Annotated in this window: 53 protein-coding genes and 3 pseudogenes (1 of these 56 cut by a window edge); 32 read left to right on the forward strand and 24 right to left on the reverse strand. The window is 53.5% G+C overall.

What is annotated here, in order from left to right; genetic code table 11:
- Positions 1 to 418, forward strand: partial view of a hypothetical protein gene (locus CRO87_RS22445; RefSeq protein ID WP_141398653.1) — the 3' portion only. Its footprint begins 155 nt before the window's first position; 418 of the gene's 573 nt are visible here — the last part of the coding sequence; its start codon lies beyond the left edge, outside the window; it ends in the stop codon at positions 416 to 418.
- A gap of 297 nt (positions 419 to 715) precedes the next feature.
- Here the strand turns inward: CRO87_RS22445 and CRO87_RS01585 are convergent.
- The 3 genes and pseudogenes from CRO87_RS01585 to CRO87_RS22820 all read right to left on the reverse strand — a co-directional run bounded on the left by CRO87_RS01585 (position 716) and on the right by CRO87_RS22820 (position 2891).
- Positions 716 to 1888, reverse strand: a pseudogene (locus CRO87_RS01585) (IS3 family transposase).
- The gene (locus CRO87_RS22930) at positions 1869 to 2297 is read right to left on the reverse strand and encodes a zinc ribbon domain-containing protein (RefSeq protein ID WP_369680096.1); all 429 of its coding nucleotides are present in this window, start codon (positions 2295 to 2297) and stop codon (positions 1869 to 1871) included. The pseudogene CRO87_RS01585 and the gene CRO87_RS22930 overlap by 20 nt, the downstream one beginning before the upstream one ends.
- Before the next feature lie 99 nt (positions 2298 to 2396).
- A complete protein-coding gene (locus CRO87_RS22820) occupies positions 2397 to 2891 on the reverse strand; it encodes a recombinase family protein (protein WP_255252467.1) in 495 nt (164 codons plus the stop codon).
- Positions 2892 to 3403: 512 nt separating this feature from the next.
- Between CRO87_RS22820 and yeaG the strand changes: the two genes are divergently transcribed.
- The 6 genes from yeaG (at position 3404) to CRO87_RS01620 (ending at position 11682) form a co-directional block, all read left to right on the forward strand.
- Positions 3404 to 5338, forward strand: a complete 1935-nt coding sequence (yeaG, locus tag CRO87_RS01595) for a protein kinase YeaG (RefSeq protein ID WP_097161174.1) — start codon at positions 3404 to 3406, stop codon at positions 5336 to 5338.
- Positions 5339 to 5448: 110 nt separating this feature from the next.
- Positions 5449 to 6729 (forward strand): YeaH/YhbH family protein, encoded by a 1281-nt coding sequence (locus tag CRO87_RS01600; RefSeq protein WP_097161175.1) that lies wholly within the window; start codon positions 5449 to 5451, stop codon positions 6727 to 6729.
- Positions 6730 to 6838: 109 nt separating this feature from the next.
- Positions 6839 to 7348, forward strand: a complete 510-nt coding sequence (locus CRO87_RS01605) for a YbaK/prolyl-tRNA synthetase associated domain-containing protein (RefSeq protein ID WP_097161176.1) — start codon at positions 6839 to 6841, stop codon at positions 7346 to 7348.
- Positions 7349 to 7743: 395 nt separating this feature from the next.
- A complete protein-coding gene (locus CRO87_RS01610; protein ID WP_097161177.1) occupies positions 7744 to 9078 on the forward strand; it encodes a glycoside-pentoside-hexuronide (GPH):cation symporter in 1335 nt (444 codons plus the stop codon).
- Between the two features lie 13 nt (positions 9079 to 9091).
- On the forward strand, positions 9092 to 11128 hold the full coding sequence (locus CRO87_RS01615; protein WP_097161178.1) for a TIM-barrel domain-containing protein: 2037 nt from the start codon (positions 9092 to 9094) through the stop codon (positions 11126 to 11128).
- 107 nt (positions 11129 to 11235) lie between these two features.
- Entirely contained in the window at positions 11236 to 11682 is a 447-nt protein-coding gene (locus CRO87_RS01620) for a DUF441 domain-containing protein (protein WP_097161179.1), read from the forward strand.
- Here the strand turns inward: CRO87_RS01620 and CRO87_RS01625 are convergent.
- Positions 11666 to 12460 (reverse strand): helix-turn-helix transcriptional regulator, encoded by a 795-nt coding sequence (locus CRO87_RS01625; RefSeq protein WP_097161304.1) that lies wholly within the window; start codon positions 12458 to 12460, stop codon positions 11666 to 11668. The genes CRO87_RS01620 and CRO87_RS01625 overlap by 17 nt on opposite strands.
- Positions 12461 to 12560: 100 nt before the next feature.
- Between CRO87_RS01625 and CRO87_RS01630 the strand changes: the two genes are divergently transcribed.
- Positions 12561 to 13745 (forward strand): CynX/NimT family MFS transporter, encoded by a 1185-nt coding sequence (locus CRO87_RS01630; protein WP_097161180.1) that lies wholly within the window; start codon positions 12561 to 12563, stop codon positions 13743 to 13745.
- Between the two features lie 45 nt (positions 13746 to 13790).
- Here the strand turns inward: CRO87_RS01630 and CRO87_RS01635 are convergent, their stop codons facing one another.
- Positions 13791 to 14498 carry a CTP synthase gene (locus tag CRO87_RS01635; protein WP_097161181.1) on the reverse strand — a complete coding sequence of 236 codons (708 nt, stop codon included), beginning with the start codon at positions 14496 to 14498 and terminating at the stop codon, positions 13791 to 13793.
- 164 nt (positions 14499 to 14662) lie between these two features.
- Between CRO87_RS01635 and CRO87_RS01640 the strand changes: the two genes are divergently transcribed.
- Positions 14663 to 15013, forward strand: coding sequence for a DUF488 domain-containing protein (locus tag CRO87_RS01640; RefSeq protein ID WP_097161182.1), 351 nt, complete (start codon positions 14663 to 14665; stop codon positions 15011 to 15013).
- Here the strand turns inward: CRO87_RS01640 and CRO87_RS01645 are convergent.
- Together CRO87_RS01645 and CRO87_RS01650 are read right to left on the reverse strand one after the other, a co-directional pair.
- Complete coding sequence (locus CRO87_RS01645) at positions 15003 to 15308, reverse strand: hypothetical protein (RefSeq protein WP_097161183.1); 306 nt, start codon at positions 15306 to 15308, stop codon at positions 15003 to 15005. The genes CRO87_RS01640 and CRO87_RS01645 overlap by 11 nt on opposite strands.
- A gap of 69 nt (positions 15309 to 15377) precedes the next feature.
- A complete protein-coding gene (locus CRO87_RS01650; RefSeq protein ID WP_097161184.1) occupies positions 15378 to 15620 on the reverse strand; it encodes a DUF333 domain-containing protein in 243 nt (80 codons plus the stop codon).
- Between the two features lie 298 nt (positions 15621 to 15918).
- On the opposite strand from CRO87_RS01650, the gene CRO87_RS01655 reads away from it, so the two are divergent.
- Positions 15919 to 16926 carry a sensor domain-containing diguanylate cyclase gene (locus CRO87_RS01655; protein ID WP_097161185.1) on the forward strand — a complete coding sequence of 336 codons (1008 nt, stop codon included), beginning with the start codon at positions 15919 to 15921 and terminating at the stop codon, positions 16924 to 16926.
- Here the strand turns inward: CRO87_RS01655 and CRO87_RS01660 are convergent.
- A complete protein-coding gene (locus tag CRO87_RS01660) occupies positions 16902 to 18389 on the reverse strand; it encodes a GGDEF domain-containing protein (protein ID WP_097161186.1) in 1488 nt (495 codons plus the stop codon). The genes CRO87_RS01655 and CRO87_RS01660 overlap by 25 nt on opposite strands.
- Before the next feature lie 196 nt (positions 18390 to 18585).
- Between CRO87_RS01660 and lysM the strand changes: the two genes are divergently transcribed.
- Positions 18586 to 19038 (forward strand): peptidoglycan-binding protein LysM, encoded by a 453-nt coding sequence (gene lysM, locus CRO87_RS01665; RefSeq protein WP_097161187.1) that lies wholly within the window; start codon positions 18586 to 18588, stop codon positions 19036 to 19038.
- A 10-nt stretch (positions 19039 to 19048) separates the two neighbouring features.
- A complete protein-coding gene (locus tag CRO87_RS01670) occupies positions 19049 to 19444 on the forward strand; it encodes a YidB family protein (protein WP_097161188.1) in 396 nt (131 codons plus the stop codon).
- A 36-nt stretch (positions 19445 to 19480) separates the two neighbouring features.
- Here CRO87_RS01670 and CRO87_RS01675 read toward each other — a convergent pair whose 3' ends face one another.
- The 3 genes and pseudogenes from CRO87_RS01675 to CRO87_RS01680 form a co-directional block, all read right to left on the reverse strand.
- Positions 19481 to 19879 carry a VOC family protein gene (locus CRO87_RS01675; protein WP_097161189.1) on the reverse strand — a complete coding sequence of 133 codons (399 nt, stop codon included), beginning with the start codon at positions 19877 to 19879 and terminating at the stop codon, positions 19481 to 19483.
- Positions 19880 to 19960: 81 nt separating this feature from the next.
- Positions 19961 to 20077, reverse strand: a pseudogene (locus tag CRO87_RS22825) (hypothetical protein); the annotation flags it as partial.
- 194 nt (positions 20078 to 20271) lie between these two features.
- Positions 20272 to 21045 (reverse strand): helix-turn-helix domain-containing protein, encoded by a 774-nt coding sequence (locus CRO87_RS01680; protein WP_097161190.1) that lies wholly within the window; start codon positions 21043 to 21045, stop codon positions 20272 to 20274.
- Positions 21046 to 21164: 119 nt separating this feature from the next.
- On the opposite strand from CRO87_RS01680, the gene CRO87_RS01685 reads away from it, so the two are divergent.
- From CRO87_RS01685 to CRO87_RS01700, 4 genes and pseudogenes are all read left to right on the forward strand, one after another.
- Positions 21165 to 21890, forward strand: a complete 726-nt coding sequence (locus CRO87_RS01685) for a type 1 glutamine amidotransferase (protein WP_097161191.1) — start codon at positions 21165 to 21167, stop codon at positions 21888 to 21890.
- Positions 21891 to 22228: 338 nt separating this feature from the next.
- Positions 22229 to 22903 carry an SOS response-associated peptidase family protein gene (locus tag CRO87_RS01690; protein ID WP_097161192.1) on the forward strand — a complete coding sequence of 225 codons (675 nt, stop codon included), beginning with the start codon at positions 22229 to 22231 and terminating at the stop codon, positions 22901 to 22903.
- Positions 22904 to 22975: 72 nt separating this feature from the next.
- Positions 22976 to 24400 (forward strand): hypothetical protein, encoded by a 1425-nt coding sequence (locus CRO87_RS22450; protein WP_141398654.1) that lies wholly within the window; start codon positions 22976 to 22978, stop codon positions 24398 to 24400.
- Between the two features lie 48 nt (positions 24401 to 24448).
- Positions 24449 to 24912: pseudogene (locus CRO87_RS01700) on the forward strand (tyrosine-type recombinase/integrase); the annotation flags it as partial.
- 33 nt (positions 24913 to 24945) lie between these two features.
- Here the strand turns inward: CRO87_RS01700 and CRO87_RS01705 are convergent.
- Positions 24946 to 25800 (reverse strand): putative phage abortive infection protein, encoded by an 855-nt coding sequence (locus tag CRO87_RS01705; protein ID WP_097161194.1) that lies wholly within the window; start codon positions 25798 to 25800, stop codon positions 24946 to 24948.
- A gap of 123 nt (positions 25801 to 25923) precedes the next feature.
- Positions 25924 to 27174: an NADP-dependent isocitrate dehydrogenase gene (gene icd, locus CRO87_RS01710; RefSeq protein ID WP_097161195.1), complete on the reverse strand. Its 1251-nt coding sequence runs from the start codon at positions 27172 to 27174 to the stop codon at positions 25924 to 25926.
- A 172-nt stretch (positions 27175 to 27346) separates the two neighbouring features.
- Between icd and rluE the strand changes: the two genes are divergently transcribed.
- From rluE to CRO87_RS01750, 8 genes are all read left to right on the forward strand, one after another.
- Positions 27347 to 27994, forward strand: a complete 648-nt coding sequence (gene rluE, locus CRO87_RS01715) for a 23S rRNA pseudouridine(2457) synthase RluE (protein ID WP_097161196.1) — start codon at positions 27347 to 27349, stop codon at positions 27992 to 27994.
- A gap of 16 nt (positions 27995 to 28010) precedes the next feature.
- A complete protein-coding gene (locus CRO87_RS01720) occupies positions 28011 to 28484 on the forward strand; it encodes an NUDIX hydrolase (RefSeq protein ID WP_097161197.1) in 474 nt (157 codons plus the stop codon).
- A 41-nt stretch (positions 28485 to 28525) separates the two neighbouring features.
- Positions 28526 to 29632 carry a tRNA 2-thiouridine(34) synthase MnmA gene (gene mnmA, locus CRO87_RS01725; RefSeq protein ID WP_141398655.1) on the forward strand — a complete coding sequence of 369 codons (1107 nt, stop codon included), beginning with the start codon at positions 28526 to 28528 and terminating at the stop codon, positions 29630 to 29632.
- Positions 29633 to 29662: 30 nt separating this feature from the next.
- A complete protein-coding gene (hflD, locus tag CRO87_RS01730) occupies positions 29663 to 30304 on the forward strand; it encodes a high frequency lysogenization protein HflD (protein ID WP_097161199.1) in 642 nt (213 codons plus the stop codon).
- Positions 30305 to 30307: 3 nt separating this feature from the next.
- On the forward strand, positions 30308 to 31678 hold the full coding sequence (gene purB, locus CRO87_RS01735; RefSeq protein WP_097161200.1) for an adenylosuccinate lyase: 1371 nt from the start codon (positions 30308 to 30310) through the stop codon (positions 31676 to 31678).
- A gap of 122 nt (positions 31679 to 31800) precedes the next feature.
- Positions 31801 to 32475 carry a two-component system response regulator PhoP gene (gene phoP, locus CRO87_RS01740; RefSeq protein WP_097161201.1) on the forward strand — a complete coding sequence of 225 codons (675 nt, stop codon included), beginning with the start codon at positions 31801 to 31803 and terminating at the stop codon, positions 32473 to 32475.
- Positions 32472 to 33935 (forward strand): two-component system sensor histidine kinase PhoQ, encoded by a 1464-nt coding sequence (gene phoQ, locus CRO87_RS01745; protein WP_097161202.1) that lies wholly within the window; start codon positions 32472 to 32474, stop codon positions 33933 to 33935. Before phoP ends, phoQ begins: the two co-directional genes overlap by 4 nt.
- Before the next feature lie 85 nt (positions 33936 to 34020).
- Positions 34021 to 35142, forward strand: a complete 1122-nt coding sequence (locus tag CRO87_RS01750; protein ID WP_097161203.1) for a cupin domain-containing protein — start codon at positions 34021 to 34023, stop codon at positions 35140 to 35142.
- A 124-nt stretch (positions 35143 to 35266) separates the two neighbouring features.
- On the opposite strand, the gene pepT is transcribed toward CRO87_RS01750, so the two are convergent.
- A complete protein-coding gene (gene pepT, locus CRO87_RS01755; RefSeq protein WP_097161204.1) occupies positions 35267 to 36493 on the reverse strand; it encodes a peptidase T in 1227 nt (408 codons plus the stop codon).
- Between the two features lie 255 nt (positions 36494 to 36748).
- On the opposite strand from pepT, the gene potA reads away from it, so the two are divergent.
- From potA to CRO87_RS01780, 5 genes are all read left to right on the forward strand, one after another.
- Positions 36749 to 37885: a spermidine/putrescine ABC transporter ATP-binding protein PotA gene (gene potA / locus CRO87_RS01760; RefSeq protein WP_097161205.1), complete on the forward strand. Its 1137-nt coding sequence runs from the start codon at positions 36749 to 36751 to the stop codon at positions 37883 to 37885.
- The gene (gene potB / locus CRO87_RS01765; protein WP_097161206.1) at positions 37869 to 38726 is read left to right on the forward strand and encodes a spermidine/putrescine ABC transporter permease PotB; all 858 of its coding nucleotides are present in this window, start codon (positions 37869 to 37871) and stop codon (positions 38724 to 38726) included. The genes potA and potB overlap by 17 nt, the downstream gene beginning before the upstream one ends.
- Positions 38723 to 39514, forward strand: coding sequence for a spermidine/putrescine ABC transporter permease PotC (gene potC / locus CRO87_RS01770; RefSeq protein WP_097161207.1), 792 nt, complete (start codon positions 38723 to 38725; stop codon positions 39512 to 39514). Before potB ends, potC begins: the two co-directional genes overlap by 4 nt.
- Positions 39511 to 40545: a spermidine/putrescine ABC transporter substrate-binding protein PotD gene (gene potD / locus CRO87_RS01775; RefSeq protein WP_097161208.1), complete on the forward strand. Its 1035-nt coding sequence runs from the start codon at positions 39511 to 39513 to the stop codon at positions 40543 to 40545. The genes potC and potD overlap by 4 nt, the downstream gene beginning before the upstream one ends.
- 125 nt (positions 40546 to 40670) lie before the next feature.
- Positions 40671 to 41177, forward strand: a complete 507-nt coding sequence (locus CRO87_RS01780; RefSeq protein WP_097161209.1) for a methyltransferase — start codon at positions 40671 to 40673, stop codon at positions 41175 to 41177.
- A gap of 67 nt (positions 41178 to 41244) precedes the next feature.
- On the opposite strand, the gene CRO87_RS01785 is transcribed toward CRO87_RS01780, so the two are convergent.
- The 9 genes from CRO87_RS01785 to lolC form a co-directional block, all read right to left on the reverse strand.
- Positions 41245 to 41463, reverse strand: a complete 219-nt coding sequence (locus CRO87_RS01785) for an acyl carrier protein (protein WP_097161210.1) — start codon at positions 41461 to 41463, stop codon at positions 41245 to 41247.
- Positions 41464 to 41480: 17 nt separating this feature from the next.
- Positions 41481 to 42914 carry an AMP-binding protein gene (locus tag CRO87_RS01790; protein ID WP_097161211.1) on the reverse strand — a complete coding sequence of 478 codons (1434 nt, stop codon included), beginning with the start codon at positions 42912 to 42914 and terminating at the stop codon, positions 41481 to 41483.
- Positions 42911 to 44029 carry an MBOAT family O-acyltransferase gene (locus CRO87_RS01795; protein ID WP_097161212.1) on the reverse strand — a complete coding sequence of 373 codons (1119 nt, stop codon included), beginning with the start codon at positions 44027 to 44029 and terminating at the stop codon, positions 42911 to 42913. Before CRO87_RS01795 ends, CRO87_RS01790 begins: the two co-directional genes overlap by 4 nt.
- A gap of 129 nt (positions 44030 to 44158) precedes the next feature.
- Positions 44159 to 45298 (reverse strand): D-alanyl-lipoteichoic acid biosynthesis protein DltD, encoded by a 1140-nt coding sequence (locus CRO87_RS01800; protein WP_097161213.1) that lies wholly within the window; start codon positions 45296 to 45298, stop codon positions 44159 to 44161.
- 660 nt (positions 45299 to 45958) lie between these two features.
- Positions 45959 to 46780, reverse strand: a complete 822-nt coding sequence (cobB, locus tag CRO87_RS01805) for a Sir2 family NAD+-dependent deacetylase (protein WP_097161214.1) — start codon at positions 46778 to 46780, stop codon at positions 45959 to 45961.
- 13 nt (positions 46781 to 46793) lie between these two features.
- Entirely contained in the window at positions 46794 to 47705 is a 912-nt protein-coding gene (nagK, locus tag CRO87_RS01810; RefSeq protein ID WP_097161215.1) for an N-acetylglucosamine kinase, read from the reverse strand.
- 152 nt (positions 47706 to 47857) lie between these two features.
- Positions 47858 to 49102: a lipoprotein-releasing ABC transporter permease subunit LolE gene (gene lolE / locus CRO87_RS01815; protein ID WP_097161216.1), complete on the reverse strand. Its 1245-nt coding sequence runs from the start codon at positions 49100 to 49102 to the stop codon at positions 47858 to 47860.
- Positions 49103 to 49804: a lipoprotein-releasing ABC transporter ATP-binding protein LolD gene (gene lolD, locus CRO87_RS01820; RefSeq protein ID WP_097161217.1), complete on the reverse strand. Its 702-nt coding sequence runs from the start codon at positions 49802 to 49804 to the stop codon at positions 49103 to 49105.
- Positions 49797 to 50996 carry a lipoprotein-releasing ABC transporter permease subunit LolC gene (lolC, locus tag CRO87_RS01825; RefSeq protein ID WP_097161218.1) on the reverse strand — a complete coding sequence of 400 codons (1200 nt, stop codon included), beginning with the start codon at positions 50994 to 50996 and terminating at the stop codon, positions 49797 to 49799. Before lolC ends, lolD begins: the two co-directional genes overlap by 8 nt.
- A gap of 192 nt (positions 50997 to 51188) precedes the next feature.
- Between lolC and CRO87_RS01830 the strand changes: the two genes are divergently transcribed.
- The 3 genes from CRO87_RS01830 (at position 51189) to CRO87_RS01840 (ending at position 56925) form a co-directional block, all read left to right on the forward strand.
- On the forward strand, positions 51189 to 52253 hold the full coding sequence (locus CRO87_RS01830; RefSeq protein WP_097161219.1) for an acyltransferase family protein: 1065 nt from the start codon (positions 51189 to 51191) through the stop codon (positions 52251 to 52253).
- A 111-nt stretch (positions 52254 to 52364) separates the two neighbouring features.
- Positions 52365 to 55814 (forward strand): transcription-repair coupling factor, encoded by a 3450-nt coding sequence (mfd, locus tag CRO87_RS01835; RefSeq protein WP_097161220.1) that lies wholly within the window; start codon positions 52365 to 52367, stop codon positions 55812 to 55814.
- Positions 55815 to 55959: 145 nt separating this feature from the next.
- On the forward strand, positions 55960 to 56925 hold the full coding sequence (locus tag CRO87_RS01840) for a L,D-transpeptidase family protein (protein ID WP_097161221.1): 966 nt from the start codon (positions 55960 to 55962) through the stop codon (positions 56923 to 56925).
- A 77-nt stretch (positions 56926 to 57002) separates the two neighbouring features.
- Here the strand turns inward: CRO87_RS01840 and bhsA are convergent, their stop codons facing one another.
- Positions 57003 to 57260 (reverse strand): multiple stress resistance protein BhsA, encoded by a 258-nt coding sequence (gene bhsA / locus CRO87_RS01845; protein ID WP_097161222.1) that lies wholly within the window; start codon positions 57258 to 57260, stop codon positions 57003 to 57005.
- Positions 57261 to 57433: the final 173 nt, after the last annotated feature.

Raw genomic sequence — 57433 nt, forward strand, 5'->3', positions numbered from 1 at the left:
TTCAGATAATGCTTTCAAAATGCGTGTAATATTATTAAGCGAAATAAACAACAACCTTATGGCTCTTGCAACTGGAGGCGATGATTCTCAGGTATTAGGAACTTACGAAATTTGTATTCCTTTACCCGCCGGAGATACAGAGGCTATTAAAAGAGTAGCAATCGCCGTTTCCTATTTACATGATGAAGTATATTTTTCACAATTAGAAAAGCTAGCATCACTTCCTAAAAAAGAAGTAGATGCGATAGTGAAGAGTTATTATTCATTATCAAGATTGCGTACCCTTTCTACGCAACTTGAGTTCAATATCAACTATTCACCGTCTAAGGTTAAATTAATGAGAGATGAATATTACAATCTTTATAGTTTAACAAGCTCTCTATCTAACTATTTGGCTCATCACACTGAAAATCCCTAATTTGAATTTCTTAAGTATTACGTCTCTGACTGCTTGTCACGACTTGAGTAACGCTATTAGCGTGTTTCTTCAACATCTCATTGAATTTCTTATCATCACCGGCAACGTCTCCCTGAATGATTAAGGGAGCGGTCACGGTGATATCACCAACAGTACTACAGTCTTTGTCCTGACCATCAATGAACTTAGTCAGCTTATTGTTAGCTTCTGGCTGTACTACACGCTCACCAGCTTTCAGTACAAACTCTGACCTGCCCCCAGGATTAGATTAGGCATAGAAAAGTCCCCCTGAAGTGGTCAACAAAAACTGGCCACAGCATTAGAGTTTTTCCAGTATCGATTTTCTGATTCGTTTGGTGGTAACCCACCGTTATAATCATGTGGCCTGAGCGCGCTGTAATATCCAACGATATAGTCCGTTATTGCGTGGGCCGCATCGCTGAAGCTTGCATAGCCGTCACCGGCACCCATTCGTTCTTCAGACTCCTGAAGAAGCGCTCCATTGGGCTGTTATCCCAGCAGTTTCCACGCAGACTCATATTCTGCCTGATCCAGTATCGCCACAGTAACTGCCGGAACTGCCTGCTCGTATAATGACTCCCCTGATCGCTGTGGAACATCACCCCATCGGGCTTACCGCGGGCTCCCCATGCCATTTCCAGTGCTTTCATGGTGAGTCTGCTGTCCGGCGAGAACGACATAGCCCAACCCACTGGTTTTCTTGCGAACAGGTCGAGAACAACGGCAAGGTATGCCCAGCGCTTACCTGTCCAGATATAGGTCACATCACCGCACCACACCTAGTTTGGCTCTGTTACGGCGAACTGCCGCTCAAGATGATTCGGGATTGCAACGTGCTCATGACCGCCACGTTTATACCGGTGAGTCGGCAGTCGGCTGTTGGCAACTGACCAGCCCTAGCTCTTTCATGAGCCTGCCAGCAAGCCAGCGTCCCATATGGTAGCCTTTCTGGGTTGCCATTGTGGCGATGCTTCTTGCTCCGGCCGAACCGTGACTGATGGCATGCAGCTCAAGTACCTGACTGCGTAATACAGTCCGTCTGCCATCTGGTTTTTCAGGGCGGTTTCCAGTACTTGTAGCTGCTGCGATGAACCTCAAACACGTGGCAGAGAGTGACCACAGGATAATTCGCCCTGCGTTTCCGTATTATCGAGAACTGTTCAGGGAGTCGGACATCAAGAGCGCGGTAGTCTTTTTTAAGATTTCATTCTCCATCTCAATACGTTGTAGCTTTTTCCTGAGCTCGCGTATTTCGATTTGCTCCGGAGTTATCGGGGAGGCTTTTTGCGTTTTGCCCTGACGCTCGTCACGCAGTTGTTTGACCCATTTCGTCATCGTGGAAAAACCAATATCCATAGCCTTCGCAGCGTCAGTTACGGTGTAATTTCGATCGACAACCAGCTGAGCGGATTCGCGTTTGAATTCAGGACTAAAATTTCTTCTTTTCATTGGTACACCTGTGTTGTTCTGAGGTGAGCATATCACCTCTGTTCAGGTGGCCAAATTCAGTAAACCACTTCACTTCTTCTTTACATAATGATGATAACTCTTCTCGCAAACTGTCGAGCACTGAAATATCGTTGCCAGTATCTTCCATCATTAGTTTGTGAAAATCGATATTCTTCACACATTCAAATATGTTCTTTTCAATTCTGATGTACTGGATTAATTTTGCATCGTAGTCTTTTCTTTCTTCCCGATTTTGGCAAGTCACATACTTTGTTCTAACGTGATTATAGTGAATCGCTATATTACCTCCACAATTCCCGCACTTAAGGATATTGGGGAATAAATTTGTTATGTAATCATCTTGTGCAATAGTTATATCCTTTCGAATGTGATTAGCAACCCCATCCATTGATAGCTTTTGATTTACACGCTCGAGAATTAAGTTATCAATAATCTTTTGTGTTACAACTTTCTTATCACGTAAAACCCTGAGTACATTTACAGTACTCTACCCCTTAGGTAAACGTTTAACGATAGCATCTGAGCTAAATCCACTTTCATATAGCTGGAAGACCTTTTGCACCACGTCAGATTCAAGTAACAGGTCTTCTGCTGGTTTCTTCTTTTCCAGCATCACACGATCTATCATACAATTAGCCGTGAGGAACAAATCATCATCAATGACCCTCGGATAAACATTATAAATAATTTCATCGTGATAACACTTATGATCACCTAATAAACGGCGGTCTCTTACCAGCCTTGAAACAGTAACCATTTGCCAATTTGGGTCGCCAATGCGTTTAACAATCTCACCGGTAGTTAGTCCATCTCTATACCACTCCAAGCATCTGATAATCAGATCTGCTTTTTCTTGAATCACTTGATACCTGTTATCAAAATTCTTCAACCACATAGGCATTTTGCTTGAGATCATTGTACCGTTCTGTACAGCTTCAATGATTTTCCTATCCCAAGCAGCTTTTGCGCGCACCGACTTCATTAGCGACTCGTTGTGAGAACGCATCTGTATCAGTTCCATGATAAGTTTTGAATGAGGATCATCTTTCCGTAACACAGCACTGGCAGAAAGATCGTGAACCTCGATCCCACAGTTCACGATGAACCTTATGGTATCTTCTGCCCAACTGGAACGGCGGCTAATACGGTCGAGTGCATACCCATGAGTGCGTCACCTTAGCCGTACTTGCGGTTCTGCACATCTTGCAAAAATATCCCAAGTTGTAACCCCGATGATATATTGGAGTTTTCAAACAAACCAACCCCACCATCCTGAATGAATATCCTGCCATTGTCGAATAACACGAAATTTATATCTAAATAACCTTACAGTACTGAACGCTAGTCATCCAGACTGCCGCCCCCTTCGATTTGCTGAATGCTTGATACTCGCTCATAACATATATGACGGAGCAAAATTTTTATCCCGTTGAAGAACTACGCTAAAAGTATTAAATCAAAATGTTCACATAGTATACGAAAGGACGGCATGCCATGAATATATTCGATCACTATCGCCAGCGTTATGAAGCTGCCAAGGACGAAGAGTTCACACTGCAGGAATTTCTTGCCATCTGTAAACAAGATCGCAGTGCCTATGCCAATGCGGCAGAACGACTGTTAATGGCTATTGGTGAGCCAGTCATGGTCGATACTGCCCATGAGCCACGGCTGTCCCGTCTATTTTCGAACCGGGTGGTCGCACGCTACCCGGCATTTGAAGAGTTCTACGGTATGGAGGACGCCATCGAGCAGATCGTCGCCTACCTGAAGCACGCCGCGCAGGGTCTGGAAGAGAAGAAACAGATCCTCTATCTGCTGGGTCCGGTGGGCGGGGGTAAATCGTCTCTGGCTGAGCGTCTGAAAGCGCTGATGCAGCGCGTTCCTATTTATATGTTGAGCGCCAACGGTGAACGCAGCCCGGTGAACGACCATCCGCTGTGCCTGTTCAACCCGCAGGAAGACGCGCAGATTCTCGAGAAAGAGTACGGTATTCCTAACCGCTACCTCGGTACCATTATGTCGCCGTGGGCCGCGAAGCGCCTGCACGAGTTTGGCGGCGACATCACCAAATTCCGCGTGGTGAAGGTGTGGCCATCCATTCTGGCGCAAATCGCCATCGCCAAAACGGAACCCGGCGATGAGAACAACCAGGATATCTCGGCGCTGGTCGGTAAAGTCGACATTCGCAAACTGGAAAACCACGCGCAGAACGATCCGGACGCTTACGGCTACTCCGGCGCGCTGTGCCGCGCCAACCAGGGCGTGATGGAATTTGTCGAGATGTTCAAGGCGCCAATCAAAGTGCTGCATCCGCTGCTGACGGCCACTCAGGAAGGTAACTATAACGGCACCGAAGGCATCTCTGCCCTGCCGTTCAACGGCATCATCCTGGCGCACTCCAACGAATCGGAATGGGTCACTTTCCGCAACAATAAGAACAATGAGGCGTTCCTTGACCGTGTGTACATCGTCAAAGTGCCTTATTGCCTGCGGATCTCCGAAGAGATCAAAATTTACGAAAAACTGCTTAACCACAGTGAGCTGACCCACGCGCCTTGCGCCCCGGGCACGCTGGAGACCCTGGCTCGCTTCTCGATTCTGTCGCGCCTGAAAGAGCCTGAAAACTCGAGCATCTACTCGAAAATGCGCGTGTACGACGGTGAAAGCCTGAAGGACACCGACCCGAAAGCGAAATCCTATCAGGAGTACCGCGACTACTCGGGCGTGGACGAAGGGATGAACGGGCTCTCTACCCGCTTTGCGTTCAAAATTCTGTCCCGCGTGTTTAACTTCGACCATATCGAAGTGGCGGCGAACCCGGTACATCTGTTCTACGTCCTCGAACAGCAGATTGAGCGCGAGCAGTTCCCGCAGGAGCAGTCTGAACGCTATCTGGAGTTCCTGAAAGGCTATCTGATCCCGAAATACGCCGAGTTTATCGGCAAAGAGATCCAGACCGCCTACCTTGAATCCTACTCCGAATACGGACAGAACATTTTCGACCGTTATGTCACCTATGCGGACTTCTGGATCCAGGATCAGGAGTACCGCGACCCGGATACCGGCCAGCTGTTTGACCGTGAATCCCTGAACGCGGAGCTGGAAAAAATTGAGAAGCCTGCCGGGATCAGCAACCCGAAAGACTTCCGTAACGAAATCGTCAACTTTGTGCTGCGCGCCAGGGCGAACAACAGCGGACGTAACCCGAACTGGACCAGCTACGAAAAACTTCGCACGGTTATTGAGAAGAAAATGTTCTCCAATACCGAGGAGCTGCTGCCGGTGATTTCGTTCAACGCCAAAACCTCAACCGACGAGCAGAAAAAACACGACGATTTTGTCGACCGCATGATGGAGAAAGGCTATACCCGCAAACAGGTTCGCCTGCTGTGCGAATGGTATCTGCGCGTGCGTAAATCGTCATAACGCCACGGCCCGGTTTACCGGGCCAACAACGACAAGATTCCGTAGGCCGGATAAGCGTACGCGCCATCCGGCACTATCGGCACTGAAAGTTGGCAGTACGGGAGGGGAATATGACCTGGTTCATAGACCGGCGCCTGAACGGTAAAAATAAAAGCGCGGTAAACCGCCAGCGCTTTTTGCGCCGCTACAAGGCGCAGATAAAACAGTCGATCTCCGAGGCCATCAACAAACGCTCGGTCACCGACATTGACAGCGGCGAGTCGGTTTCCATTCCGACCGACGATATCAGCGAACCAATGTTCCATCAGGGTCGCGGCGGCCTGCGCCATCGCGTCCACCCCGGCAACGACCACTTTGTTCAGAACGATCGTATCGAACGTCCGCAGGGCGGTGGTGGCGGCGGCGGAAGCGGTCAGGGCCAGGCGAGCCCGGACGGTGAAGGCCAGGACGAGTTCGTGTTCAACATTTCCAAAGACGAATATCTGGACCTGCTGTTCGAAGATTTGGCCCTGCCGAATTTGAAGAAAAACCAGCACCGTCAGCTAACGGAGTACAAAACGCATCGCGCCGGTTACACGGCCAATGGCGTTCCGGCGAATATCAGCGTCGTGCGTTCGTTGCAGAACTCGCTGGCGCGCCGCACTGCGATGACGGCGGGCAAGCGTCGGGAGCTGCGTGAGCTGGAGGCAAGCCTCGATACCGTTGCCAAAAGCGAACCCGCTCAGTTGCTGGAAGAGGAGCGTCTGCGTCGGGAGATTGCAGAACTGCGGGCGAAGATCGAGAAAGTGCCGTTTATCGACACCTTTGACCTGCGTTACAAGAATTACGAAAAACGCCCGGAGCCTTCCAGCCAGGCGGTGATGTTCTGCCTGATGGACGTCTCTGGCTCGATGGATCAGGCCACCAAGGACATGGCAAAACGCTTTTATATCCTGCTGTATCTGTTCCTCAGCCGGACCTATAAAAACGTCGAGGTGGTCTATATTCGCCATCACACTCAGGCGAAAGAAGTGGATGAGCATGAGTTCTTCTACTCGCAAGAAACCGGCGGCACGATTGTTTCCAGCGCCCTGAAACTGATGGATGAGGTGGTGAAGGAACGTTACGACCCGGCACAGTGGAATATCTATGCCGCACAGGCGTCTGACGGCGATAACTGGGCCGATGACTCCCCACTGTGTCATGAGATTCTGGCGAAGAAAATTCTGCCGGTGGTGCGTTACTACAGCTATATCGAAATCACCCGCCGGGCGCATCAGACCCTGTGGCGTGAGTACGAGCATTTGCAGTCGATGTTTGAAAACTTTGCCATGCAGCATATTCGCGATCAGGAAGATATTTATCCTGTGTTCCGCGAGCTGTTTCATAAGCAGGGTGCCACCAGTAACTGAAACCCGGTCAGCCAGAGCCTTCTGGCTGACTTTTTCCCCGACAGACCCGCTTGCTCCCCTGGACCGGAAAGGACTATGCTGACTGCCTGATTTTTTAACCGGAGTCACCATGTCTGACATCTCTTCCCGCAATATCCACCAGCATCTGCTCGACATTCTCACTACCGAGCAAGCCCGCTTTCGGGTGATGGAGCATGAAGCCATCGGCAAATGTGAAGCCGTCTCGGACATTCGCGGCACTGACCTTGGGCAAGGCGCGAAAGCGCTGGTGTGCAAAGTGAAAGGCAACGACGTGAAGCAGCACGTGCTGGCGATTCTTGCGGCAGATCAGCAGGCAGATTTATCGCGCCTTGCCTCGCACCTCGGCGGTCTGAAGGCGTCGCTGGCAAGCCCGGCGGAGGTGGATGCCCTCACCGCCTGCGTATTCGGCGCGATCCCTCCGTTCAGCTTCCATCCTTCACTGAAACTGGTGGCCGACCCGCTGCTGTTCGAGCGTTTCGACGAAATTGCCTTCAATGCGGGTCTGCTGGAAAAATCCATTGTGATGGACACGCAGGATTACCTGCGCATCGCTCAGCCAGAGCTGGTCGCGTTTCGTCGCGAGCCTGCAGCGGAGTAATCGCCACGCTAGTGGCATCTTTCCAGTAAAAGGACAGATGCCACCAACAGCACGCCCACGGTGCAGAACGCGAACAGGATAATCAGCGTTTCAGCCATCATCATTCCCCTCTCCGACGAACATTTACCGCGTTATACCGCCGATTAATGACACAGTGATGACAGCCCCGGCACGCTTTCTCACTCCCCTCAAACTGAAACGTTTCACGCCTGAGAAAGGCGCGGCAGGCTTATCTGATGACGACCTGTAGCATTCACGCCAATATTGTTACCGGTATCACGAAAAAGACTTTCCGTAACGCCATTGCCAAATCTCGCAATTGTTAACCATTTGTAATTGATTGAATCTCACTGCTGCTCCCCGCTAATTAACCTGACACCCCCAAGGTGGAAATAATGAGTGAGACGATCACCCGTAAAGAAAAGATCAGCTACGGACTCGGCGATATGGCCAGCCATATTGGTCTTGATAACGTCATTATTTTTCTGACGTTTTACTATACCGACGTTGTAGGTTTACCGGCGGCCTTTGTCGGCACGCTGTTTTTACTGGCGCGCACCGCGGATGCCATTATCGACCCGGCTATGGGATACCTTGCTGACCGAACAGAGACGCGCTGGGGGAAATTCCGCCCGTGGATGCTCTGGCTGGCGCTGCCCTTTGGCGCAAGCTGCCTGCTGACCTACGCCGTGCCAGAATCGCTGGAACTGCATGGCAAAATGGTCTTCGCCGCACTCAGCTATACCCTGATGATGCTGATGTATACCGCCATTAATATTCCTTATTGTTCAATGGGTGCCGTGATAACGCCCGATAACGAGGCCCGTATTTCCCTGCAATCCTGGCGCTTTTTCCTCGCCACCCTGGGCGGGGCTTTATCCACATTCTTTATGATGCCTTTGGCGGAGTTTCTCGGCGGTGCAGATAAACTTCTGGGTTATCGTTGGGCGATGGGAATAATGGCCAGCATTGCCGTCATTATGTTCTGGATCTGCTTCGCCAATACCCGCGAACGTATTAAAGCCCCTGCCACCCATAACAATTATCTCGCCGAATTACGTGATTTGCTGCGCAACGATCAATGGCGCGTGGTATCCGTGCTGGTATTAACCAATATTGGATTTGGGGTTATTCGCCTCGGCGCAATGATGTATTTCGTGACCTACTACCTTGGCAGCGCCAGCTATTTTATGTGGATGCTCGGCGCCCATATTCTCGGCAAAGCGGCGGGGAGCGCCCTCGCGAAGCGTCTGACCCGCCGTGCAGGCAAGGTACAGATGTTTGGCTACTGCGCGGTGCTGGCAGGCGTGTTCAGTATCGCCCTGTTCTTCGCCCCGAGGTCGGTATTCCTGCTGGTTCCCCTGACGTTTGTCATTTCAACGCTCTATCAGGCCACCACCACGCTGATGTGGGTGATGATGGCCGACGTTGCTGATTACGCCGAATGGAAACAGGGCAAGCGCATGGACGGCGTTATTTTCTCCACCTTCCTCGCCGTTCTCAAACTGGGCATGGCCATCGGCGGCGCCATTGTTGGCTGGACGCTAGGCTTTAGCGGCTACGTGGCGAATGCCCCCGAACAAACCTCCACCGCGATGTACTGCATCATCGCCCTGTTTACCGTCATTCCGGGTCTGCTGTCGCTTTGCGCCTTCGCCACGCTGCGCTGGTACAAACTCGACGACAGTACCATGAAATCCATCAATCTTGCCCGACACAGCGTGTCATAAAAGGAACCCCTCCATGAGTGAACTCATCCAGCATGCCAACAGCATTGAGTGGCGCTTTGAACGCCAGATCCTGCGGGTCGAACCCTGGGGTAAAAACAGCCTGCGCGTCCGGGCCACCTGCACCCCGGAGTTCAGCGATTCGCTGCAGGCCCTTCTGCTGGCAGAACCCTGTGAGGCCGAAATCACGCCCCTTGCAGAAAGCCTGACTCTGCGCAACGGCACGATAACCGCCGTACTCAATCTTAAAGGTCAGCTGGCCTTTTATAATCAGCGCGGAGAACTGCTGTTAGAAGAGTTGTGGCGGCAGCGTTCCACTGTTGGAATCGGGGCGAGTGAAAAAAGTCAGGACAAATATGTCAGCGCGCTGAAGCTCGATGCCCGTGAATTTAAGCCGCTGGCAGGCGGAAAGTATCAGCTCACCGTCCGCTTTGAATCACGCGATGATGAACGCCTGTACGGAATGGGACAATACCAGCAGCCGTGGCTCGATCTGAAAGGCTGCACGCTGGAACTCGCTCAACGAAATTCTCAGGCTAGCGTTCCGTTTGTGCAATCCAGTCTGGGCTATGGTTTGCTGTGGAACAATCCGGCCATAGGTGAGGCGAGCTTTGCCAAAAACCAGACCGAGTGGCGGGCACGTGTAACCGGAGAGATGGACTACTGGATAACGGCTGGCGACAGCGTGGCAGAGATAACCCGCCAGTATGCTAAAGCCACGGGAACCCCACCGCCAGCCCCCGCTTTCATCAGTGGATTATGGCAGTGCAAACTGCGCTATCGCACCCAGCAGGAGGTTCTGGAGGTGGCGCGGGAGTATCGCCGCCGCCACTTGCCGCTCTCGGTTATGGTGATTGATTTCTTCCACTGGCCCAATCAGGGAACCTGGTGCTTCGACCCCATTGACTGGCCCGATCCGCAGGCGATGGTCGATGAACTGCGCTCCCTTGGCATTGAACTGATGGTGTCGGTGTGGCCAACCGTCGAGGCACGCAGCCCGCTCTATCCGCAGATGAAGGCGAAAGGCTGGCTGGTCAGCAGCGAACGCGGCGTGCAGGTCAATCTCGATTTTATGGGCAACACCACCTTTTTCGACGCGACTCACCCGCAGGCCCGGGAATTTGTGTGGGATACGGTGAAGAAAAATTACTACGATTTGGGCATCAAGCTGTTCTGGCTGGACGAAGCGGAGCCGGAATACCGGGCCTATGATTTTGATAACTACCGCTACCATGCCGGGCCAGTTTTAGAAGTGGGGAACCGCTACCCCCGTGATTTTGCACAAGGGTTTTATGATGGCCTGCAGGCCAACGGCGAACGCGACATCGTCAATCTGGTACGCTGCTCCTGGGCTGGCAGCCAGCGTTTCGGTGTCCTGGCCTGGTCCGGCGACGTCCACTCCTCATTCCACGCATTCCGTAATCAGATTGCCGCAGGCCTGAACATGGGGCTCGCGGGGATCCCCTGGTGGACGACGGACATCGGCGGTTTCCAGGGCGGCAACGTGAACGACCCCGCCTTCCATGAGCTGCTGATCCGTTGGTTCCAGTGGGCCGTTTTCTGCCCGGTGCTGCGCATGCATGGCTATCGTGAGCCGCAAATTCAGCCCCCGGAGCGCTATCGCGATGGGATCCCACAGTGCAACAGCGGTTCGCCGAATGAGCTGTGGAGCTATGGCGAGGAAAACTTCGCCATCATGCAGCACTGGCTGTCGGTGCGTGAAAAACTCCGCCCTTACATTGACGCTCTGTATCAGAATGCGCATGAGCATGGCGATCCGCTGATGCGCCCGCTGTTCTGGCATTTCCCGGAGGACAAACGCAGCTGGGAGACGGAAGATCAGTATCTGTTTGGCGAAGATTTACTGGTCGCGCCGGTGCTCTACGCCGGACAGCGCCAGCGTGAAGTCTGGCTGCCTGCCGGAATAAACTGGATTGCGCTGAACGGTGAGCGCTACCGTGGCGGTGAACGGGTGACGGTGAGCGCACCGCTGGAGAGCATTCCGCTGTTCATCCGTGAAGGCAGCCCGCTGGTCAATATCCTGCTGAGCTGATTTCAGGCAAGTGCCCAAAAAGTCGGGATATTTATCCGAAAGCCTGTTTAACTCCGCATTTATGCGTAAAGTAAACAGGCTGACTTTTTTGGGCAAGGACCCCCTTCATGTTTGACTCTACCCTGTTGATCCTTCTGGGACTGGCGGCGCTCGGCTTTATCAGCCACAACACCACCGTCGCCGTCTCTATTCTGGTTCTCATCATCGTGCGTGTGACGCCGCTGAACACCTTTTTCCCCTGGATTGAAAAACAGGGCCTGAGCATCGGCATTATCGTGCTCACCATCGGTGTAATGGCGCCTATCGCCAGCGGCACGCTGCCTGCTTCCACGCTGCTGCACTCCTTCGTCAACTGGAAGTCGCTGGTGGCGATTGCGGTCGGCGTGTTTGTCTCCTGGCTGGGCGGCAGAGGCGTACAGCTGATGGGTACCCAGCCGCAGCTGGTGGCCGGACTGCTCGTCGGCACCGTGCTTGGCGTGGCGCTGTTCCGGGGCGTACCAGTGGGGCCGCTGATTGCCGCCGGGCTGGTATCACTGTTTATAGGGAAGGGGTAATCAGACCGTTAAGATAGCGCCCGGGCGTCTGGCCGAGTCCTTTGCGGAACATGGTGATAAACGCCGTGGTGGAGTCGTAGCCGAGCGCATGCGCCGTCTGCTGTACGGTTTGCCCACGGATAAGCAGCTGCAGTGCCAGGATAAGCTGGAGCTGATGCCGCCAGCGGCGGAAGCTCAGACCCGTCTCCTTCACCACCAGTCGGGCCAGGTTACGCTCACTCATCGCAAAATGCCCTGCCCACTGCCCCAACGTTTGCCAAACCGCGGGCTCCGCGGCCATGGTATCGACCATCTGACGGATTTTGGGATGGGCTGATACTGGCAGCTGGAGTTGTTGCTGCGGCTGCTGTGGCAGCTCATCGAACAGCACCTGAATCAGGCGCTGCATGGCCTCGTTATTTTTTTGCCCCTGGTTGCGATCGGCGAGCGTCAGGATCAGTTCACGAACCAGCGGCGATATTTTCAGGGTGCAGCAATGGTCAGGCATAGCCGCAACGCCAGGCTCTATAAACAGAAAGCACAGGCGAGCGCCAGGCGTGGCGCGGTTGCTGTGCGGCACCAGACCGGGGATCCACACTGCATACTGCGGCGGCACCATCCACATGGCGTTTTCCACTTCGCAGGTAATGGCCCCGTGCAGCGCCAGAATCAGCTGGCCCTTTCGGTGCCGATGCAGAGGGATGAACTGTTCATCCTCAACCACCTGAATGCGGAAGGCCACCGCGCTTTCCGGCTGGCTGTCTGGCTCATAGCCCGCAAGGCCCAGTCCAGTTGTCATCATTTTTGTCCGATGTGAGCGATTATTTGTCATTCTAGCTTGATTCAATCACCGCGAAAACCGCGTATCGTAGCCACTCCTGAGTATGACCGAGAAGCCCATGAGTTCTGATATCCCCTCTACCCGCCGTCAGACGCTGTTCCTGATTGCCGGAATTTTACTTATCGCCACTTCCCTGCGCGTGACCTTTACCGGTGCCGCGCCGCTGCTGGACAGCATCCGCGCCGACTACGGTCTGAGCACGGCCTGGACCGGCATGTTGACCACGCTGCCCCTGCTGGCATTTGGCCTGTTTTCTCCGCTTGCGGCGGGCATTGCGCGCCGTTTTGGTATGGAGCGCAGCCTGTTTGCCGCCCTGCTGCTGATTTGTGCGGGCATCGCCGTCCGCTCCCTGCCCTCCGCCACCTTTTTGTTCGTCGGCACCACCATCATCGGTTGCGGTATCGCCATGGGGAACGTCCTGCTGCCAGGATTGATCAAGAGGGATTTCGCGGGGCACGTCGCGCGAATGATCGGCGCATACTCGTTAACCATGGGCGGTGCTGCCGCGCTCGGCTCAGCGCTGGTCGTACCCATTGCGATGAGCGGCGCAGGCTGGCACGGCGCGCTGCTGGCGCTGATGGCCTTCCCGTTGATTGGCCTGTTAGTCTGGCTGCCGCAGCTGCGTCGCCACACGCCAGGCACAATGACCACGTCAGGAAGCCTGCACAACCGGGGGATCTGGCGTTCGGCTCTGGCGTGGCAGGTCACGCTATTCCTCGGCATTAACTCGCTGGTCTATTACGTGGTCATTGGCTGGCTGCCGTCTATCCTCATCAGCCAGGGGTACAGCGAAGCCCAGGCGGGTTCACTGCACGGTTTATTACAGTTAGCCACCGCCGTACCGGGCCTGCTGATCCCGATTGTGCTGCACAAACTCAAAGATCAGCGCGGTATCGCCATTGTCGTCGCCATCATGTGCGCCATCAGCGCCGTCGGCTACTGGCTGCTGCCGCAGCAGGCGGTGGTCTGGACGCTGATTTTTGGCTTCGGCTCAGGGGCAACGATGATTCTCGGTCTGACCTTTATCGGCCTGCGCGCAGGTTCTGCCCATCAGGCAGCGGCACTTTCCGGGATGGCACAGTCCGTGGGTTATCTGCTGGCGGCCTGCGGGCCACCGCTGATGGGAAAAATCCATGACGCCAGCGGCGACTGGCATATCCCGCTTATCGCCGTGGCCGTTATCTCACTGATGATGGCTCTGTTTGGTGGGCTCGCCGGACGTGACCGGGAAATTGCGGGGTAATGACAAACATTGCCGGGAGGCGCTCCGCTTCCCGGCCTGCAGCGCTTAGTTTGCCGCCGCTCGCAAAAACGCATGTACCAGAGGAGCCGGACGGCCTGCCAGCGCATTGCGCTCATGCTGGAACAGCGTCCCGACAAAAAACGGATGGGTGATGAGCTCCACAGCACGGATTTCACCTTCCTCATCCCAGCCCGTCACGCGCAATGCGCCTTCTTCCAGCTCAGATGCAAATTCAGGCGAGATACCGTAGTTACAGTGATAACCCTCTTCAATCGTTTCACGCCCGTAGGCTCTCGCGATCAGCGTATTGCTGCGCAGTTCGATTGAATCTGATTTCTCCACCAGCGAACAGCTCAGCGGCGCGATAACCATCCGCCCTTCGCTATCGGTTTCGGCATGCGCAGCATCGTGCCAGCCCAGTACGTTACGGGCGTATTCAATAATGGCATGCTGGAAGCCGCCGCAGGTACCGAGGAAAGGAATGCTGTTTTCACGTGCGTAGCGAATGGCGATAAACGCGCCTTGCACATTTTTGTACGGACTTGCCGGAACCAGCCAGATGGCGTCGTATCCCACCAAATCTTCGGCGCTATTGATTTCCGTTGTGGCAAGCCAATCGTAGTCGGCCGTCAGTTCCTGAACGGCGGCGGCATCGTCGATTGCAAGCGGGATAGCCTGATGAGCGATCACCTCAGGATTGAAGTCACCGACCAGCGCGATACGCAGTGTTTTTTTATCAGAAGCGTGTTCCATGAAGGGGTCCTTATGCGGTGCAATTTACGGGCTACATAAGGAACACCAGACTACCTGGGTTTCAGGCGCAGAACAATCCCCTGAATTAATGGGTGACTGACATTTCATCGGTTCGTGGAACAGATTACCCTGTGAGTGGCACATAAATAAAAGGAGAACGACAAATGATTCAGTGCAAGCGGGTATACGAAGCACCTTCAGCGGAAGACGGCTATCGGGTGCTGGTTGACCGTCTCTGGCCACGCGGAATGAAAAAAGAGGATTTGCGCTGCGATGAGTGGTGCAAAGCGCTTTCGCCTTCCTCTGAGCTGAGAAAGGCATTTCACGGTGAGGTGATTGACTTTACAACGTTCAGCGAACGCTACCGCGCTGAATTACAGGCTAACGCCGCAGAAGGCCAGCGCCTTGCGCTTATCGCACAACAACAAACGTTGACCCTGGTCTACGGCGCTAAAAATACGCAACAGAATCATGCCCTGGTGCTGGCAGCGTGGCTGAAAAGCCTTACTCGCTGACTTTTTCCAGTTCGTCGGCGGGCAGCGTGTCGGGCGTGAGCGGCATCAGGTGTTCCGGGCGGACGAAGGCAAAACCCGCCTGCCCGTCTACCGCCTGAATATCGCCGGTGACCAGCCACAGCGCGCGCTGTGCTTCTCGCGGCAGTTCAGTCACGACACCATTGACAGGGTTGAGGATCCTCTCGCCAGGCTGGCAAAGGGCAAAAAGCGAAACGGATTTTCCGATATTCGCCCGGCCTGCGGGCGTGCGGGCGGCGATGATCATCGCCAGGGTGCCCGGTTTTAGCTGAAACATGCTGCTCTCACACGCTCTGATATTAAGATTAATCTTAATGCGGATTCTACCCTGGAGAGCAGCGGCCTGTCACGAGCCAGCGTGATCGCGGCGGTAAAGCGTCCATTCGTCGAGCACTTCGCCATTCGGCAATTTACAATCGGAACGTACGCCCTGCGGACTTTGTACCGGCACCGAAGTACCGCCTTTCTGCTGGCAATACACCGCAGCAGGGTTAGGCATTCCGATATTCGGCGGCTTCGGGGCGTCGTTCTGGCTGGCGGTTGTGCAGCCTGCAAGCAGTAACGGTAATACCAGTCCGGCATATTTCATTGATGTGTCTTCCTTTATTGGCGGCTAATTTGCCTTAATCTCCACTATTTCTTCATTTTAACTGCACTTTTGCAACTTAAATTAAGACGGTTCCCGAACTGACCAGGGAACACATCATTCCATAATCAATGAGTTTTTGCCCCGCCTCCCCCGGCGGGGCCTTTTTGACAACGATTCGTCATTTTCTCGCCCATTCGATGTATAAAATTTGATGTATTCATGGTTTACTATTCCCATATAGCCGATATTTTCAGCATTGCGTGCAGCTACTGCTGTTATTGCACGGGAGTTCCAGGTCATGTCAGATATTATTCTTGCCCGCGTTTCACAAACCCTCGCCACCGAACAAACTCTCGAAAGCCTCGTGCGCCAGCTGCTGGAAATGCTCGAGATGGTGACGAACATGGAATCGACATACCTGACCCGAGTCGATACTGGTGCACGATTGCAGCAGATCGTCTACGCGCGGAACAGCAGCGAAATGCAAATTCCCGAAGGCTTTACCGTTCCCTGGGATGACACCCTGTGTAAACGTGCCGTTGATGAAGAGCATTACTTCAGCAACGATGTCCCTGCCCGCTGGCCGGAATGTCAGGCCGCGCAACAGCTGGGAATTAATACCTTTTTCACCACGCCAGTGCATCTAGCCGACGGCTCGTTCTATGGCACGCTCTGCGCATCCAGTCGGGATGTTCACAACTTCAGCATTAACAGTGAGCACGTGCTGCAACTCTTCGCCAGTCTGATTGCCCGCTATATCGAAAAAGAGTCGCTTGTCGAGCAATTACGCGAAGCCAACGCCGCGCTGATTGCCCACTCCTACACCGATTCCCTGACGGGCCTTGCCAATCGACGCGCCGTGTACGAACAGCTGGATGCGTTGTTCGCCCACTCGGGTAAAAACCGTTCACGCGTGCTGGTCGCTTTTATCGACCTGGATGATTTTAAAGAAATTAACGACGTTCACGGTCATCAGGCCGGGGATGAGTTCCTGATTCAGGTGGGCCAGCGACTCTCTTCGGTGATGACCGGGGAAGATATTGTCGGTCGTCTTGGCGGCGATGAGTTTCTGGTGGCCTGTGAAATGACCTCCAGCGGCCAGAAGCAGTCGTTTATTGAGCTGCTGCGCCGTCAAATCAGCGGTCACTATTTACTGGCCGGGCACAGCCTGCACTACCCTGGCGCGAGCATCGGTGCCATCGACGTCAACCCAGCGGAGATGGATGCAGAGAGCGCCATTCAGGCGGCCGATGCCGCCATGTATCTCGATAAAAAAGCACGTCAGCGAATGAGCGTCGCGTCCTGACGCGCCTGCTTCATACGGTACATATCCGCATCGGCCACCTGAATCGTGGTGGCCAAATCGCTCTGGAATGACGCAACGCCCCAGGAGACCGACAGGTGGACTGCGTTGCCGCCGACGACAAAATCATGCGCTGAAATCTCTTTTGCTACCCGCTGCGCAATGCGTCGGGCATCGTCAGCCCCGGTCTTCAGCAGCAGGATAACAAACTCGTCACCGCCAGTTCGAATCACCAGATCCTTCTCATCCCTCACGCTGGACATCATCCGCCGCGCAATCACCTTAAGCGCCCTGTCGCCCGCGCTGTGTCCCCAGGTGTCATTGATTGCTTTAAATTTATTGCAGTCCATCAGGATAACCACCGGGAAGTCCTCGATTCGGTCATGCACAAATTCAAGGATCTTGCGTGTGAAGCAGCCCGTCAGCGGATCGGTATATACCCGGACATCGCTCTGATTAAACCGACGACGCAGCACACAGGCCAGTAACAGAAAGAGGAAAGGCGCCAGCAATACGGCGATCCATCCTTGTGGATCGTTAAGCACAAACAGGTAGACCGGCAGCGCATAGCGGTACTCGTATTTTTTTGAGATGGCGCGCACTGAGGCATCGCGCAGCCAGGAGCAGGACTCCGTCAGGCAGAGTGACGTTCTGTCCGGCACGTTTACCAGTTTCACCATTAACCCCGCAGGCAAGCTGCCGCCGAAGGATTCAGCCAGCGCATCGCGCATTTCACTCAGCGAATGGTCGTACAGCAGGTAGCCCACGATTCTGTCGGAGACCGTCGCCCCCGATAAATCATAAATGTAACTGATAACGCTGAAGGCCTTCTCGCCCGTGATGCGGTCGGTGTAGAAGCTCGTTGAACTTCCTTCACGCTTGGTCACGTCTTTTTGCAGCAGGCGGTCGTAAAAGGATTCCGGCGGCTTAAAGAAGGCGTCAGGATCGTTGGCCATTTTTGAATCGCTGAAATGAAAAGGCACCGAATCCTGAGGATCAAACCAGTAAAACCAGCTGGCATCCCGGGCAATAATATAGCGGTGGGCGTCGAAGCGGCCGGGGTTGATGGCGTTTATTTTGTGGCGAATAAACTCAGCGGCGGCGAACATACAGCTGCCGTTCAAATCTCGCTGACGCGCAATCAGCGTCCCGGAGTCAGGATCAGGATGATGCAGGTCGCCATTGATTGCCCAGCTCTCGCCATCGCGTGGCGCAAAGCCCTCCAGCCCACCGCATTCCCGGGTGCCCCGAATCTGCTGGAAACGTACGCCTGTGGCATCGGCAATCAGCTCATTATCGTTGAAGACCTCAATGGTGTGAGCGACCATGGCGTTCATTCGTTCGCTGACCTCAGACATGCGCTTCTGATGAGAAAAAATCACATAAAGTGAGACGCACAGGAGCGTCACTGTGGCGGAAATCAGCACTGCCTGGCGTTTTCTGAGCGCATCCTGGACTTTCTTCACTGCGGCACCACTGACGATAAGAGAGCTTTAAGATTCTTTAGTAATTTAGCGGAGTTACCTGCTTAACGCCATGATGTACAGAAGATTCCATTGCGGAATGCCCTGTGCCCGCGTGTAAATAAACTCCCACTGGAATCGCGTGACTTATACTTGATCTCTGAAGCGATCTCGCCTTTTCCGAATAAGGAGTCACCCGATGGGATTATTCAGTTTCGTGAAAGAAGCCGGAGAAAAGCTCTGGGATGCCGTCACCGGGCAGAACGGTGATGAGCAGAGCAAAAAGCTGGAAACGCACATAACCAACCTTGGCCTGCCGGGCGCTGAAAATGTCAAAGTCGACGTGGCCAGCGACGGGACGGCAACGGTCACCGGGGACGGTTTAAGTCAGGAAGCAAAAGAGAAAATCCTCGTGGCTATCGGCAACGTGGCGGGCATTTCACAGGTGAACGAAAGCCTGTCGACCGCACAGCCAGGCCCGGAAAGCCGCTATTACACCGTGAAGTCCGGCGATACCCTGAGCGCCATTTCTAAAGCTGAATACGGCACCGCCAACGAGTATCAGCGCATCTTTGAAGCCAACAAACCTATGCTCAAACATCCGGACAAAATCTATCCGGGCCAGGTGTTGATCATCCCGAACAAACCTTGAGGTATGCATTATGAGTCTATTCGATCAAGTGGCCGGCATGTTTGGCGGTCAGGATGGAAAAGCCGGAACCCTGCAGGCCATTATGGCGTGGATAAATGAACAAGGCGGCATTCAGGTACTGCTGGAAAAATTTCAGCAGGGCGGGCTGGGGGCGATTGCTGAATCCTGGATAAGCACCGGCGGCAACCAGCCGGTCTCGCCGGACCAGGTTACCGATGCGCTGGGCTCCCCGGCCATTGCCGATCTGGCGGCCAAGCTTGGTATTGAGCCACAGGCGGCGTCTAACCTGATTGCTGAGCATCTGCCGAAAGTCGTTGATACGCTATCGCCAAACGGCGAGGTAGACGGGCAGCAGGACTTGATGACGGAAGGATTGAATCTGCTGAAAGGCAAGTTCTTCAGCTAATGACAAAGCGGCGGGGAAACGCTCCCCGCCCTGCTTTCACTTAGCTTTCTGGTACAGATCCCAGCGGTTGCCATAGAGATCTTCAAACACAACCACCGTGCCATACTCTTCTTCTCGAGGTTCCTCGCAGAACGTCACACCATTGGCTTTCATTCTCTGATAATCACCCCAGAACTCGTCAGTTTGCAGGAACAGGAAAACCCGACCACCACACTGATTGCCAATAAATTCGGCCTGACGATCGTTTGAGGCCCGGGCCAGCAAAAGCGTGCAGTTGCTTTCAGGATGCGGCGTGACCACTACCCAGCGTTTTCCCGGCTGCGGGGTATCTTCCACCAGCGTAAAGCCGAGTTTAGTGGTGTAGTACTCAATCGCCCGGTCGTAATCATCCACCACGATAGCCACGTGGCCCAGACTTCTTATGGGTGCGTTCATCAATTGTTCCCTTATCATTTTGGCCGCAAGAGTAAAAAAAAGGAGCCCGAAGGCTCCCGATTTCATTTACCGCAAAACAATTTACATGTTTGCGATAATCGCGTCACCAAACTCTGAACATTTCAGCAGTTTAGCGCCTTCCATGCCTTTAACAATCAGGTCTGCGGCTTCGAACCATTCCATGTGACGGAGCAGTATATTTTATTACTAGGCTTTACTATCTGATATTTCGGAAAAAAACAAAATTTCCCCGTATCAACAGCATGAATAAAGCCCAAATCTAACCTACTGTTTTAACTTAAGTTGCTAATGGTTTTGATAACCATATTTGAGGCTTCAGGGTAAAGGAATAGGAGGCCGCAATGAGCGAAAAGCGGACATTGATATCAAGATTAGGGCAAAAAATCGCGCGGTGTTGAGCCCAGAATGAACCGAAAAGCGGCTGTAAATGACGCCGGGCATGAGAAACCTAGCTGGTAAGCAACCTGTTTGATTGGGATGCCATTCGCGAGAAGATCTAGCGAAGCACAAATTCGGGCTCTCTGCTTCCATGTTCTATAACTGAAGCCAGTATCCTTAATAAACAATCGCGAAAATGTACGTTCAGACATGGTTGCGATAAAAGCCAGCTCGCTCAACGATGCTTCCCAGCGCTGATTAACCAACAGCTCTTTGGCCGCACGGAATAATCTCTCATCATGCGGCATTGGAAGGTCCGTAGTTAAAGGTGGAGCCTCGCTGAGGATTTCCAGAAGCAACAGAGACATTTTCCGTTGACTCTGTCGGCGGTAATTCTCATCGAAAAGCCCTGCTATCAGCTCTTTCACCAGTGCAGTAGCAGTAATAACATGCACCTGATTACTCTTCGTAAAGTTCGTGCATTCAGCGATAAGGCTGCTACTGAAATAGACAGCCCGCAGGTCTGTTTGTGAAAGCAGGTTGTAACTATGGATGTGAAGAGGAGGTAGCCATAATGCACGCTGAGGAGGGATAACCCAGCGGTCACTCTCTGTTTCAACCAGCATCACCCCCCTGGAGGCAAATAATAACTGCCCCTCAATATGATGATGGGGAGGGTCTACCTCTCCACGTTGATAGCTTATCGCTGTGCTTGACCAGCCTGTAGATTCATCATGTCTTGGCGCTTTATCTATACTACCTGGCATTTCAGATTTAGCCCCTGCAATTATCATATCGAAGTTGGAATCACCCGCAGTATAGCCTTATTGGATGGGTGAGCTATTCATAATTCTGAATATCATAGTTATTACAGGAGCTTATCCTAATGCGAGTACACTTTATCGTACATGAAAGTTTTGAATTTCCAGGGGCTTATGAGACCTGGGCAACTAATCGAGGTCATGATGTGACTTACTCACGCGTTTATGCAGGCGATGAGCTGCCAGCAGACACCGAAGACATCGATTTCCTGATCGTTATGGGCGGTCCGCAAGATCCAGCCACTACTCTGGAAGAATGCCCGCACTTTAATTCCAAAAGTGAACAGGCGTTGATTGCTTCTGCAGTTCAAACAGGTAAAGCCGTGATCGGTATTTGCCTCGGCTCACAGCTAATCGGTGAAGCGCTGGGCGCGTCGTTCGTTCACAGCCCTGAAAAAGAAATTGGTAAATTCCCGATTACACTGACTGAAGATGGCTGCAAGGATGCAATGTTCTCTCACTTTACGAAAACGCTTGAAGTAGGTCACTGGCATAACGACATGCCAGGTCTGACCCCGGAAGCAAGAATTATCGCGTTTAGCGAAGGCTGTCCGCGCCAGATCGTTTCTTATTCAGACCGCGTTTTTGGTTTCCAGTGCCACATGGAGCTAACCCTGGAAGTTGTTGAACTGCTAATAGCTCATTCTGAAAAAGACCTAAGCCGTGCCGCAGAATACCGCTTCGTCAATACTCCTGGAGAACTCCGGTCGCACGATTACGGTGAAATGAATCAGGTGCTTTTTGGCTTCCTGGATAAACTAGAAGCACATTACAAATCAACTCAAGCATAATGTAGGCCCGTTGACGATTGTCACCGGGTATTGGTCTCAACGTCCGCTTCTAGCACAAAGCCGACATTGACCTTTCTTAAGCTGTTTCCGCGGGTTCAACTCCCGCCAGCTCCACCAATCATGATTGGACAGTGATAGGACATCACTAGCAATAACAGGAAGTTAGCAGTCCCGGCAGGACACCGACCAGACGGTGATGGGACGAAAAAGGATACGTAAAGGAGCCGCGGTTCCTGAGCGATGAGAAAGCCCGCTGACGCGGGCTTTTTTGTATCTGGATTTCCCTCCTCTGGTTTCCACACCCTCTATACTTTCAGTCTGGCTGACTGGAGGTTCCTATGTGCGGACGGTTTTCGCAATCGATGACCCGTGAGGATTATCTTTCATACCTGGTTGACGAAGGCGATCGTGACATCACTTACGAGCCGGAGCCCATTAGCCGGTACAACGTTGCGCCTGGGACCAAAGTTCTGCTGCTAAGCGAACGTGACGAGCAGCTGCATCTTGATCCGGTCTTGTGGTCTTACGCGCCAGATTGGTGGGATAAACCGCCGCTGATTAATGCGCGCGTCGAGACCGCGGCAACGAGCCGGATGTTCAAACCTCTCAGGCAACATGGCTGGGCTATTTGTTTCGCCGACGGCTGGTTCGAGTGGAAGAAAGAAGTCGACAAGAAACAGCCCTACTTCATTCACCGGGCCGACGGCCAGCCTATTTTAATGGCAGCGATTGGCAGCACACCTTTCGAACGCGGTGATGCGGCAGAAGGATTTCTGATTGTTACTACTGCAGCTGATAAGGGATTGGTTGATATTCATGACCGGCGGCCGCTGGTTTTATCACCGGAAGCTACGCGCGAGTGGATGAGTCAGGAGCTCAGCGTTAAAGAATTGGAGTCTGTTATTTTGAACAGAATGGTTCAAGAAGATGCTTTTACCTGGCGTCCAGTAGCAAGAGATATTGGTAATGTCAAAAGCAACACCCCATATTTACTTAATGATATTTCTCTGTGATATGTTTTAAACAATCTATAGTTACAATAAACTGACGTTGCATCTTATCATTCCACATAGATAAGGTCATATATGAAAGATTTTTATGGCTATGCACGAGCAATCAATCTACTACTGACTATTTTGTCTGTTTCTCTCATTTCTTTTTTCATCTTTCCATCGAAATCAAACTTGTATGAGCGAGCATTAGTTGATATCCAATTCTTAATAAACACCAACCCTCAAAAATATAAAAACGTCATTGACATGAGTTATTTTCGAGCTGAAATTAAAAGGGTTTTCCTTCAAAACATCCATACTTACTCGTCATCAATAAAAGTTGATCCAAACTTTCGCAGCTCTGTTCTTGTTATCGCCAGCTACCCTAAGTCTTTTGATGATATTTTAATATCAGATATATTTAAAAATAAAAAATATGATACCCCCCCCTCTTTGGCCTATCCTTCCATAGAAACCCTGACAGATACTTTCAATGAAATGTTTGGTCGTGGAGAATACCAGCATGGGTCATGCATCTCTGATAATGAAGACACTGATGACTCCATTCAATTAATCAAATGCGCACCTTTATCGCCTGATGATATAATTCTTCGTGCCGAATTTTTATCAGAACCGGAGCAGTATAGATCAATTATAAACACAGAAGCGACATCTGATGAAAATCGTGTCTTTTTGGTTTTATATGTTAAAAAAGGGGGAGAGGGAGTTGGGTCAAATACAACGAAAGTACGCTATGCAAGTGAGCTATACTCAATCACTGAATTATATGGAATATCTAGTTTCAATTCATGGTTAAACATGAATTACTTCGACAACTCCTCAATTCAAGCCGCCAATGGTGGCACCAACCCACTACTTAGCTTCATAAGCAAGCAACTAATAAATTACAACAACTACCGTGCAATAGTAGCACAATCAATACAAATGAACATTTTCCGAAACACCAATATAACCAATGAAGAAAGGGATAGAAGATTATCCGAAGTAAATAAATTGCTCATTGAGCTTTATACACCGCAGGAAAGATTAATAGGGATAACATCAATATATGATGAAATAAAAAAAATGAACATTTACGATGCCTATAATTACATTTCGGATAAAATAGATAAAAACCAACAAGATATTGACATGGCAGGTCAAAAAATAAACTCAAGGTTTATACTTATATCAGCACCCTTCTTCATTTTAGGATTGCTCGTTGCTCTTTTATCGGCAACTAACATGATTCAAAACACACTTAGCTCTAATAATGACGCTCATGGAGAAATATCATTTCCTTGGTTTTGCTTACACTCAGATACGGCATCAATTTCAATCTCTTACTTTACAATATTAATCTTGCCTTCATTGAATTTTATCGCATCAATCCTCCAACCGTCCAAGGACGGTGGGATTGATTTTACTATTAACTGTATTTTATTCACTTTGGCAATTCCAACTTCATTATTAATATTAAGAAAATTGCGTGTAATAAGGAAATCCATTGTCTTATAAAAAGTATTAATTTTATCTAACCTGCAGTAAATCTGAAGACCCCATCGTGTAACCGGTCAGCGCCTGGATGACATATCGAAGATGAAGTTTAGTGATATTTGGGACGATCATCTTCATGTTGAGCAGGAGAAAGCGGGGAGCAAAATTGCGATCCCACTGTCGCTTCGCCTGAACGCAATTAACTGGAGTTTGCGGGATGTGGTGTCACGCTGCCGTGATTATGCGGTAAGCCCTTACCTGGTTCACTTTTTCCGGTCTATTCACAGGCAGAGCGTGGCGTAGAGGTGAAATCCAATACCTTAACCATGAACTTCAGCAAGACACGGGATAAGGCTAAACTTGATTGGGGATCTGGTACACCTGCGACCTTCCACGAATAGCGCTCCCTGGCTGAGCGTCTTTATGAGGCTCAGGGGATCGATACCCAAAAATTGCTGGGCCATAAGTCGCCAAATCAGACGGCTCGATACCATGATGATCGTGGCAAAGGATGGATTACTTTAGCAATTTAATCCATGGGGCATTATTTCCATGCCCCGAGTTAGCTATTTTTTATTTAAATCAAAACCTTTTTCTCTGGCAGTTTTATAAACGGAAACAGCATCAGCATTATCTCCCCATGCTTTTTCATTAAAAAACAAAACATGAGCATTACTGATTAGCTTATCGACTGGCAAATTATCAAACACTGAATATTCCTCGAAGAAATAACTGAATTTAAACCCGTGCCTTGAATTTCCATTATATAACAAAATCAATAATTCATAATTAGATATTTGAGCCCTGAGAATATTCGCATATCTTTTTTTGACAGCATCGCTTACCGTTGCGTCATCAATGAATTTAAAAGTATTATATAAGTACCTATAATAATGAGAAAAGTTTCCGGAGCGACCTCTAAAATAGAATTCAAATGAATCTGAGAGCATCTTTTTCTCGCGGCCAAGTGAGAATTCAGTTGCATCTAAATAATCAACATCATCAACTGGGTATTTAGAAATATACATTTTTTTAAATCTGGCGTAGTAATAAGTGAAGACAGAACGACCTTCCTTATTTATTTTTTTCTCATCGCCTCCAACTCTCATGTCTTTTATTATGGTTTGTAAAATTGTGAGCATGTTAAAAAAGGAGTTTTCAAAATCTCTGAGTTTCTCAGACTCTTCTCTTTTACTGGCATCCATTTCTATTTTTCTGGTTGAGTCAATCTGTAGCTTTAATGTCCATAAGATCCCACAAAAACCTAATGCTGAAAAAATTGATGTAAATGCTCCCCATGAATCTCCAAACACACCTTTTTCAGTCGCATCCATACCTTCAAAAAACCAAAGGTCATTGATTAAAGCGTATCCGTAGAGGAAGATCAGACTCAAGCAAATGACAATAACTAGACGAAACATTTCGTGAGCAATCCTTGGCTGTTTTGATAACTTGTTTTGATAAAATTTTGATAACCGTTAGCGAGCTAACAAAAAACAACGGGAGCGTTAAGCTCCCGTTAATCGTTTTAACAATTACCGCAATTACATGTTTGCGATAATTGCGTCACCAAACTCTGAACATTTCAGCAGTTTAGCGCCTTCCATCAGACGCTCGAAGTCATAGGTCACGGTTTTGGCAGCGATGGCGCCTTCCATGCCTTTAACAATCAGGTCTGCGGCTTCGAACCATTCCATGTGACGGAGCATCATTTCTGCGGAAAGGATAACGGAACCTGGGTTCACTTTATCCTGACCTGCATATTTTGGTGCGGTGCCGTGGGTGGCTTCGAACAGCGCGCATTCGTCACCGATGTTCGCGCCAGGGGCGATACCGATGCCGCCAACCTGCGCCGCCAGGGCGTCGGAGATGTAGTCGCCGTTCAGGTTCATACAGGCGATAACGTCATACTCGGCCGGACGCAGCAGGATCTGCTGGAGGAACGCATCGGCGATCACATCTTTAACGATGATCTCTTTGCCGGTTTTCGGGTTCTTGATTTTCTGCCACGGGCCGCCATCGATCAGTTCACCGCCGAACTCTTCTTTCGCCAGCTGGTAGCCCCAGTCTTTGAAAGCGCCTTCGGTGAACTTCATGATGTTGCCTTTGTGAACCAGGGTCACAGAGTCACGGTCGTTGGTGATCGCGTATTCGATAGCCGCGCGAACCAGGCGCTTGGTGCCTTCTTCGGAGCAAGGCTTGATGCCGATGCCGCAGTGCTCAGGGAAGCGAATTTTCTTCACGCCCATCTCTTCGCGCAGGAACTTGATCACTTTTTCTGCGTCAGCAGAATCTGCTTTCCACTCGATGCCCGCGTAGATGTCTTCGGAGTTTTCACGGAAGATAACCATGTCGGTCAGTTCCGGCTGCTTCACAGGGCTTGGGGTGCCCTGGTAGTAACGTACCGGGCGCAGGCAGACGTAAAGGTCCAGCTCCTGGCGCAGGGCAACGTTCAGAGAACGAATACCGCCACCGACCGGGGTGGTCAGCGGGCCTTTGATGGCAACGCGGTATTCACGAATCAGATCCAGCGTTTCAGCCGGCAGCCAGACGTCCTGGCCGTATACGTGGGTGGATTTCTCGCCGGTGTAAATTTCCATCCAGGAAATTTTACGCTCGCCCTTGTAGGCTTTCTCTACCGCGGCGTTCACCACTTTGATCATTGGCGGAGTTACGTCAACGCCGATGCCATCACCTTCGATGAACGGAATAATCGGGTTGTGGGGTACGTTCAGTTTGCCGTTTTGCAGGGTGATCTTCTGGCCTTCCGCCGGAACAACTACTTTGCTTTCCATCAACTTCTCCTTCGAGCGCTTCTGGTGACTGCTCGTGCCTTTCGCGTCCTGGGTTGCGTTGCCCCGGCAACGCGAATAGTGTGAGCAATATTTTTTGTTAATGATTTGTAATGAGCTGGTTGATACTACCTGAATGTTGGGTTCCATGAAAGGTCTTCGTAATTAGGCTATAATGCGGCAATTGACCCGGCCTGAAAACACCATGAACAAAACTTCTTATACAAATCACCGCCTTAAGCGATTCAGCTCACAACAAGCCACCAGACAACGTAAAGAAACCGGCCCAAAACGGGTGATATTGTTCAATAAACCCTACGATGTTTTGCCGCAGTTTACCGACGAGGCCGGGCGCAGCACGCTGAAGGATTATATCGACGTGCAGGGCGTGTACGCGGCGGGCCGTCTCGATCGCGACAGCGAAGGCCTGCTGGTGCTCACCAACGACGGCGCGCTTCAGGCGCAGCTGACTCAGCCAGGCAAACGCACCGGAAAAATCTATTACGTTCAGGTAGAAGGCGCGCCCGATGAGGAAGCGCTTAATGCACTGCGCAACGGCGTGACGCTGAATGATGGTCCGACGCTCCCTGCCGGGATCGAACTGGTAGATGAACCCGAGTGGCTGTGGCCGCGTAATCCGCCTATTCGCGAACGCAAATCCATCCCGACCAGCTGGCTAAAGGTGACGTTATATGAAGGGCGTAATCGTCAGGTTCGCCGCATGACCGCGCACATCGGTTTCCCTACCCTGCGTCTGATTCGCTACGCGATGGGAGCTTACACTCTCGATAATCTTGCCAACGGTCAGTGGCGGGATGCCTGAATAAAAGGATGGCTTCATGTTTAAACCGCACGTTACCGTCGCCTGCGTGGTTCACGCCAAAGGCCAGTTTCTGGTCGTGGAAGAAACTATCCATGGCAAAGCCACGTGGAATCAGCCCGCCGGACACCTCGAGGCCGATGAAACCTTAGTGCAAGCCGCCGAACGCGAGCTGTGGGAAGAGACCGGAATCCGCGCCACGCCGCAGCATCTGATTCGCATGCATCAGTGGATTGCGCCAGACAGAACGCCCTTCCTGCGCTTCCTGTTCGCGATAGAACTTAACGATACGTGCGCCACCGAGCCGCACGACAGCGACATCGATCGCTGCCTGTGGGTCAGCGCCGACGATATCCTTCACGCCTCAAACCTGCGCTCGCCGCTGGTGGCTGAAAGCATCCGCTGTTGGCAGAGCGGGCAGCGCCTGCCCCTTGAGCTGATTGGTGAATTTAACTGGCCCTTCACAAAGGGTGATCCCACTGGGGCTGCGTGATAGACTATGCCGCCTTGAAGTTTAATGTCGTGAGTATTCCAATGTCAGAAAGCCCAAAAAAAGTGATCGTCGGGATGTCCGGCGGTGTCGATTCCTCCGTTTCCGCTTACCTGCTGCAACAGCAGGGCTATAAGGTGGAAGGCCTGTTCATGAAGAACTGGGAAGAGGACGACGGCGAGGAATATTGTACTGCCGCCGCAGACCTGGCCGATGCCCAGGCCGTGTGCGACAAGCTCGGCATTGAGCTGCACACCGTTAACTTTGCCGCCGAATACTGGGATAACGTTTTCGAACTCTTCCTCGAAGAGTACAAAGCGGGCCGCACGCCAAACCCGGATATTCTGTGCAACAAAGAGATCAAATTTAAAGCCTTCCTTGAGTTTGCCGCCGAAGATTTAGGTGCCGATTATATCGCCACCGGTCACTACGTGCGCCGCGCCGACGTCAACGGCAAAAGCCAGCTGCTGCGGGGCCTCGACGGCAATAAAGACCAGAGCTACTTCCTCTATACGCTCGGCCACGAACAGATCGCACAGAGCCTGTTCCCCGTCGGCGAACTGGAGAAGCCAGAAGTGCGCCGCATCGCCGAAGAGCTCGATCTCATCACCGCGAAGAAAAAAGACTCCACTGGGATCTGCTTCATCGGTGAGCGTAAATTCCGCGAATTCCTTGGCCGTTACCTGCCCGCCCAGCCGGGCAAAATCGTCACCGTTGATGGCGACGTGATTGGCGAACACCAGGGGCTGATGTACCACACCCTCGGCCAGCGTAAAGGCTTAGGCATTGGCGGCACCAAAGACGGCAGCGAAGAGCCGTGGTACACCGTCGATAAAGACGTGGAAAACAACATTCTGGTTGTAGCGCAGGGGCACGATCATCCGCGCCTGATGTCCGTCGGCCTGATCGCCCAACAGCTTCACTGGGTCGACAGGGAGCCATTCACCGGCACTCTGCGCTGCACGGTGAAAACCCGCTATCGTCAGACCGACATTCCGTGCACCGTCACCGCGCTGGATAATGAAAGAATTGAGGTTCGCTTTGACGAGCCCGTTGCAGCCGTCACGCCTGGCCAGTCCGCTGTCTTCTACAGCGGTGAAGTGTGCCTCGGCGGCGGCATTATCGAGCAGCGTCTGCCGCTGCCGGTTTAAGACTCAGACAGCACACAGAAAGGAGTTTTCGTGGCGAAGAACTATTACGATATTACGCTCGCGCTGGCAGGGATCTGCCAGTCCGCCCGTCTGGTTCAGCAGCTGGCGCACAATGGCCATTGCGACAGCGATGCCCTGCACGTGGCGTTGCACAGCGTTATCGATCTGAACCCGGACTCCACCCTCAGCGTGTTCGGAGGCAGTGAAGCCAATCTTCGCCTCGGCCTGGAAACGCTGCTCGGTGTGCTGAACGCCAGCAGCCGTCAGGGTCTGAATGCTGAACTGACGCGCTACACCTTAAGCCTGATGGTGCTGGAACGTAAACTCTTTGCCGCTAAAGGTGCAATGGACACCCTTGGCGAGCGTATTTCCGGACTCCAGCGCCAGCTTGACCATTTTGATTTACAGTCCGAAACGCTGCTGAGCGCGATGGCCGCTATCTATGTCGATGTGATAAGCCCGCTCGGCCCGCGTATTCAGGTCACCGGTTCCCCTGCCGTGCTGCAAAGCCCGCAGGTACAGGCCAAAGTGCGTGCCGGTTTGCTCGCAGGCATTCGCGCCGCGGTGCTCTGGCACCAGGTTGGCGGCGGCCGTCTGCAGCTGATGTTCTCCCGTAATCGCCTGACCACTCAGGCCAAACAAATTCTTGCTCATATAACTCCGGAGTTGTGATCTATGGAATTATCCTCACTGACCGCCGTTTCCCCTGTTGATGGACGCTACGGCGACAAAGTCAGCGCGCTGCGCGGCATTTTCAGCGAATACGGTCTGCTGAAATTCCGTGTGCAGGTTGAAGTTCGCTGGCTGCAAAAACTGGCCGCGCACGCAGCAGTCAAGGAAGTTCCAGCTTTTGCTGCCGACGCAAACGGTTTCCTCGATAAAATCATCGCCGATTTTAACGAAGAAGACGCCGCGCGCATCAAAACCATCGAGCGCACCACCAACCACGACGTGAAAGCGGTGGAGTATTTCCTCAAAGAGAAAGTGGCGGATATCCCTGCCCTGCACGCGGTGTCTGAGTTCATTCACTTCGCCTGCACCTCTGAGGACATCAACAACCTCTCCCACGCGCTGATGCTGAAAACCGCCCGCGACGAAGTGGTGCTGCCGTACTGGCGTAAGCTTATCGACGCCGTGAAAGACCTGGCGGTGCAGTATCGCGATATCCCGCTGCTCTCCCGTACCCACGGTCAGCCCGCCACGCCATCTACTATGGGTAAAGAAATGGCGAACGTGGCCTACCGTATGGAACGCCAGTATCGCCAGCTGAACCAGGTCGAAATCCTCGGCAAAATTAACGGCGCGGTCGGCAACTATAACGCCCACATCGCCGCTTACCCGGAAGTGGACTGGCATCAGTTCAGCGAGGAGTTCGTCACTTCGCTCGGCATTCAGTGGAACCCGTACACCACTCAGATTGAGCCACACGACTACATCGCCGAACTGTTCGACTGCGTGGCGCGCTTCAACACCATCCTGATCGACTTCGATCGCGACGTGTGGGGCTACGTGGCGCTGAACCACTTCAAGCAGAAAACCATCGCCGGAGAAATCGGCTCCTCCACCATGCCGCACAAGGTGAACCCGATTGACTTTGAAAACTCCGAAGGCAACCTTGGTCTCTCCAACGCCGTGCTGCAACATCTGGCGAGCAAGCTGCCGGTGTCCCGCTGGCAGCGTGACCTGACCGACTCCACCGTGCTGCGTAACCTCGGCGTCGGCCTGGGCTATGCGCTGATCGCCTATCAGTCCACCCTGAAGGGCGTGAGCAAGCTCGAAGTCAACCGCGACCGCCTGCTGGAAGAGCTCGACAACAACTGGGAAGTGCTGGCCGAGCCGATTCAGACCGTAATGCGTCGCTACGGCATCGAAAAACCGTACGAGAAGTTGAAAGAGCTGACCCGCGGCAAGCGCGTTGACGCCGAAGGCATGAAGCAGTTTATCGACGGTCTGGCGCTGCCAGAGCACGAGAAAGCGCGCCTGAAAGAGATGACCCCGGCGAACTATATCGGCCGCGCAACCACCATGGTTGACGAACTGAAGTAAGCCGTTCCACCACTCTTCCCGCCCGGGAAGAGTGGCCTCCCCCCTGTTTACATGATGTTTATCCCCACCCCGGCATAATCGCGTTAAACTATTCAAATCGAAAATGAAAAAGGGGATACCCCATGCGCGTACTGGTTGTGGAAGATAACGCCCTTCTGCGTCACCATTTAAAAGTTCAGCTTCAGGAGCTCGGCCATCAGGTTGATGCCGCTGAAGATGCAAAAGAAGCGGATTACTATCTGGGTGAACACGTGCCGGACATCGCCATTGTCGATTTGGGCCTGCCGGATGAAGACGGTCTTTCGATGATTCGCCGCTGGCGAGGGAATGACGTTTCGGTGCCCGTGCTGGTGCTGACCGCCCGCGAAGGTTGGCAGGACAAAGTCGAAGTGCTCAGCGCCGGCGCGGATGACTATGTGACCAAGCCTTTCCATATCGAAGAGGTTGCTGCGCGCATGCAGGCTTTGCTGCGCCGCAACAGCGGCCACGCCTCGCAGGTGATCTCCATGCCCCCTTTCCAGGTGGATTTGTCACGTCGGGAGCTGTCGGTGAATGACGAAGTCATCAAGCTCACCGCCTTTGAATACACCATTATGGAAACGCTTATCCGCAACAGCGGCAAAGTCGTCAGCAAGGATTCGCTGATGCTGCAACTCTATCCCGACGCAGAGCTGCGCGAGAGCCACACCATCGACGTGCTGATGGGGCGCCTGCGCAAAAAAATTCAGGCCCAGTACCCGCAGGATGTGATCACCACCGTGCGAGGCCAGGGCTACCTGTTTGAACTGCGCGGATGAAAAACATGCTCAGGCATATCCTGCCGCTGTCGCTGCGCTTTCGCTTTTTACTGGCGACAGCCGCCGTAGTGCTGGTGTTATCGCTGGCCTACGGCATGGTCGCGCTGGTCGGCTACAGCGTCAGCTTCGATAAAACCACCTTCCGCCTGCTGCGCGGTGAAAGTAACCTGTTCTACACCCTCGCCCGCTATGAAAACAACCAGGTGAGCGTGGAGATCCCGGAAAATCTCAACCTGCAAAGCCCGACCATGGCGCTTATCTATGATCAGAACGGCAAACTGCTGTGGATGCAGCGCGACCTGCCCTGGCTGGCCAAACGTATTCAACCGGAGTGGTTGAAGGCCAACGGCTTCCATGAAATAGAAGCAGACGTGGGTTCGTCGAGCATGCTGCTGCATAACGATCATGAAGTGATGCGCCAGCTGAATGAGCTTCGCGAGCAGCAGGATGATTCAGAGATGACTCACTCGGTCGCGGTGAACATTTATCCGGCCACTGCGCACCTGCCGCAGATGACCATCGTGGTCGTCGATACTATCCCGATAGAGCTCAAACGCTCCTATATGGTCTGGAGCTGGTTTATTTACGTGCTGGCAGCCAATTTACTGCTGGTCATTCCGCTGCTGTGGATGGCAGCCTGGTGGAGCCTGCGTCCTATCGAATCGCTGGCCAAAGAAGTGCGTGAACTTGAAGAGCATCATCGCGAAACGCTGAACCCGGAAACGACCCGCGAGCTGACAAGCCTCGTGCAGAACCTGAACCGCCTGCTAAAAAGCGAGCGTGAACGCTATGACAAATACCGCACCACGCTGACCGACCTCACCCACAGCCTGAAAACCCCGCTGGCGGTGCTGCAAAGCACCCTGCGTTCGCTGCGAGGCAACAAGCTTAGCGTGGAAGACGCTGAACCGGTGATGCTGGAGCAAATCAGCCGCATCTCACAGCAGATTGGCTACTACCTGCACCGCGCCAGTATGCGCAGCGGCAGCATCTTGCTGAGTCGCGAACTGCACCCGGTCGCCCCGCTGCTGGATAACCTCACCTCGGCGCTGAACAAGGTGTATCAGCGCAAAGGGGTGAATATCACGCTCGATATCTCCCCGGAAATCAGCTTTGTCGGCGAGAAGAACGATTTTATGGAAGTGCTCGGCAACGTGCTGGATAACGCCTGTAAATACTGTCTGGAGTTTGTGGAAGTGTCCGCCCGCCAGACCGACGACCACCTGCATATTTTCGTTGAAGACGATGGCCCAGGGATTCCACAGAGCAAGCGGGATCTGGTTTTCGATCGAGGGCAGCGCGCTGACACGCTGCGTCCGGGTCAGGGCGTGGGGCTTTCGGTGGCCCGCGAAATTGCCGAACAGTACGACGGGAAAATTATTGCCGCGGACAGCCCGCTCGGCGGTGCCAAAATGGAAGTCATTTTTGGCCAACAGCATCCGGAAAGCAAAGAAGGATAAGTCATTTATTTGCCGTCGCCTGCATCGTCGGGCAACGGCTTCCGTTATACTCCCCAACAGAAACCTGCCTGTGGAATAAAACATCATGGAATATAACTTATCGCTTAACTGGCCCGACTTTATCGAACGCTACTGGCAAAAACGCCCGGTGGTGCTGAAGCGTGGCTTCACGAACTTTGTCGATCCCATTTCGCCGGACGAATTAGCGGGCCTTGCCATGGAAGATGAAGTGGACAGCCGCCTCGTCAGTCACCATGAAGGCAAATGGCAGGTCAGCCACGGGCCGTTTGAGAGCTACGATCACCTCAGTGAAAACAACTGGTCGCTGCTGGTGCAGGCGGTTAACCACTGGCATGAGCCAACGGCCGCGCTGATGCGCCCGTTCCGCGCCCTGCCCGACTGGCGCATAGATGACCTGATGATTTCCTTCTCCGTGCCCGGCGGCGGCGTGGGTCCGCACCTCGATCAGTACGACGTGTTTATCATTCAGGGTACCGGCCGCCGTCGCTGGCGCGTGGGTGAAAAGGTGCCAATGAAGCAGCACTGCCCGCATCCGGATCTGCTCCAGGTCGATCCGTTCGACGCCATCATCGACGAAGAGATGGAGCCGGGTGACATTCTCTATATTCCACCTGGCTTCCCGCACGAAGGCTATTCGCTGGAAAACTCGCTCAACTACTCGGTGGGCTTCCGCGCACCAAGCGGGAAAGAGCTTATCAGCGGCTTTGCCGACTATGTTCTGCAACGTGAGCTGGGCACTCATCGCTTCACCGACCCGGACGTACCTGCCCGCGAACATCCGGCGGATATTCTGCCGCAGGAAATCGATAAGCTGCGCGACATGATGCTCAGCATGATCAATCAGCCGGAGCATTTCCAACAGTGGTTCGGCGAGTTTATCAGCCAGACCCGCCACGAGCTGGACGTCACCGCGCCGGAGCCGCCGTATCAGGCCGATGAAATCTACGACGCCCTTCAGCAGGGTGACAAACTGGTACGCCTCGGTGGCCTGCGCGTGCTGCGTATCAATGGTGAAGTGTTTGTGAACGGTGAGAAGATTGAATCGCCGCACCGTCCGGCGCTGGAAGCCCTGGCCAGCCATATCGTGCTGACCTCAGACCATTTTGGCGACGCGCTGGAAGATCCTTCCTTCCTCGCCATGCTCTCTGCGCTGGTTAACAGCGGCTACTGGTTCTTTGAGGACTGATTAGACTGTAATGCCCGGTGGCGCAAGCTTGCCCGGCACTGCCGGGCGGCACGTTGTTTGCCCGGCCTACGTAACAATGCTGTTCTCGTAGGCCGGGTAAGCGACAGCGCCACCCGGCATGCCGTCATCTCGCTTTCGCGGTCAGCTCCGCGATCCGCACAATCACTTTCACCGCTTTCTCCATGCCCTCAAGCGTCACAAACTCGTGCTTGCCGTGGTAGTTGTAGCCGCCGGTGAAGATGTTCGGGCACGGCAATCCCATAAAGGAGAGCTGCGAGCCGTCGGTGCCGCCGCGAATCGGCTTCATGTCGGGTTCGATGTCGCAGTCACGCATCGCCTGCTGCGCAATCTCGATGATGTGCGGATGCTCCATCACCTTCTCATGCATATTGTAATAGCTGTCTTCAATGATGAGTTCGATATAGCAGTCCGGGTGCAGCCCTTTGCCGACCTTCTTGGCGATTTCCATCATCTTACGCTTGCGAGCTTCGAACTCTTTGCGGTCAAAGTCGCGGATGATGTAGTGCATCTGCGCGCTGTCCACGCTGCCCTTGATGCTGGTGAGATGGTAGAAGCCTTCGTAGCCTTCGGTTTGCTCCGGGCTTTCTTCAGCGGGGACTTCGGCATGGATGCGTGAAGCCAGCGACAGCGCATTGACCATCACGCCTTTCGCCGTGCCAGGGTGCACGTTGTTGCCGACAATTTTGATGGTGACGGAAGCCGCGTTGAAGTTTTCATACTCCAGTTCCCCCACGCCACCGCCGTCAACGGTATAGGCCCACTGCGCGTCAAACGCCGCGACGTCAAAGTGCTTCGCGCCTTTGCCGACTTCTTCGTCCGGCGTGAAGGCCACGCGAATATCGCCGTGCGGCACGTTATTGGCCTTCATTACCGACAGCGCGGTCATGATCTCTGCCACGCCTGCTTTGTCATCTGCGCCAAGCAGCGTTTTGCCGTCGGTGGTGATAAGCGTCTGGCCGAGCAGCTGATGCAGCACCGGGAACATCACCGGCGACAGCACTTCATCGCCCACGCCCAGCGCAATATCGCCGCCGCGGTAGTTTTCGACGATCTGCGGATTGACGTTTTTGCCGCTAAAATCAGGTGAGGTATCCACGTGGGAAATGAATCCAATGGCGGGAATATCCCCCGGCACGTTCGCCGGCAGCGTGCCCATCACCGTGCCCTTTTCACTCAGGGTGACGTTGATAAGCCCCATCTCTTCAAGCTGCGTTTGCAGCAGGCGCAATAATTTCCACTGCCCTTCGGTGCTTGGCACCTGACGCACGCCAGGCTTCGACTGCGTGTCCAGAGAAACATACTGCAAAAAACGCTCAAGTAATTTATCCATGTCGTCGCCCTCATTTTTTGTGACAACATTATCAGGAAGCACCGATGCCCGGATATTGCGTCAGGTCACTTTTGGTCCGGCAATTGAGATTATTTTTTCAATCAGATAGATGAATGGTTTAAAGGTAGCCCACGAGGGCGCAGAATGATTGGCGATTTCAGAGGATTGCCGTAGAATGCCAGCCCTTATTTATGTGCCAAACCTCTAAGGTGGTTAACCACACACCCCGTAGCGACCGCTTTTCGCTACGTTTACATGGGACAGCGTAAAAAATTGAATACACAATCGCGTTCGCTTTCACCGCTGGTCAAGCTGGCGGGGATTCGCAAAGGCTTTGAAGGTAAGACAGTCATTTCCGATCTCAATCTCACCATCAATAATGGTGAGTTCCTTACGCTGCTTGGCCCCTCCGGCTGCGGTAAAACCACCGTATTACGCCTGATTGCCGGACTCGAAAACGTCGATAAAGGCCGCATTCATTTAGAAGATATCGACATCACCGACGTCCCTGCGGAAAACCGCCACGTCAACACCGTCTTCCAGAGCTATGCGCTTTTCCCACACATGACCGTGTTTGAAAACGTCGCCTTTGGCCTGAGAATGCAAAAAACCCCCGCCGACCAAATCACACCCCGCGTCACGGATGCCCTGCGCATGGTGCAGCTGGAAGAGTTTGCTCAGCGTAAGCCGAACCAGCTTTCCGGCGGCCAGCAGCAACGCGTGGCGATTGCCCGGGCGGTGGTGAACAAACCGCGCTTATTGTTGCTCGATGAATCCCTTTCTGCCCTTGATTACAAGCTGCGTAAGCAGATGCAGAACGAGCTGAAAGCCCTTCAGCGCAAGCTTGGCATCACCTTTGTGTTCGTCACCCACGATCAGGAAGAAGCCCTGACCATGTCCGATCGCATCGTGGTAATGCGCGACGGTAAAATCGAGCAGGACGGTACGCCACGTGAAATTTACGAAGAGCCAAAGAACCTCTTCGTTGCCGGATTTATCGGCGAAATCAACCGCTTCGATGCGACGGTTATCGAGCGTCTCGACGAAAAGCGGGTCCGCGCGAGCGTCGAAGGCCGCGAGTGCATAATCTACGTCAATTTTGCGATAGAAAATGGCCAGAAGCTCAACGTTCTGCTGCGCCCGGAAGATCTGCGCGTCGACGAAATCAACGATGACAATCACATCGAAGGCCTGGTCGGCTACGTGCGCGAGCGAAACTACAAGGGCATGACCCTGGAATCGGTTGTCGAGCTGGAAAACGGCAAAATGGTGCTGGTCAGCGAATTCTTTAATGAAGACGATCCTGACTTCGACCACTCTCTGGATCAAAAAATGGCCATAAACTGGGTCGAAAGTTGGGAGGTGGTGCTGGCCGATGAAGAACACCAGTAAATTCCAGAAGGTGGCCATTGCCACCATTGTCGGGTGGCTGGTTCTCTTTGTGTTCCTGCCCAACCTGATGATTATCGCCACCAGCTTCCTGACCCGCGACGACGCAAACTTCGTCAAAATGGTCTTCACGCTGGACAACTACACCCGCCTGCTCGACCCGCTCTACTTTGACGTGCTGCTACACTCGCTGAACATGGCGTTCCTCGCCACGCTGGCGTGCCTGATCCTCGGCTATCCGTTTGCCTGGTTTCTTGCCCGTTTACCGCAGCGCGTGCGTCCACTGCTGCTGTTCCTGCTGATTGTGCCCTTCTGGACCAACTCGCTGATCCGCATCTATGGCCTGAAGATTTTTCTCAGCACCAAAGGCTATCTCAATGCGTTTCTGCTGTGGCTGGGCGTCATCGACACGCCGATTCGCATTATGTTCACGCCTTCGGCGGTGATTATTGGCCTCGTCTACATTCTGCTGCCGTTTATGGTGATGCCGCTTTATTCCAGCATTGAAAAGCTCGACAAGCCGCTGCTGGAAGCCGCCAAAGACCTGGGTGCCGGTAAGTTCCAGACCTTTATTCGCATCATTCTGCCGCTGACGATGCCGGGCATTATCGCCGGGTGTCTGCTGGTGATGCTGCCCGCGATGGGGCTGTTCTACGTTTCGGACCTGATGGGCGGCGCGAAAAACCTGCTTATCGGCAACGTCATCAAGAGTCAGTTCCTGAACATTCGCGACTGGCCGTTTGGCGCGGCCACCAGCATTACGCTGACGCTGGTGATGGGCCTGATGCTGCTGATTTACTGGCGCGCGGCGCGTCTGCTGAACAAGAAGGTGGAGCTCGAATGATCGGTCGCCTGCTGCGCGGCGGCTTTATGACCGCCATCTATGCTTACCTTTATATTCCGATCATCATTCTGATCGTCAATTCGTTTAACAGCTCGCGCTTCGGCATTAACTGGCAGGGCTTTACCACAAAATGGTACGGCCTGTTGATGAACAACGACAGCCTGCTGCAGGCGGCTCAGCACTCGCTGACGATGGCGGTGTTTTCGGCCACCTTCGCCACGCTGATTGGCTCGCTGACGGCGGTGGCACTGTATCGCTACCGTTTCCGCGGTAAGCCTTTTGTCAGCGGCATGCTGTTCGTGGTGATGATGTCCCCGGACATCGTGATGGCGATTTCCCTGCTGGTGCTGTTTATGCTGATTGGCATTCAGCTCGGCTTCTGGTCGCTGCTGTTTTCACACATCACTTTCTGTCTTCCCTTCGTTGTCGTGACCGTCTACTCCCGCCTGAAAGGGTTTGACGTGCGGATGCTGGAGGCGGCGAAGGATTTGGGTGCCAGTGAAATCACGATCCTGCGCAAAATCATTTTGCCACTGGCGATGCCAGCAGTGGCCGCGGGCTGGCTGCTGAGCTTTACCCTGTCGATGGATGACGTGGTGGTTTCCTCGTTCGTCACCGGCCCGGGCTATGAAATTCTGCCACTCAAGATTTACTCGATGGTCAAAGTGGGCGTTTCACCCGAGGTGAATGCGCTGGCGACCATTCTGTTACTGCTTTCTCTGGTTATGGTGATTGCCAGCCAGATTGTTGCTCGTGATAAAACGAAATCTCAGGGGACATCGAAATGAAAAAAATGCTCGCCGCCGCGGCGCTGGTACTTGGCATGGGTGCCGCGCACGCCGATGACAGCAAAACGCTCTACTTCTACAACTGGACCGAGTACGTGCCACCTGGCCTGCTGGAGCAGTTCACCAAAGAGACTGGGATCAAGGTTATCTATTCGACCTATGAATCGAATGAAACCATGTACGCCAAGCTGAAAACCTACAAGGACGGCGCGTACGATCTGGTGGTGCCATCGACCTATTTCGTCGACAAAATGCGCAAAGAGGGCATGATCCAGAAGATCGACAAGTCGAAGCTGACCAATTTCAGCAACCTCGACCCGGAGATGCTGAACAAGCCGTTCGACCCGAATAACGATTACTCCATTCCCTACATCTGGGGCGCCACGGCGATTGGCGTCAACAGCGACAGCATCGACCCGAAAACCGTCACCAGCTGGGCCGACCTGTGGAAGCCGGAATACAAAGGCAGCCTGCTGCTGACCGACGACGCGCGTGAAGTGTTCCAGATAGCGCTGCGTAAGCTTGGCTTCTCAGGCAACACCACCGATCCGAAAGAGATTGAAGCGGCCTATAAAGAGCTGCAAAAGCTGATGCCAAACGTCGCGGCGTTCAACTCCGATAACCCGGCGAATCCGTACATGGAAGGCGAAGTGAATCTCGGCATGGTGTGGAACGGCTCGGCATACGTGGCCCGCCAGGCCGGTACGCCGCTGGAAGTGGTGTGGCCAAAAGAAGGCGGTATCTTCTGGATGGACAGCCTCGCCATTCCGGCGAATGCTAAAAATGTCGACGGCGCGCTGAAGCTGATTAACTTCCTGCTGCGCCCGGATGTGGCAAAACAGGTGGCAGAAACCATCGGTTACCCGACGCCAAACCTTGCCGCGCGTAAGCTGCTGGATCCGAAAGTCGCCAATGATAAATCGCTTTACCCTGACGCCGAAACCATTAAGAACGGCGAATGGCAGAACGACGTCGGCGACGCCAGCCGTATTTATGAAGACTATTACCAGAAGCTGAAAGCAGGACGCTGATCCCTCACCGGCGGGGCAACTGTCCCGCCCTTTTCTTCCCCCAACTACGCCTTTCTGCTTACTACTGGCCTTGTCGATTTTCACTATGCTTGGATCATCCGCTGCAGACATCGCAGGCAACGCGTATGGCAAAGCTCTGGCTGTTTCTCGAACTGGCTAATCTGCTGGTCTTTACTCTTTATATTGCGCCGGGCAAACAACCTCCAGGAGCAAGAATGCTGATCCCCGCAGCGGCCACAAAGCTACTGCGACTGATGTGGCTCCTGCCGATTCTGGCATTTGGCTATAGCTTATTTCTCGATTCGCCCGTCACGTCGCTGGACTGGATATGTCTGCTGATGGCGGTGGCGGGTAGCAGCCTGGTGATAAAAGGGAAACGCGATCTTGGGAGATATCACACCTGGGCGGGGTACTATCTCCCCGGCGCGCCGAGGCTTAGAAGCGGCATCTTTAAATGGCTCGCGCACCCAATGTACACCGGCATTATTATGGTTATCGTGTCGTGCAGCCTCGTCTATTTCACCCGACTGCCGACCTTCCTTAGCGCCGTGGCACTTGCCAGCTGCCTTTATATTGTGACTTTCCTGCTGATTGTGGCGGTGCGCGAGAGAAATGCCCTTATCGTTCAGTGAACCCTATTCTGGCACTTCAGAATTTGTCGGCAGCAGGGAGCGAACGGTACGCTCTCTGCTATTTCCTTCAGCGATTAGCCTCAATATAAGCGGCCAGACTCGCTGGTGTTTTTAATACCGTTGCCACGTCGGTTGGCGAAATCATACAACCGAATTCATCCTGAACTTCAAGCACCACGTCCACCGCCAGGATGGAGTCCAGAATATCTGACTCGATCAGCTCATCGTGAAAGCCAACTTTACGGGACAGGATACGTTCAAATAACGCCAGAATTTGTTGTTCCATCATCACTCCTCACTTCATCAATTCACGCGGGCTTGCGCGTCTAATAACTTACGGTCGATTTTGCCGTTCGGGTTCAGCGGCAAATTTTCTTTAATCAGGATCTGCCCGGGCACCATGTACGATGGAATCACCTCCGCCAGCGCCTGTTTAATGGCGTTCGGGGAAAGCTCCGTCACGCAAAACGCAGCGATACGAAGCACGCCGCCACCGGGCTTCATCAGCGGCATGACCACAGCTTCCTGCATGCCCGGCAGGTTCAGCAATCTGGCTTCAATTTCACTGATTTCAATACGATAGCCGTTGAGTTTGATCTGGCTGTCGTTGCGCCCCGAACAGTAGAAATAATCCTGTTCATAGCCAAGATCGCCGGTCCGGTACCCGCGCCATGGCGAATCATCACGCTTGAGTAACTTCGCCGCGTTTTCCTCATCCAGCCCCAGATAACCCCGCATCACATTTTTTCCCCAGATGATCAATTCCCCTTCCGGGGCGATTTCCATAAAGGAATTCGGCATCATCTGGCCGATGGGCAGCAAGTCTGAATCGCTCATGAGCATGGCATCGGTAATTTCGACCACGGTGGTGGCAATGGTCGCTTCCGTTGGCCCGTAGGCATTAATGATTTTTGCCGCAGGAAAGCGGCGGCGAAGCTGCTTCACCAGCGCCTTGTTCAGCACTTCGCCGATAAAGACAAATACCTTCAGCGCGGGCAAATACTCAGCGCTGAACCGGGGAGAGATCAGCTTCTGATACGCAAATGAAGGCGTGGAAACCCATGCGGAAACGCCCTTCTCGCTGAGCATATCAAGCCAGTTTTCAGCGGCTATGTGCTCTTTCGCATTGAGAACGATATGCCCGCTGGTAGCTAAATTCGCTAACAGCGGGATCAGCGACAGGTCAAAGCTGAACACCGCGTGGTTCATCAGGACCGGGGATTCAGGCAGCACAAAATCCTGCCCGACCCACTGCATAAAGCTCCACACTGATTCCCGGCCAATCTGCACACCTTTCGGTTTCCCCGTACTTCCGGAGGTAAACATAATGTACGCCAGGTCCGGCTCCTCCAGCGGTTTCGCCGCAATACCCGTCGAGACAAACTCCCGCTGCGCGACATCGTAATACTGAGGCGCGCTTGCCAGCGTGCAGATTTCCCGCAGACGCTCAGGCGGATAGATGCAATCGACCGGGATGTAGGGGATGCCGTGGAGTAAACAGCTGTAGATCGCGACGGCGAACTCTGCCTGTTGATGGCCATAAAGCACAACCGGTACTGCTGGCGGCAGACGCAGCTCACGATAGCGCCCGACCCAGTCCATAACGGCCAGGCTCAGCTGCTGCCAGGTGAGCGCCTCTTCGCTGCCGCTAATAGCCAGCTGATTCGGACGGGCGGGATCCAGCAGAGCGCGGCGCAGAAACTCCCCCAGCGCCTGTAAATCAGATTGCATAGTCATAACGGTGACATTCCACTGAAGATGTAAAGAGATACCGCGGCCCCTGCAAGGGTGAGGACCCGGCCTGCAAAAGAGACAGGCGGCAATTGCAGCCAGCAGCCGAAGGCAGGACGTTTTTTCGCCGTCCACAGCAACATGTTATGAGTGACGGACATCAGCCCGAAAAGCACACCGCTGACAACATAATGCCGCTCCAGGCCATTCCACGCCCCCATACAAAAAAGCGTGCAGAAAATACCGATATTCTGGGCCAGCGTTTTATTAAGCCGAAAATAGTTCAGTCGCAGCAGATGCATATAAACCGGCATGAAAATGACGTCACGCAGCCATTCAGACAGGCTGATATGAAAACGCCGCCAGAAGTCCTGCGGGTTTTTCGCCAGGATCGGCAGATTGAAGTTCGCCGGGATATTCAGCCCAAAGAGACGTCCAGCCCCCATCGCCATATTGCTGTAGCCTGCAAAGTCGAAATAGAGATAAAAGCTATAGGCAACCGACAGGACAACGCCCTGCGTCCAGCTGAACGGCTGGTGCTGCCAGTGGCTGATAATTTCGCGGTCGATGAGCATCGCAAACAAAAACTTCTGCACGATACCGTAAAATATCTGCTGCATGGCCTGAAGAAAAAGATCGCAGGTCATGACGAAACTGGTCTGCTTAATATCTTTCAGCCAGCTGTTCCAGCGGTACATCGGACCTGCGAGGATCACAAAGGGCATAAACAGATAGCAAAAATAGTAAATGAACGCGTGGGCATCTTCTTTTTTGCGATACAGCAAAACATCGATGGCCCTGAAGGTCATAAACGACAACCCAATCATGCCCCAGTGATTATTGAGATGGAGCTTAACCAGCAGCAGGGGTAGCAGCGTCAGGCTGACCGCCTGCCAGGTTTTCAGCCAGTGCTTCTCCTTCATCCAGGCCACGCCGTAAAAACAGGCAAACACGGCAACAGGAATAATGAACTGGTCACGGAAGATATGCACCCAGCCGAAAAGCGTCAGCACTGAAAAAGAGACCAGGTACGTAAGCCGATGTTTTAGATAACGGTTAACACCTGCAAAAACCAGTGCAGATGAAAAAAGCCAGACAAAAAAATACGCATTCGAATACATAGTTACACCGTCAGAATTGCTGATATTCGAACTGAACTTTGGGTTTTGACGCGTCATCCACCGTTGACCAGGCGACAATAGTCAGCGCCAGAAAAAAATAAAGCAGAAACAGTCGAATAGCTTTCTTGATCATTGGAAGTGCTCGTAAATAAAATGATCCATATCCACCCAAGCTAAATCAGTCGGATGCAGATAATCCTTATTCCAGCCGTTTTGGTAAGGCTGCTTATACATATCAAAATAAGGTATCTGATATTTTTTCAGCGTGGCCGCAATCATGTCGTCTGCTGCCTTAAATCGCTCAGGATGGTTGACCACCCAGGGATTTATTGGGTCGACGATGACCACGACGTTCACATGTCGCCTGTGCAGCATACCGATCATTTTCTCAAAAACGGCCATCTGCTGTGCATCTGGAGCACGCGAGCTCCAGTCAAATTTCGACTTTTGTGTTTTAGCGTATTCTCGTGACACCCAATGGGTTGCAGCACTTACATGATGATCCGCCGTCATCTTCATTGCCTGTTGGCGTTGATATACCCAATCGATGCGGTCTGGTATTTTTCCGTCGGGGGACCAGCTATCTGCATCATCTCTGTAGAAAGGAAGTTTCTGCTTGTAATAATTTTTTATCTGGTCGCAAAAATGCCCAAACTCCCAGGTTATCGTGCTTTTATTCAGGCCAAACAATCGGTCATGATGATGAGGTTTGTGCCATATTATGGACTCCATCTCTTCCCCGTTGAGGCTTGAAAAATAGGTTTTTAGCGACGGAGAAATGTCCTTGTCGGCGAGTAAAGAGTCAATAATTGACGCAGGAACATGATCTTCAAAAATATCCGGACGTAGTTTTGCACGATAAAAATTATCCGGGGACAGCAATAGCACCATTTTTGTTTTATTGCTGAGATCTTTTTTAAAATGTGTTAACAAGGAAAACTGTATCAGACTCTCTACCAGTCCCCCTCCGTACGCCACGACAGGAATATGGAGATCTTTGTTGAAGTAATTATAGACAGCATAATGCTCATCCTCAGACCAACTGACCTCTGATGCACCCAAGAAGAAAATAGCATTCCCTTTTAATGCGTGAGAAAGCGTCATCATCTTTTCCCGCTGTTCATGGGCAGAGCCTGTCATGGAACTTATCATCGGCTGGAATATGATTCCATCGAGAGAGTTGCTCCATAAAGGTGGAATGCACAGTACCAATACGGCAGCGAATGCCATAGTGATATGCAAAATAATATTTTTATTCACTTTCATCATCTAATCAATATGATAAAACTTTGTTAAAGTATGTCTTATTTATAAATAACTGACCGTTTCTCTGACGTGTCGCAGAGTTAAAGCGCACTATAACTTATGATCTATTGATTGTATGTAACCATATGTACAACGCCAGCGTAATCACTATCTCAAATTTTATTGGTGATTATTTTTTCGATACTCTTAGCTTAATATCATTATCCCACTAATAAATAAAACTTTCTAAACAGTAGCTCTACAGGTACTTTCTATAGCATTAAACACCATAAAACCAATTTATAGCATGATAGTAATCCATAGCATCGTGCATCATCAGCATCTGATAGGGAGGATGTCATACCAAATAGGGGATATTAAGATCGTCATTTCCCGTTTTGATAACATTACGATAATAATATTGTTATCATTCGCCTCTAAAACTGCTACCAGATATGCCTGAATGTAACCATTGATTTATAATAGACGCAGGCATCGATAAGAAATAATCGAGTATTGGCAATTTTCAAATGAAACTCATTAGCAATTCATTTAGCTAAATGCTAAACGCAAAGTAAACCACAGCATGAATTTCAGAGAGATATTTGGGAAATATTAAACAAAGAAATGCCGCAATAAACAGCAAAGGCGGGTACGTGCAGAGTGCACATACCCGGACAAGGCTCAGAGCCCTTTCAGCAATTTATCAATAAACTCTGGCACCACGGCGCTGGCCAGCCCGTAGTGTTTTTCTTCAAACTCACTGCCCACCTGGCTCGGTTCGAGATTGAGTTCCACGGTATGTGCCCCCTGCAGTTTCGCCTCATGCACGAAGCCTGCTGCCGGGTAGACATGGCCGGAGGTGCCGATGGCGATAAACACATCCGCCATGGCCAGCGCTTCGTAGATTTCGTCCATGCCGAGGGGCATTTCGCCAAACCACACCACGTGAGGACGCAGGGGTTGAGGGAACTGGCAGCAGTGACATTTATCATCCGGGGTCACGTCGTCCTTCCACTCCAGCACCTGCCCGCTCCAGGCACAGCGCACTTTCAGTAGCTCGCCGTGCATGTGCAGCACGCGTTTACTGCCCGCGCGCTCATGCAGGTTGTCGATATTTTGCGTCACCAACATAAAGCGGTCACCCAGCGCTTCTTCCAGCCTTGCCAGCGCCAGATGCGCCGCATTCGGCTGAATGTCAGACTGCTGTAACTGCCGACGGCGGGCGTTGTAGAATGCCTGCACCAGCGCCGGGTCGCGGGCAAACCCTTCCGGCGTAGCCACATCCTCCACCCGATGCTCTTCCCACAAGCCGTCGGCAGCACGGAAAGTGCGGATCCCGGACTCTGCCGAGATCCCCGCCCCCGTCAGGACCACCACTCGGGGTTTGTCCATCTCTTCGGGTGCCGCTCTGTCGCGGAAGAAAACCCGCTGGCGCAGCCTGTCGTGCAACCGACGTTTGCTGAGACGAAAACGGCTGAGTCGATGAAAGCGACGCGAGTGCATAATAACCCCTGTATCAATCCGTAAGATGCAGGAATGCGGCACCGCGCATTCCTCCGGCATCGCCATGACGCGCGCGCTCGATACGCGGTACGCGGGCCACCGGCAACAGATGGCGCGGCAGTCGAGCCGCCAGTCCGTCTGTTATCGCACTAAAGTTAGACAATCCACCACCGATCACCAGCAAATCCGGGTCGACTATTGTCATAATATTGCCGAGGCACACCGCAAGCAAATCCAGGTAGCGCTCAACGTGTTCGCGGGCTTTGGCATCGCCTTGCTCCCAGAGCGCGACGATCTCCGGCGAACTTAACGGCTCTTGGTAATAGTGTTCATACAGCCAGGCAAAACCGCGCCCTGAGAGATAATTTTCGATACAGCCCAGCTGGCCGCAGCCGCAGCGGGTGAGAGGAAAATCACGCCCGACTACCTCCAGCGCATCTACGGGCAGGCGGATATGGCCGAACTCGCCGGTGATGTAACTGTGACCGGTTATCGATTTACCGTTTAACACCAGCCCACCGCCCACGCCGGTGCCGAGGATGAGCCCCATAACCAGTGGATACTGCGTGAATTCGTCGTCCCAGGCTTCGGAGAGGGCAAAACAGTTGGCGTCGTTGTCGAGGCGCACGTCGCGCCCGAGGCGAGCGGAGAGATCTTTGCGCAGCGGTTTACCGCTGGCTGCGGGCACGTTGGCGGCATAGAGCGTGCCGTCGGCGGTTTCAGGCATGCCAGGAATACCAATGCCGACGCTGCCTTTCACAGCAAAACGTTCGTCAGCCTCCGCCACCAGGTCACACACGGCTTTCAGGAAGGATTCGTAGCTGTCGCGCGGTGTGGCGGTGCGCTTTTCCCACTGCAGACGCCGCTGTCCGTCAAACACTCCGAGGGCAATTTTGCTGCCGCCAATGTCAAATCCGTAGTACATAGCAATTCCTCTTTACTGACCGAAAAGGTCAGGACGTAAAGAGTGGATTGAAACCGCCCTGTAGGTCGGGTCAGGCATCGCCGCCACCCGACATGATGCCCGGTGGCGCTGACGCTTACCGGACCTACAAAACCAGGCCACATTCCACTGAATTACTGGCCGCTCAGCACTCTTGCTGGATCAATCCGGCTGGCGCGACGGGCAGGATACCAGCTCGCCAGCAGACTCAGCACCAGTGCTGTGACCAGCACATAAAAGACATCCAGCCAGTGCAGTTCAGACGGCAGGAAGTCGATAAAATAGATGTCACCGGAGAGGAACTGGTGACCGATAAGCTTTTCAATGCCGTTGATAATGGCCGTCAGATTCAGGGCACACAGCACGCCAGTCACCACGCCCAGCACGCTGCCGAGCAGCCCGGCCAGCAGGCCATACCAGACGAAGATGGCGCGAATCAGGCCATCTTTGGCACCAAGCGTACGCAATACGGCGATATCGCTGCTTTTGTCTTTCACCGCCATCACCAGGGTGGAAACGATGTTAAAGCAGGCCACGCCGATCACCAGGATCATCGCCAGATACATAATGGCGCGGATCATCTGAATGTCGCGGTACATATAGCCGTAGGTGCCAATCCAGCTTTTGATGTAGACGTAGCTGTTGGTCACTTCACCCGCGTCGCGCACCAGTTTGTTGGCGTTGAACACGTCGTTCACTTTGATGGCGATACCGGTCACGCTGCTGCCCATATCGAGATACTGCCGGGCGTCCGGGATCGGGATCATCGCGAGGCTGTGATCGAGCTGACCGCTCAGTTGCAGAATACCGGTCACGTGCAGGCGCACACGTTTAGGCTGCAGCAGCTGATGCTCTTTGTCGGAATTAGGGATCATGATCGACACCCAATCACCCTGCTTCACCTTCAGCGCATCGGCCACGCCTTTGCCGAGAATAATCTGCTGGTCGCCCGCTTTGAAGTTCGCCCAGGCGTTGTTCTGCACGTAGTTCGGCAGTGCACTGAGCTTGCTTTCCTGCTGCGGATCGACGCCTTTAATCTGAATCGCACGCATGTTGCTGCCGCTTTCGATAAGCCCCGTGAAGTTGATGTAAGGGGCCGCGGCTTCGATGCCTTTGACCTTCTCAACTTTGCTCAGCGCTTCGCTCCAGTTGGTCCACGGCTGGTTCACGGGTTCGATTTCACCGTGTGGCACCACCGCAAGCACGCGGTTATTGAGTTCACGCTCGAAGCCGTTCATTGCACTCAGGCCAACGATCAGAACCGCCACGCCAAGCGCAATGCCAACGGTGGAAATCACAGAAATCAGCGACACCATGCCGCCACGACGACGCCCACGGCTAAATCGCAGGCCGATAAGCAGGGATAACGGAGACGCCATTTACTGCGCTCCCATCAGGGTCAGTTCTGCGTTCAGGTGCCCATCGCGCATTTCCAGCTGACGACTCATGCGCTTCGCCAGCTGCAAATCATGGGTGACCACCAGGAACGCGGTGCCCTGTTGTTTATTCAGCTCACCGAGCAGCTGGAAGATGCTGTCGGCGTTGCGGGCATCAAGGTTACCCGTGGGTTCATCTGCCATCACCAGGCGCGGGTTATTGACCAGCGCACGAGCGATGGCCACACGCTGACGTTCACCGCCGGAGAGTTCAGACGGGCGGTGTTTACGGCGATGATCGAGCCCTACGGCCGCCAGCATCGCGCGGGCGCGTTCCTGAATTTCAGCGGGTTTCTTTTTACCAATAAGCAGCGGCATTGCCACGTTTTCTTCGGCGGTGAAATCCGGCAGCAGATGGTGGAACTGATAGATAAAGCCCAGCTCGCGGTTGCGCAGGTCGGCCTTTGCCGCCAGCGACATTTTCGACAGCGGCTGACCGCTGAAAATCACGTCGCCCGAGGTTGGCGTATCCAGCCCGCCGAGCAGATGCAGCAGCGTACTTTTACCGGAGCCGGAGCTGCCGACAATCGCCATCATCTCCCCTTCCCCGATGCTGAAGCTGACGTTGTGCAGGACATCAGTCTGCACGGTGCCTTCCTGATAGCGTTTGCACAGGTTGTCGCATTGCAACAGGATCTTATTCATAACGTAAAGCCTCAGCGGGTTGGGTGGCGGCAGCGCGCCAGGAAGGATACAGCGTAGAAAGCAGCGCCAGCAGCATGGCCACCAGCGCGATGACGATCACCTGAACGGGTTCGATAGCCACCGGCAGCGCACCGCCGTCAACGAACGCGCCAATAATCGGCATCAAATTATTGAGCTGGCTTGCCAGCAACAGACCGAGCAGCGCGCCGAGCAGCGCGCCAATCACGCCAGCGCTGGCGCCTTGCACCATAAACACCGCCATGATCTGACGCGGCGTCAGCCCCTGGGTTTGCAGAATGGCGACTTCGCCCTGCTTCTCCATCACCATCAGGCCGAGAGAGGTAATGATGTTAAAGGCGGCAACGGCAACGATCAGGCTCAGCAGCAGCCCCATCATATTTTTTTCCATGCGCACGGCCTGGAACAGCTCGCCTTTACGCTCGCGCCAGTCCTGCCATTTAGTGCCTTCCGGTAATTTTTGTGCGCTCAGGGTGTCCACTTCCAGCGGCTTGTCTAACCACAAGCGCCAGCCGGTGATATTGCCGAGCGGGTAGCGCATCAGACGTGAGGCGTCCTGAATGTTGACCAGCATCTGGTAACCGTCCACTTCGCTGTTGGCGGCGAAAGTGCCAATCACGTTAAACAGGCGCTGGCTTGGCACGCGGCCCATCGGCGTGAACTGGCTTGCCGACGGCACCATGATGCGGATTTGATCACCGCGCTTCACACCCAACTGCCCGGCAAGCTGTTCGCCGAGGATGACGTTGTACTGCCCGGTTTGCAGCGCGGTTTGTTTGACGTTAACGAGGTACGGCGTCAGCGGATCGTTCTGTGCCGGGTCGATGCCGAGCATCACGCCGACCGCCACGCTGCGCGGGCTTTGAATCACCACATCGCCGGTAGTGAGCGGCGCAACGCGGGTCACGCCCTGCAATTTCGCCTCAGCTTCAGGTATTTTTTGCGGATCGAGCGACCCTTGCTGTGCGCTGAGCACCGCCTGCGGCATCAGCCCAAGAATGTTGTTTTGCAGCTCGCGTTCAAACCCATTCATGACCGAAAGCACGGTCACCAGCGCCATAACGCCAAGCGTAATGCCGATAGTCGACAGCCAGGAGACAAAGCGACCGAAGCGGTCCGCTGCGCGCCCACGCATATAACGCAGGCCAATAAATAGTGCGACAGGTTGGTACATGTAATCCGTCTGGTTGCTGTTGGCAGTGGCACGAGTATATAAGCGAAAGCGTGGAGCGTAAACGGCAGAACGCGGATCCGTTCAGCCTGACCTTTATCTGAAAATGAATGAAATACAGAATGTTACCCGTTACACCTGCGAGGAAGGTCTTAGGATGGACCCCTGTTTATGGCATTCTGAACGTGGACCGTTATGAAAGAAAAAGCACTCTGGCTCAATCAAATCAAGGGGCTATGCATCTGCCTTGTGGTCTTTTACCACTCGGTTATCACCTTCTACCCGCAGCTTCACGCCTTCCAGCATCCGTGGTCGCCGACGCTGGCGAAGTGCTGGGTCTACTTCAATCTGTACCTTGCGCCATTCAGAATGCCGGTGTTCTTTTTTATCTCCGGTTTTCTTATCCAGCGCTATATCGACGGGGTGTCCTGGCGTGACAGCCTCGGCAAACGCGTCGGCAACATTCTGTGGGTGTTGGCCCTGTGGGGCGTATTACAATGGCAAGCGCTGAGTCATATTTCACACTGGCTCGCCCCGGAGAGGGATATCAGCAGCAGCGCTAACGCCGCCTATGCAGGCAGCTTCGGCGAATTTGTGCAGGCAATGCTCACGGCCAGCACCAGCCTGTGGTATCTCTACGCGCTGATTGCCTACTTTGTGCTCTGCAAGCTGACTTCTCGCGTGAAAATACCGATGCTCGCCGCGCTTGCCATGCTTAGCGTCGCCATCAATTTCCTGCCGACGCCGTGGTGGGGCATGAACAGCGTGCTGCGTAACGTCATTTATTATGCGTTGGGTGCCTGGTTTGGCATGCCGCTGATGGCGTGGATGAAAACGTTTGATATTCGTAGCCGCTGGCTCCCGCTGGGGCTGTTTGCGTTTATCGCCGTTGCCCTGTGGTTTATGCGCACGCCGCTGCTGCTTTCTCTGTTGTCGATTTTCATCATCATGAAACTGTTCTACGCGGTCGGGCGTCGCTTCCCGCCGTCGGAACGCTCGTTACTGAACGTTGTGGGTTCCAATACCATCGCCATTTACACCACCCATCGCATTCTGGTGGAGATCTTCAGCCTGCTGTTGATTGGCTGGCTCGGTAGTCAGGCCCGTTCGTCGTCAGTCGAACTGGGCATCCTGCTGTTTTATCCGTTCTTCAGCCTGCTGCTGTGTATCGTCACGGGCCTGCTGGCCCGTCGTCTTTCTCAGCACCTGACGGGCGATATTCTCTTTTCGCCCCCGAAGGTTGCGCTGAATCGAAGCTAATTCAGGGCTCATTTGCTAATGTCGGTCGATAGAGGATAATAATCTTCATTGAAGAGCGGCGGTTTGCCCCCATAATCAGGGGTAAACCTTTACGGGACCCCGACATTATCTATGCCTGAAGCACAACAACGATACGCCCTGCCCGTCAAAGCGGGCGAACAGCGTCTGCTGGGAGAATTAACCGGCGCCGCTTGCGCCACGGAAGTGGCGCAGATCGCCGAACGTCATCGCGGCCCGGTGGTGCTTATCGCCCCGGACATGCAAAACGCCCTGCGCCTGCAGGATGAAATCAGCCAGTTTACCGACGAACTGGTGATGAATCTTGCCGACTGGGAAACGCTGCCGTATGACAGCTTCTCGCCACATCAGGAAATCATCTCCTCGCGCCTGTCGACGCTCTACCAGCTGCCGACCATGCAGCGCGGCGTGCTGATTGTGCCTGTGAATACGCTAATGCAACGCGTATGCCCGCACAGCTATTTGCACGGGCACGCGCTGGTGATGAAAAAAGGCCAGCGCCTGTCACGTGATGCGCTCAGGGAGCAGCTCGACAGCGCCGGGTACCGCCACGTCGATCAGGTGATGGAGCACGGCGAGTACGCCACGCGCGGCGCGCTGCTGGATCTGTTCCCGATGGGTAGCGATCGCCCTTACCGTCTCGACTTCTTTGATGATGAAATCGACAGCCTGCGCCTGTTTGATGCCGACACTCAGCGCACGCTGGAAGAAGTCGACGCCATCAATTTACTGCCCGCGCACGAATTTCCCACTGACAAAAACGCCATCGAGCTGTTCCGTAGCCAGTGGCGCGACAAATTCGACGTTAAACGCGACGCCGAGCACATCTATCAGCAGGTGAGCAAAGGCACCCTGCCCGCCGGGATCGAATACTGGCAGCCGCTGTTCTTTAGCGAACCGCTTTCGACGCTTTTCAGCTACCTCCCGGCCAACACGCTGCTGGTCAACACCGGCGATCCGGAAGCCAGCGCGAAGCGTTTTGAGGCCGACACGCAGGCCCGTTTTGAAAACCGCGGCGTTGACCCGATGCGTCCTTTGCTGCCACCGGAAGCGCTGTGGCTGCGCACTGATGAGCTGTTCAGCGAGCTGAAAAAGTGGCCGCGTGTACAGCTCAAAACAGAGCAACTGGCCGATAAGGCCGCGAACGTCAATCTTGGCTATCAGAAGCTGCCGGACCTGGCGGTTCAGGCGCAGCAAAAAGCGCCGCTCGATAACCTGCGCCGCTTCCTCGAAGCCTTCGACGGCCCGGTTGTTTTCTCCGTGGAAAGCGAAGGCCGCCGCGAAGCGCTGGGCGAGCTGCTCTCACGCATTAAGCTCTCGCCAAAACGCATCCAGCGTCTCGACGAGTGCGACGGCACGGGCCGCTATCTGATGATTGGCTCCGCCGAACATGGCTATATCGACACGCTGCGCAACCGGGCACTGATCTGCGAAAGTGACCTGCTGGGCGAACGCGTGGCGCGCCGTCGCCAAGACTCCCGCCGCACCATTAACCCGGATACGTTAATCCGTAACCTTGCGGAGCTGCACGAAGGCCAGCCTGTGGTCCACCTGGAACACGGCGTGGGCCGCTATGCAGGCATGACAACGCTGGAAGCAGGCGGCATCACCGCCGAGTACCTGATGCTGATCTATGCCAATGACGCAAAACTGTATGTGCCGGTTTCGTCGCTGCACCTGATCAGCCGCTATGCGGGCGGTGCCGAAGACAACGCACCGCTGCACAAACTGGGCGGAGACGCGTGGGCTCGCGCACGGCAGAAAGCCGCCGAGAAAGTGCGCGATGTGGCCGCCGAACTGCTCGACATTTATGCCCAACGTGCGGCGAAGTCAGGCTTCGCCTTTAAGCACGATCGCGAACAGTACCAGCTGTTCTGCGACAGCTTCCCGTTTGAAACCACGCCGGATCAGGCCCAGGCCATCAACGCCGTGCTGAGCGACATGTGTCAGCCGCTGGCGATGGACCGACTGGTCTGCGGCGACGTAGGCTTCGGGAAAACGGAAGTCGCCATGCGTGCCGCCTTCCTCGCCGTGGAAAACAACAAACAGGTCGCGGTGCTGGTGCCAACAACCCTGCTGGCGCAGCAGCACTTCGACAACTTCCGCGACCGTTTCGCCAACTGGCCAGTGCGCATCGAAATGCTCTCCCGCTTCCGCAGCGCCAAAGAGCAGACACAAATTCTGGAAGCCGCCAGCGAAGGCAAAATCGACATCCTGATTGGCACCCACAAGCTGCTGCAAAGCGAGGTGAAGTGGAAGGATCTCGGCCTGCTGATTGTCGATGAAGAGCACCGCTTCGGCGTGCGTCACAAAGAGCGCATCAAAGCGATGCGTGCCGACGTTGATATCCTGACGCTGACCGCCACGCCAATCCCGCGTACGCTGAACATGGCGATGAGCGGCATGCGCGACCTGTCGATTATTGCTACTCCACCTGCGCGTCGACTGGCGGTGAAAACCTTCGTGCGCGAATACGATAATTTAGTGGTTCGCGAGGCCATCCTGCGTGAAGTGCTGCGCGGCGGGCAGGTTTACTACCTTTATAACGACGTGGAAAACATTCAAAAAGCAGCCGACAGGCTGGCCGAGCTGGTGCCGGAGGCGCGTATTGCCATCGGCCACGGACAGATGCGTGAGCGCGAGCTGGAACGGGTGATGAACGACTTCCACCACCAGCGTTTCAACGTGCTGGTGTGTACCACCATTATCGAAACCGGGATCGACATTCCGACCGCCAACACCATTATTATCGAGCGGGCCGACCACTTCGGTCTGGCGCAGCTGCACCAGCTGCGCGGGCGCGTCGGACGTTCGCACCATCAGGCCTACGCCTGGCTGCTGACGCCGCATCCAAAAGCGATGACCACCGATGCGCAAAAACGCCTTGAGGCCATCGCCTCGCTGGAAGATTTAGGCGCAGGCTTTGCCCTGGCAACGCACGATCTGGAAATTCGCGGCGCGGGTGAACTGCTCGGTGAAGATCAGAGCGGTTCGATGGAAACCATAGGCTTCTCGCTCTATATGGAGCTGCTGGAAAACGCCGTGGATGCGCTGAAGGCCGGACGCGAGCCGTCGCTGGAAGATTTAACCAGCCAGCAGACGGAAGTCGAACTGCGGATGCCTTCCCTGTTGCCGGACGATTTCATTCCGGACGTCAACACGCGGCTGTCATTCTACAAGCGCATCGCCAGCGCCAAAGGTGAAGCGGCCCTTGATGAGCTGAAGGTGGAATTAATCGACCGCTTCGGCCTGCTGCCGGATGCGGCCCGCAACCTCCTGGATATCGCGCGTCTGCGTCAACAGGCGCAGAAGCTTGGAATCCGCAAACTGGAAGGCAACGAGAAAGGCGGCGTGGTGGAGTTCAATGAGAAAAACCACGTCAATCCGGCGTGGCTTATCGGCCTGTTGCAGAAACAGCCGCAGCACTATCGCCTCGACGGCCCTACGCGCCTGAAGTTCTTCCAGGATCTGGCCGAACGTAAGACCCGCATGGACTGGGTGCGCAATTTTATGCAGCAGCTGGAAGAGAACGCAGTCGCATAACCTCCCTCCCTGGCGGCTTTCGTCGCCGGGTTCTCCTCCCTGCCCGAAATTTACACACTCTTTGCAAAGTGCTGAAACATTAAGACACGAGCTGACGCCATAATGAGGGTTTTCCCTGCTCGATCACCGTTATGGATGTGCTGTGATGATGATTCAATCGCGTTTTCTGCGCTCGCTCGCCCTGTTTGCGGTCGTCCTGACCGCCATCGCGGCGCTGCCTGCCCGAGCCAATACCTGGCCTCTTCCCCCGCCCAACAGTCGTCTTGTGGGCGAAAACCGCTTTCATGTCGTTGAAAACAATGGCGGCTCGCTTGAGGCTATTGCCAAAAAATATAACGTCGGTTTCCTGGCGCTGCTCCAGGCCAATCCGGGCGTTGACCCTTATGTGCCCCGTCCGGGGAGCGTGTTAACCATTCCGCTGCAAACCCTGCTGCCGGATGCCCCGCGCGAAGGCATCGTCATCAACCTCGCCGAACTGCGCCTCTACTATTACAAGCCTGGAACCAACAGCGTGACGGTGTATCCCATCGGAATCGGCCAGCTTGGCGGCGACACGCTGACGCCCACGATGGTGACCACGGTTTCCGATAAGCGCGCGAATCCAACCTGGACCCCAACAGCCAACATTCGCGCCCGCTATAAGGCTAACGGCATTGATTTACCCGCCGTCGTACCCGCCGGGCCGGATAACCCAATGGGCCACCACGCCATTCGCCTGGCCGCTTTCGGCGGTGTTTATTTGCTGCATGGCACGAACGCTGACTTTGGCATTGGGATGCGCGTAAGTTCCGGCTGCATTCGTCTGCGAGACGGCGACATCGAAACGCTGTTTAAGCAGGTGACGCCGGGGACCAAAGTGAACATTCTCAACACCCCGATTAAAGCCTCCGTAGAGCCAAACGGCGTGCATCTGGTGGAAGTGCATCAGCCTTTATCGAAGCATATTGACGACGATCCGCAGGTGCTGCCGATTGCGCTGAACGGTACGATGAGTGCGTTTAAGGATGCGCCACAAACGGATGCGCAGGTGATGGAGCACGTGATGGAAGTGCGATCGGGGATGCCGGTGGACGTCACCCGACACAGCGAGCCTCCGCTGCAAAATTTGTAAAAAAAAAACACCGCGACTTATGTCGCGGTGCTCTTTTATGGCAGTGGCATTGCCGAGGGTTCTAAATAAGGCAGGCCTTATTTATAAATTACCGCTGTCCCGTGCAGAGTGTTCGGGCCGGTAACAGAGGTAATACGGAAAGATTTAGCACCCATTGCTTCCGCTTTTTGCGCCAGCTGGTTTTCCAGAGAGCCCAGGTTGGTGCCCGCATCAGCAGAAATCACGCCCACTTTGTGTTGATCAACCGGGGTGGACTGCACTTCTACAGCAGCAAAGCTTGCGAATGACAGAGAACTCAGAACAGCGGCAACGGCCAGGGTTTTGATGCTTTTCATAATTTTTATACCTATGCAGATGAAATTGGCAGGTCGTTATGATTAACTTAACGATCGATAGGGAAATGATAGTGTGATCTGCGTCACACGTCAAATCATTTTTATAATGATTATTATATTATTTATTAATCTCTTGTTTTTCATAACGATATGAAAATTTTATTTTGTTGGAC

Source organism: Enterobacter sp. CC120223-11 (genome assembly GCF_900215375.1).
Lineage (GTDB): Bacteria > Pseudomonadota > Gammaproteobacteria > Enterobacterales > Enterobacteriaceae > Scandinavium.

Excerpts from the sequence above, each read along its gene's own strand:
- CRO87_RS01650 (WP_097161184.1), bottom strand. The coding sequence starts at position 15,620 with ATGAAATATGCCGGACTGGTATTACCGTTACTGCTTGCAGGCTGCACA.
- CRO87_RS22450 (WP_141398654.1), top strand. The coding sequence starts at position 22,976 with ATGAAAGATTTTTATGGCTATGCACGAGCAATCAATCTACTACTGACT.
- CRO87_RS01720 (WP_097161197.1), top strand. The coding sequence starts at position 28,011 with ATGTTTAAACCGCACGTTACCGTCGCCTGCGTGGTTCACGCCAAAGGC.
- icd (WP_097161195.1), bottom strand. The coding sequence starts at position 27,174 with ATGGAAAGCAAAGTAGTTGTTCCGGCGGAAGGCCAGAAGATCACCCTG.
- potB (WP_097161206.1), top strand. The coding sequence starts at position 37,869 with ATGAAGAACACCAGTAAATTCCAGAAGGTGGCCATTGCCACCATTGTC.
- CRO87_RS01640 (WP_097161182.1), top strand. The coding sequence starts at position 14,663 with ATGATTCAGTGCAAGCGGGTATACGAAGCACCTTCAGCGGAAGACGGC.
- lolC (WP_097161218.1), bottom strand. The coding sequence starts at position 50,996 with ATGTACCAACCTGTCGCACTATTTATTGGCCTGCGTTATATGCGTGGG.
- CRO87_RS01630 (WP_097161180.1), top strand. The coding sequence starts at position 12,561 with ATGAGTTCTGATATCCCCTCTACCCGCCGTCAGACGCTGTTCCTGATT.
- potD (WP_097161208.1), top strand. The coding sequence starts at position 39,511 with ATGAAAAAAATGCTCGCCGCCGCGGCGCTGGTACTTGGCATGGGTGCC.
- CRO87_RS01800 (WP_097161213.1), bottom strand. The coding sequence starts at position 45,298 with ATGATGAAAGTGAATAAAAATATTATTTTGCATATCACTATGGCATTC.
- CRO87_RS01620 (WP_097161179.1), top strand. The coding sequence starts at position 11,236 with ATGTTTGACTCTACCCTGTTGATCCTTCTGGGACTGGCGGCGCTCGGC.
- mnmA (WP_141398655.1), top strand. The coding sequence starts at position 28,526 with ATGTCAGAAAGCCCAAAAAAAGTGATCGTCGGGATGTCCGGCGGTGTC.
- CRO87_RS01795 (WP_097161212.1), bottom strand. The coding sequence starts at position 44,029 with ATGTATTCGAATGCGTATTTTTTTGTCTGGCTTTTTTCATCTGCACTG.
- CRO87_RS01670 (WP_097161188.1), top strand. The coding sequence starts at position 19,049 with ATGAGTCTATTCGATCAAGTGGCCGGCATGTTTGGCGGTCAGGATGGA.
- CRO87_RS01600 (WP_097161175.1), top strand. The coding sequence starts at position 5,449 with ATGACCTGGTTCATAGACCGGCGCCTGAACGGTAAAAATAAAAGCGCG.
- CRO87_RS01625 (WP_097161304.1), bottom strand. The coding sequence starts at position 12,460 with ATGACAACTGGACTGGGCCTTGCGGGCTATGAGCCAGACAGCCAGCCG.
- bhsA (WP_097161222.1), bottom strand. The coding sequence starts at position 57,260 with ATGAAAAGCATCAAAACCCTGGCCGTTGCCGCTGTTCTGAGTTCTCTG.
- yeaG (WP_097161174.1), top strand. The coding sequence starts at position 3,404 with ATGAATATATTCGATCACTATCGCCAGCGTTATGAAGCTGCCAAGGAC.
- potC (WP_097161207.1), top strand. The coding sequence starts at position 38,723 with ATGATCGGTCGCCTGCTGCGCGGCGGCTTTATGACCGCCATCTATGCT.
- rluE (WP_097161196.1), top strand. The coding sequence starts at position 27,347 with ATGCGGCAATTGACCCGGCCTGAAAACACCATGAACAAAACTTCTTAT.
- CRO87_RS01645 (WP_097161183.1), bottom strand. The coding sequence starts at position 15,308 with ATGTTTCAGCTAAAACCGGGCACCCTGGCGATGATCATCGCCGCCCGC.
- CRO87_RS01635 (WP_097161181.1), bottom strand. The coding sequence starts at position 14,498 with ATGGAACACGCTTCTGATAAAAAAACACTGCGTATCGCGCTGGTCGGT.
- CRO87_RS01610 (WP_097161177.1), top strand. The coding sequence starts at position 7,744 with ATGAGTGAGACGATCACCCGTAAAGAAAAGATCAGCTACGGACTCGGC.
- CRO87_RS01655 (WP_097161185.1), top strand. The coding sequence starts at position 15,919 with ATGTCAGATATTATTCTTGCCCGCGTTTCACAAACCCTCGCCACCGAA.
- CRO87_RS22820 (WP_255252467.1), bottom strand. The coding sequence starts at position 2,891 with ATGAAGTCGGTGCGCGCAAAAGCTGCTTGGGATAGGAAAATCATTGAA.
- lolD (WP_097161217.1), bottom strand. The coding sequence starts at position 49,804 with ATGAATAAGATCCTGTTGCAATGCGACAACCTGTGCAAACGCTATCAG.
- CRO87_RS01785 (WP_097161210.1), bottom strand. The coding sequence starts at position 41,463 with ATGGAACAACAAATTCTGGCGTTATTTGAACGTATCCTGTCCCGTAAA.
- lolE (WP_097161216.1), bottom strand. The coding sequence starts at position 49,102 with ATGGCGTCTCCGTTATCCCTGCTTATCGGCCTGCGATTTAGCCGTGGG.
- phoP (WP_097161201.1), top strand. The coding sequence starts at position 31,801 with ATGCGCGTACTGGTTGTGGAAGATAACGCCCTTCTGCGTCACCATTTA.
- CRO87_RS01685 (WP_097161191.1), top strand. The coding sequence starts at position 21,165 with ATGCGAGTACACTTTATCGTACATGAAAGTTTTGAATTTCCAGGGGCT.
- CRO87_RS01705 (WP_097161194.1), bottom strand. The coding sequence starts at position 25,800 with ATGTTTCGTCTAGTTATTGTCATTTGCTTGAGTCTGATCTTCCTCTAC.
- potA (WP_097161205.1), top strand. The coding sequence starts at position 36,749 with ATGGGACAGCGTAAAAAATTGAATACACAATCGCGTTCGCTTTCACCG.
- purB (WP_097161200.1), top strand. The coding sequence starts at position 30,308 with ATGGAATTATCCTCACTGACCGCCGTTTCCCCTGTTGATGGACGCTAC.
- nagK (WP_097161215.1), bottom strand. The coding sequence starts at position 47,705 with ATGTACTACGGATTTGACATTGGCGGCAGCAAAATTGCCCTCGGAGTG.
- CRO87_RS01615 (WP_097161178.1), top strand. The coding sequence starts at position 9,092 with ATGAGTGAACTCATCCAGCATGCCAACAGCATTGAGTGGCGCTTTGAA.
- CRO87_RS22930 (WP_369680096.1), bottom strand. The coding sequence starts at position 2,297 with ATGGATGGGGTTGCTAATCACATTCGAAAGGATATAACTATTGCACAA.
- mfd (WP_097161220.1), top strand. The coding sequence starts at position 52,365 with ATGCCTGAAGCACAACAACGATACGCCCTGCCCGTCAAAGCGGGCGAA.
- CRO87_RS01780 (WP_097161209.1), top strand. The coding sequence starts at position 40,671 with ATGGCAAAGCTCTGGCTGTTTCTCGAACTGGCTAATCTGCTGGTCTTT.
- CRO87_RS01830 (WP_097161219.1), top strand. The coding sequence starts at position 51,189 with ATGAAAGAAAAAGCACTCTGGCTCAATCAAATCAAGGGGCTATGCATC.
- CRO87_RS01840 (WP_097161221.1), top strand. The coding sequence starts at position 55,960 with ATGATGATTCAATCGCGTTTTCTGCGCTCGCTCGCCCTGTTTGCGGTC.
- lysM (WP_097161187.1), top strand. The coding sequence starts at position 18,586 with ATGGGATTATTCAGTTTCGTGAAAGAAGCCGGAGAAAAGCTCTGGGAT.
- CRO87_RS01605 (WP_097161176.1), top strand. The coding sequence starts at position 6,839 with ATGTCTGACATCTCTTCCCGCAATATCCACCAGCATCTGCTCGACATT.
- pepT (WP_097161204.1), bottom strand. The coding sequence starts at position 36,493 with ATGGATAAATTACTTGAGCGTTTTTTGCAGTATGTTTCTCTGGACACG.
- CRO87_RS01675 (WP_097161189.1), bottom strand. The coding sequence starts at position 19,879 with ATGAACGCACCCATAAGAAGTCTGGGCCACGTGGCTATCGTGGTGGAT.
- CRO87_RS01680 (WP_097161190.1), bottom strand. The coding sequence starts at position 21,045 with ATGCCAGGTAGTATAGATAAAGCGCCAAGACATGATGAATCTACAGGC.
- CRO87_RS01690 (WP_097161192.1), top strand. The coding sequence starts at position 22,229 with ATGTGCGGACGGTTTTCGCAATCGATGACCCGTGAGGATTATCTTTCA.
- phoQ (WP_097161202.1), top strand. The coding sequence starts at position 32,472 with ATGAAAAACATGCTCAGGCATATCCTGCCGCTGTCGCTGCGCTTTCGC.
- CRO87_RS01750 (WP_097161203.1), top strand. The coding sequence starts at position 34,021 with ATGGAATATAACTTATCGCTTAACTGGCCCGACTTTATCGAACGCTAC.
- CRO87_RS01790 (WP_097161211.1), bottom strand. The coding sequence starts at position 42,914 with ATGACTATGCAATCTGATTTACAGGCGCTGGGGGAGTTTCTGCGCCGC.
- cobB (WP_097161214.1), bottom strand. The coding sequence starts at position 46,780 with ATGCACTCGCGTCGCTTTCATCGACTCAGCCGTTTTCGTCTCAGCAAA.